The organism is Helicobacter canis (genome assembly GCF_008693005.1).
Lineage (GTDB): Bacteria > Campylobacterota > Campylobacteria > Campylobacterales > Helicobacteraceae > Helicobacter_B > Helicobacter_B canis.
In genome coordinates this window covers 57,672-115,342 of sequence record NZ_VXKE01000016.1, presented here as the reverse complement: position 1 = coordinate 115,342, position 57,671 = coordinate 57,672, and the positions used below count along the sequence as shown (strand labels likewise).

General features: G+C 46.0%; 57 protein-coding genes and 3 pseudogenes (2 of these 60 cut by a window edge). 23 read left to right on the top strand and 37 right to left on the bottom strand.

Features of this window, described 5'->3' with window-relative positions:
- The 13 genes from flhF to hisH all read left to right on the top strand — a co-directional run.
- Window positions 1-467 carry the 3' end of a flagellar biosynthesis GTPase FlhF gene (gene flhF, locus F4V45_RS05790; RefSeq protein WP_150337459.1) on the top strand. It extends 1,078 nt beyond the left edge of the window, so 467 of the gene's 1,545 nt are visible here — the last part of the coding sequence; the start codon falls outside the window, past its left edge; the stop codon is at window positions 465-467.
- Between the two features lie 9 nt (window positions 468-476).
- Window positions 477-1,337, top strand: a complete 861-nt coding sequence (locus F4V45_RS05785) for a P-loop NTPase (protein WP_150337458.1) — start codon at window positions 477-479, stop codon at window positions 1,335-1,337.
- 9 nt (window positions 1,338-1,346) lie between these two features.
- Window positions 1,347-1,691, top strand: a complete 345-nt coding sequence (locus F4V45_RS05780; protein ID WP_150337457.1) for a hypothetical protein — start codon at window positions 1,347-1,349, stop codon at window positions 1,689-1,691.
- The gene (locus F4V45_RS05775; RefSeq protein WP_150337456.1) at window positions 1,688-2,377 is read left to right on the top strand and encodes an RNA polymerase sigma factor FliA; all 690 of its coding nucleotides are present in this window, start codon (window positions 1,688-1,690) and stop codon (window positions 2,375-2,377) included. Before F4V45_RS05780 ends, F4V45_RS05775 begins: the two co-directional genes overlap by 4 nt.
- Window positions 2,377-3,444 (top strand): flagellar motor switch protein FliM, encoded by a 1,068-nt coding sequence (gene fliM / locus F4V45_RS05770; RefSeq protein ID WP_150337455.1) that lies wholly within the window; start codon window positions 2,377-2,379, stop codon window positions 3,442-3,444. Before F4V45_RS05775 ends, fliM begins: the two co-directional genes overlap by 1 nt.
- A 63-nt stretch (window positions 3,445-3,507) precedes the next feature.
- Entirely contained in the window at window positions 3,508-4,344 is an 837-nt protein-coding gene (gene fliY, locus F4V45_RS05765) for a flagellar motor switch protein FliY (protein ID WP_150337454.1), read from the top strand.
- Window positions 4,345-4,368: 24 nt separating this feature from the next.
- A complete protein-coding gene (locus F4V45_RS05760) occupies window positions 4,369-7,149 on the top strand; it encodes a phosphoenolpyruvate carboxylase (protein ID WP_246145156.1) in 2,781 nt (926 codons plus the stop codon).
- 19 nt (window positions 7,150-7,168) lie between these two features.
- Entirely contained in the window at window positions 7,169-7,801 is a 633-nt protein-coding gene (locus F4V45_RS05755; RefSeq protein ID WP_150337453.1) for a UbiX family flavin prenyltransferase, read from the top strand.
- Window positions 7,798-8,286, top strand: coding sequence for a pantetheine-phosphate adenylyltransferase (gene coaD / locus F4V45_RS05750; protein WP_150337452.1), 489 nt, complete (start codon window positions 7,798-7,800; stop codon window positions 8,284-8,286). Before F4V45_RS05755 ends, coaD begins: the two co-directional genes overlap by 4 nt.
- The gene (tmk, locus tag F4V45_RS05745; protein WP_150337451.1) at window positions 8,277-8,927 is read left to right on the top strand and encodes a dTMP kinase; all 651 of its coding nucleotides are present in this window, start codon (window positions 8,277-8,279) and stop codon (window positions 8,925-8,927) included. Before coaD ends, tmk begins: the two co-directional genes overlap by 10 nt.
- Entirely contained in the window at window positions 8,924-9,499 is a 576-nt protein-coding gene (locus F4V45_RS05740; protein WP_150337450.1) for a ComF family protein, read from the top strand. The genes tmk and F4V45_RS05740 overlap by 4 nt, the downstream gene beginning before the upstream one ends.
- Before the next feature lie 66 nt (window positions 9,500-9,565).
- A complete protein-coding gene (gene ileS / locus F4V45_RS05735) occupies window positions 9,566-12,313 on the top strand; it encodes an isoleucine--tRNA ligase (protein ID WP_150337449.1) in 2,748 nt (915 codons plus the stop codon).
- Window positions 12,289-12,921, top strand: coding sequence for an imidazole glycerol phosphate synthase subunit HisH (gene hisH / locus F4V45_RS05730; protein ID WP_246145183.1), 633 nt, complete (start codon window positions 12,289-12,291; stop codon window positions 12,919-12,921). The genes ileS and hisH overlap by 25 nt, the downstream gene beginning before the upstream one ends.
- Here hisH and F4V45_RS05725 read toward each other — a convergent pair.
- The 16 genes from F4V45_RS05725 to F4V45_RS05650 are packed head-to-tail and all read right to left on the bottom strand — an operon-like array spanning window position 12,913 to window position 27,109.
- Complete coding sequence (locus F4V45_RS05725) at window positions 12,913-13,545, bottom strand: LysE family translocator (RefSeq protein ID WP_170235189.1); 633 nt, start codon at window positions 13,543-13,545, stop codon at window positions 12,913-12,915. The two genes, hisH and F4V45_RS05725, sit on opposite strands and share 9 nt — an antisense overlap.
- A gap of 9 nt (window positions 13,546-13,554) precedes the next feature.
- Window positions 13,555-13,992: a Fur family transcriptional regulator gene (locus tag F4V45_RS05720; RefSeq protein ID WP_023930069.1), complete on the bottom strand. Its 438-nt coding sequence runs from the start codon at window positions 13,990-13,992 to the stop codon at window positions 13,555-13,557.
- Between the two features lie 8 nt (window positions 13,993-14,000).
- Complete coding sequence (locus F4V45_RS05715) at window positions 14,001-14,249, bottom strand: DUF5408 family protein (RefSeq protein ID WP_150337447.1); 249 nt, start codon at window positions 14,247-14,249, stop codon at window positions 14,001-14,003.
- Window positions 14,246-15,082, bottom strand: coding sequence for a metal ABC transporter permease (locus tag F4V45_RS05710; protein WP_150337446.1), 837 nt, complete (start codon window positions 15,080-15,082; stop codon window positions 14,246-14,248). Before F4V45_RS05710 ends, F4V45_RS05715 begins: the two co-directional genes overlap by 4 nt.
- 23 nt (window positions 15,083-15,105) lie before the next feature.
- Window positions 15,106-16,461, bottom strand: a complete 1,356-nt coding sequence (locus tag F4V45_RS05705; RefSeq protein ID WP_023930066.1) for an FAD-dependent oxidoreductase — start codon at window positions 16,459-16,461, stop codon at window positions 15,106-15,108.
- Complete coding sequence (locus F4V45_RS05700) at window positions 16,451-17,215, bottom strand: metal ABC transporter ATP-binding protein (protein WP_150337445.1); 765 nt, start codon at window positions 17,213-17,215, stop codon at window positions 16,451-16,453. The genes F4V45_RS05705 and F4V45_RS05700 overlap by 11 nt, the downstream gene beginning before the upstream one ends.
- On the bottom strand, window positions 17,215-18,090 hold the full coding sequence (locus F4V45_RS05695; RefSeq protein ID WP_150337444.1) for a metal ABC transporter solute-binding protein, Zn/Mn family: 876 nt from the start codon (window positions 18,088-18,090) through the stop codon (window positions 17,215-17,217). Before F4V45_RS05695 ends, F4V45_RS05700 begins: the two co-directional genes overlap by 1 nt.
- Window positions 18,087-19,409, bottom strand: coding sequence for an SH3 domain-containing C40 family peptidase (locus F4V45_RS05690; protein WP_150337443.1), 1,323 nt, complete (start codon window positions 19,407-19,409; stop codon window positions 18,087-18,089). Before F4V45_RS05690 ends, F4V45_RS05695 begins: the two co-directional genes overlap by 4 nt.
- Window positions 19,409-19,774 carry an arsenate reductase family protein gene (locus tag F4V45_RS05685; protein ID WP_150337442.1) on the bottom strand — a complete coding sequence of 122 codons (366 nt, stop codon included), beginning with the start codon at window positions 19,772-19,774 and terminating at the stop codon, window positions 19,409-19,411. Before F4V45_RS05685 ends, F4V45_RS05690 begins: the two co-directional genes overlap by 1 nt.
- Before the next feature lie 7 nt (window positions 19,775-19,781).
- Window positions 19,782-20,276, bottom strand: a complete 495-nt coding sequence (locus F4V45_RS05680; RefSeq protein ID WP_246145148.1) for a low molecular weight protein-tyrosine-phosphatase — start codon at window positions 20,274-20,276, stop codon at window positions 19,782-19,784.
- 1 nt (window position 20,277) lies between these two features.
- Window positions 20,278-21,150 carry a hypothetical protein gene (locus F4V45_RS05675; RefSeq protein WP_150337441.1) on the bottom strand — a complete coding sequence of 291 codons (873 nt, stop codon included), beginning with the start codon at window positions 21,148-21,150 and terminating at the stop codon, window positions 20,278-20,280.
- 8 nt (window positions 21,151-21,158) lie between these two features.
- Window positions 21,159-22,376 (bottom strand): N-acetylmuramoyl-L-alanine amidase family protein, encoded by a 1,218-nt coding sequence (locus F4V45_RS05670; protein ID WP_150337440.1) that lies wholly within the window; start codon window positions 22,374-22,376, stop codon window positions 21,159-21,161.
- Window positions 22,377-22,382: 6 nt separating this feature from the next.
- A complete protein-coding gene (locus F4V45_RS05665; RefSeq protein ID WP_150337439.1) occupies window positions 22,383-23,474 on the bottom strand; it encodes a nitronate monooxygenase in 1,092 nt (363 codons plus the stop codon).
- Between the two features lie 12 nt (window positions 23,475-23,486).
- Complete coding sequence (gene tyrS / locus F4V45_RS05660; RefSeq protein WP_407925332.1) at window positions 23,487-24,695, bottom strand: tyrosine--tRNA ligase; 1,209 nt, start codon at window positions 24,693-24,695, stop codon at window positions 23,487-23,489.
- Window positions 24,696-24,723: 28 nt separating this feature from the next.
- Window positions 24,724-26,865, bottom strand: a complete 2,142-nt coding sequence (locus F4V45_RS05655; protein ID WP_150337437.1) for a RelA/SpoT family protein — start codon at window positions 26,863-26,865, stop codon at window positions 24,724-24,726.
- 28 nt (window positions 26,866-26,893) lie between these two features.
- Window positions 26,894-27,109, bottom strand: a complete 216-nt coding sequence (locus F4V45_RS05650; RefSeq protein WP_023930054.1) for a DNA-directed RNA polymerase subunit omega — start codon at window positions 27,107-27,109, stop codon at window positions 26,894-26,896.
- Window positions 27,110-27,239: 130 nt separating this feature from the next.
- Between F4V45_RS05650 and F4V45_RS05645 the strand changes: the two genes are divergently transcribed.
- Both F4V45_RS05645 and F4V45_RS05640 read left to right on the top strand, forming a co-directional pair.
- Complete coding sequence (locus F4V45_RS05645) at window positions 27,240-28,688, top strand: CCA tRNA nucleotidyltransferase (protein ID WP_150337436.1); 1,449 nt, start codon at window positions 27,240-27,242, stop codon at window positions 28,686-28,688.
- Between the two features lie 9 nt (window positions 28,689-28,697).
- On the top strand, window positions 28,698-29,276 hold the full coding sequence (locus tag F4V45_RS05640) for a ribonuclease HII (RefSeq protein WP_023930051.1): 579 nt from the start codon (window positions 28,698-28,700) through the stop codon (window positions 29,274-29,276).
- Here F4V45_RS05640 and F4V45_RS05635 read toward each other — a convergent pair.
- The 9 genes from F4V45_RS05635 to F4V45_RS05595 form a co-directional block, all read right to left on the bottom strand.
- Window positions 29,251-30,996, bottom strand: a complete 1,746-nt coding sequence (locus F4V45_RS05635) for a hydrogenase small subunit (protein ID WP_150337435.1) — start codon at window positions 30,994-30,996, stop codon at window positions 29,251-29,253. The genes F4V45_RS05640 and F4V45_RS05635 overlap by 26 nt on opposite strands.
- 36 nt (window positions 30,997-31,032) lie before the next feature.
- Window positions 31,033-32,364, bottom strand: a complete 1,332-nt coding sequence (locus F4V45_RS05630; RefSeq protein ID WP_150337434.1) for a UDP-glucose dehydrogenase family protein — start codon at window positions 32,362-32,364, stop codon at window positions 31,033-31,035.
- 81 nt (window positions 32,365-32,445) lie between these two features.
- On the bottom strand, window positions 32,446-33,273 hold the full coding sequence (locus F4V45_RS05625; RefSeq protein ID WP_150337433.1) for a cysteine ABC transporter substrate-binding protein: 828 nt from the start codon (window positions 33,271-33,273) through the stop codon (window positions 32,446-32,448).
- A 67-nt stretch (window positions 33,274-33,340) separates the two neighbouring features.
- A complete protein-coding gene (locus tag F4V45_RS05620) occupies window positions 33,341-34,297 on the bottom strand; it encodes a thiamine pyrophosphate-dependent enzyme (protein WP_023930047.1) in 957 nt (318 codons plus the stop codon).
- A gap of 21 nt (window positions 34,298-34,318) precedes the next feature.
- Window positions 34,319-35,542, bottom strand: a complete 1,224-nt coding sequence (locus tag F4V45_RS05615) for a 2-oxoacid:ferredoxin oxidoreductase subunit alpha (RefSeq protein ID WP_150337432.1) — start codon at window positions 35,540-35,542, stop codon at window positions 34,319-34,321.
- Between the two features lie 3 nt (window positions 35,543-35,545).
- The gene (locus F4V45_RS05610; RefSeq protein WP_023930045.1) at window positions 35,546-35,944 is read right to left on the bottom strand and encodes a 4Fe-4S dicluster-binding protein; all 399 of its coding nucleotides are present in this window, start codon (window positions 35,942-35,944) and stop codon (window positions 35,546-35,548) included.
- 16 nt (window positions 35,945-35,960) lie between these two features.
- Entirely contained in the window at window positions 35,961-36,521 is a 561-nt protein-coding gene (locus F4V45_RS05605; RefSeq protein WP_150337431.1) for a pyruvate flavodoxin oxidoreductase subunit gamma, read from the bottom strand.
- Window positions 36,522-36,805: 284 nt separating this feature from the next.
- Entirely contained in the window at window positions 36,806-37,801 is a 996-nt protein-coding gene (locus tag F4V45_RS05600) for an HAD family hydrolase (protein ID WP_170235188.1), read from the bottom strand.
- Window positions 37,734-39,131, bottom strand: coding sequence for an MATE family efflux transporter (locus tag F4V45_RS05595; protein WP_150337429.1), 1,398 nt, complete (start codon window positions 39,129-39,131; stop codon window positions 37,734-37,736). The genes F4V45_RS05600 and F4V45_RS05595 overlap by 68 nt, the downstream gene beginning before the upstream one ends.
- Window positions 39,132-39,285: 154 nt before the next feature.
- On the opposite strand from F4V45_RS05595, the gene fumC reads away from it, so the two are divergent.
- The 3 genes from fumC (at window position 39,286) to F4V45_RS05580 (ending at window position 42,686) form a co-directional block, all read left to right on the top strand.
- Window positions 39,286-40,677 carry a class II fumarate hydratase gene (gene fumC, locus F4V45_RS05590; RefSeq protein WP_150337428.1) on the top strand — a complete coding sequence of 464 codons (1,392 nt, stop codon included), beginning with the start codon at window positions 39,286-39,288 and terminating at the stop codon, window positions 40,675-40,677.
- 18 nt (window positions 40,678-40,695) lie between these two features.
- The gene (locus F4V45_RS05585) at window positions 40,696-41,364 is read left to right on the top strand and encodes a hypothetical protein (RefSeq protein WP_150337427.1); all 669 of its coding nucleotides are present in this window, start codon (window positions 40,696-40,698) and stop codon (window positions 41,362-41,364) included.
- A 152-nt stretch (window positions 41,365-41,516) separates the two neighbouring features.
- Entirely contained in the window at window positions 41,517-42,686 is a 1,170-nt protein-coding gene (locus F4V45_RS05580) for a sugar-transfer associated ATP-grasp domain-containing protein (protein WP_150337426.1), read from the top strand.
- A 17-nt stretch (window positions 42,687-42,703) separates the two neighbouring features.
- Here F4V45_RS05580 and aroB read toward each other — a convergent pair whose 3' ends face one another.
- The 8 genes from aroB to F4V45_RS05540 all read right to left on the bottom strand — a co-directional run bounded on the left by aroB (window position 42,704) and on the right by F4V45_RS05540 (window position 50,948).
- Window positions 42,704-43,777, bottom strand: coding sequence for a 3-dehydroquinate synthase (aroB, locus tag F4V45_RS05575; RefSeq protein ID WP_150337425.1), 1,074 nt, complete (start codon window positions 43,775-43,777; stop codon window positions 42,704-42,706).
- A gap of 170 nt (window positions 43,778-43,947) precedes the next feature.
- Window positions 43,948-46,419 carry a heavy metal translocating P-type ATPase gene (locus tag F4V45_RS05570; protein WP_150337424.1) on the bottom strand — a complete coding sequence of 824 codons (2,472 nt, stop codon included), beginning with the start codon at window positions 46,417-46,419 and terminating at the stop codon, window positions 43,948-43,950.
- A gap of 36 nt (window positions 46,420-46,455) precedes the next feature.
- The gene (locus F4V45_RS05565) at window positions 46,456-47,655 is read right to left on the bottom strand and encodes a metallophosphoesterase (protein WP_150337423.1); all 1,200 of its coding nucleotides are present in this window, start codon (window positions 47,653-47,655) and stop codon (window positions 46,456-46,458) included.
- 7 nt (window positions 47,656-47,662) lie between these two features.
- Complete coding sequence (locus F4V45_RS05560) at window positions 47,663-48,262, bottom strand: hypothetical protein (protein ID WP_150337422.1); 600 nt, start codon at window positions 48,260-48,262, stop codon at window positions 47,663-47,665.
- Between the two features lie 5 nt (window positions 48,263-48,267).
- Entirely contained in the window at window positions 48,268-48,819 is a 552-nt protein-coding gene (locus tag F4V45_RS05555) for a hypothetical protein (protein WP_023930035.1), read from the bottom strand.
- Window positions 48,819-49,796, bottom strand: a complete 978-nt coding sequence (locus F4V45_RS05550) for a PilM family protein (RefSeq protein WP_150337421.1) — start codon at window positions 49,794-49,796, stop codon at window positions 48,819-48,821. The genes F4V45_RS05555 and F4V45_RS05550 overlap by 1 nt, the downstream gene beginning before the upstream one ends.
- An 8-nt stretch (window positions 49,797-49,804) precedes the next feature.
- Complete coding sequence (locus F4V45_RS05545) at window positions 49,805-50,440, bottom strand: lysophospholipid acyltransferase family protein (protein WP_246145168.1); 636 nt, start codon at window positions 50,438-50,440, stop codon at window positions 49,805-49,807.
- Between the two features lie 19 nt (window positions 50,441-50,459).
- Window positions 50,460-50,948, bottom strand: a complete 489-nt coding sequence (locus F4V45_RS05540) for a peptidylprolyl isomerase (RefSeq protein ID WP_150337419.1) — start codon at window positions 50,946-50,948, stop codon at window positions 50,460-50,462.
- A 245-nt stretch (window positions 50,949-51,193) separates the two neighbouring features.
- Here F4V45_RS05540 and F4V45_RS05535 point away from each other — a divergent pair, with 245 nt between their 5' ends.
- The 5 genes and pseudogenes from F4V45_RS05535 to F4V45_RS05515 all read left to right on the top strand — a co-directional run.
- Window positions 51,194-52,144 carry a hypothetical protein gene (locus tag F4V45_RS05535; RefSeq protein ID WP_150337418.1) on the top strand — a complete coding sequence of 317 codons (951 nt, stop codon included), beginning with the start codon at window positions 51,194-51,196 and terminating at the stop codon, window positions 52,142-52,144.
- 128 nt (window positions 52,145-52,272) lie between these two features.
- Window positions 52,273-53,136 (top strand): DnaJ C-terminal domain-containing protein, encoded by an 864-nt coding sequence (locus F4V45_RS05530; RefSeq protein ID WP_150337417.1) that lies wholly within the window; start codon window positions 52,273-52,275, stop codon window positions 53,134-53,136.
- Window positions 53,137-53,146: 10 nt separating this feature from the next.
- Window positions 53,147-53,497 carry a heat shock protein transcriptional repressor HspR gene (locus F4V45_RS05525; RefSeq protein WP_023930029.1) on the top strand — a complete coding sequence of 117 codons (351 nt, stop codon included), beginning with the start codon at window positions 53,147-53,149 and terminating at the stop codon, window positions 53,495-53,497.
- Window positions 53,498-53,576: 79 nt separating this feature from the next.
- A pseudogene (locus F4V45_RS05520) lies at window positions 53,577-54,029 on the top strand (AAA family ATPase); the annotation flags it as partial.
- Between the two features lie 606 nt (window positions 54,030-54,635).
- Window positions 54,636-55,319, top strand: a pseudogene (locus F4V45_RS05515) (AAA family ATPase); the annotation flags it as partial.
- Between the two features lie 43 nt (window positions 55,320-55,362).
- On the opposite strand, the gene F4V45_RS05510 reads toward F4V45_RS05515, so the two are convergent.
- The 4 genes and pseudogenes from F4V45_RS05510 to F4V45_RS05495 form a co-directional block, all read right to left on the bottom strand.
- A complete protein-coding gene (locus F4V45_RS05510) occupies window positions 55,363-55,644 on the bottom strand; it encodes a DUF2972 domain-containing protein (protein ID WP_150337416.1) in 282 nt (93 codons plus the stop codon).
- Complete coding sequence (locus tag F4V45_RS05505) at window positions 55,608-56,510, bottom strand: hypothetical protein (protein ID WP_150337415.1); 903 nt, start codon at window positions 56,508-56,510, stop codon at window positions 55,608-55,610. Before F4V45_RS05505 ends, F4V45_RS05510 begins: the two co-directional genes overlap by 37 nt.
- A gap of 13 nt (window positions 56,511-56,523) precedes the next feature.
- A complete protein-coding gene (locus F4V45_RS05500; protein ID WP_150337472.1) occupies window positions 56,524-57,042 on the bottom strand; it encodes an adenylyl-sulfate kinase in 519 nt (172 codons plus the stop codon).
- 105 nt (window positions 57,043-57,147) lie between these two features.
- A pseudogene (locus tag F4V45_RS05495) lies at window positions 57,148-57,671 on the bottom strand (3'(2'),5'-bisphosphate nucleotidase CysQ family protein); its annotated part runs 223 nt beyond the window's last position; the annotation flags it as partial.

Here is a 57,671-nt window from a genome sequence, read left to right as displayed (position 1 = left end):
AGCTTGCGTGGTATGCGAGAAAAATGCGCATTAGCATAGATTCTGCGAGCGAGAGTGATGACTTTATCAATAAAATTGAAGCCCTAAGCTATTGTGATTATATTTTGATCGATACTGCTGGGCACTCCCAGCACGATAGAGAGAAAATCAATGAGCTAAAGCGATTTATCCGCAATGATGAGTATAAAATCGATGTAACACTCGTGCTCTCTGCTAGCACAAAATACGAAGACCTAAAAGATGCATACAATGCCTTTGGCGAGCTTGGGGTAGATACCTTCATCTTTAGCAAGCTTGATGAAGCGCGCGGACTTGGCAATATCTTTTCACTCGTGTATGAGACTAAGAAGCCCATAAGCTACCTAACCATAGGACAAGAAGTGCCAAGCGATGTTGTCGTAGCAGATAATATGTATCTAGCCGATTGTCTTATTAGTGGGTTTTTCTACCCGAGCAAAGCCCAATAAGGAGCTAGTATGCAAAGAAACCAAGCTGCCAACCTAGAATCTATGATGCAAGCTAGCAAAAAAAGCACCGCAAAATTTATCGCCATAACTTCAGGCAAAGGCGGTGTAGGCAAGTCCAATATCTCGGCAAATCTCGCCTACTCGCTCAATCAGCTAGGCTATAAAGTCGGTGTATTTGATGCAGATATTGGGCTAGCAAATCTTGATCTAATCTTTGGCGTAAAAACGGAGAAAAACATCTTACACGCGCTCAAAGGGCAGGCGGATTTTAAGGAAGTAGTCTATGAAATTAGCAAAGGACTCTACCTAATCCCGGGCGATAGTGGGGAGGAGATCCTTAAGTATTCTGCTTCAAGTATGCTTGCAGACTTTGCTAGTGAGGCTGCGATTTGGGATCTCTTTGATTATGTGATAGTCGATACGGGTGCTGGGATTAGCACGCTTACGCAGGCATTTTTGCAAGCAAGTGATCACATCATTGTCATCACTACACCGGAGCCAAGCGCAAAAGCCGATGCCTACGCTATGCTAAAGGTAAGCTCCAAATTTACCAATGAGTGTATGATGCTTGTCAATATGGCTTCTTCTGCCAACCAAATCACCCAAGTTTTCACCACGATTTCCAATGTCGCTAAGGCAAATATCCCCAATCTCTCACTCACACTACTTGGAGGCTTTGAGCATAATGCCGCAGTAAAGAAGGCGATACTACACCGCAAGCTTATCTGCCAGAGCGAGCCGCACAACATATTCTCCATAACAATGCAAGAAGTAGCGCAGAATCTCATCAACAAAGTGGAACATAATATGCTTAATACACCAAAGAAAAGCATTGGAAGCTTTTTCAAGCGTTTGCTAGGATATTTGTAAAGGACTACTATGCGTGTATCAAATTTTATCAATCTCTCTGTTGTGGCTGGGTTTTTCATAGGGCTTGCCATTGGGATTATGAAATTTGAAGAGCCAGAACATATGCTGTTTATGACCATTGTTGTAACGATCTCTATGTATCTAATCTCTCTCACAATGGCAGCGATTTATATCTATATCATCGAGCCCAAACGCTCTATGCTTGCCAATAAGGACTTTATCGAGCGGCAGCTAGAGTATTTTGATAGTGAGTTTGACCAAACAGAGCGGCAGGCGCGCGCAATTAGGCAGTTTATCAACAATTTTGACTTCACTGAAGAGAAAGCTACTCCTAAGAAAAAGGTACAAAAGTGAGAAACAACGGCTACGCAAACGAGAAGCAATTCTCCCAAGATCAACTCGCCATTCAATATCTCCCAGCAGTAAAGGCTATGGCATATCGTATGAAAGAGCGACTGCCATCGCACCTTGAAGTAAGCGAGCTTATCTCCATAGGCACAGAAGAGCTTATCAAGCTTGCTAGGCGGTATGATGAAGGCTTGAATGACTCCTTTTGGGGCTATGCGAAATCGCGCGTATATGGGGCTATGCTTGATTATCTGCGCTCACTTGATGTAATCTCGCGCGCAAGCCGCAAGCTTATTAAAGCAATCGACATGGAAGTGAGCAAATACTTCAACGAGCATGAAGAAGAGCCTAGTGATGAGTATCTCTCTGGCGTGCTAGGTGAGAGTGTGGAGAAAATTAGAGAAGCAAAGATCGCTGCAGATATTTATATGCTTGTGCCAATCGATGAGCAATACAATCTAATGGAGCCTACCAATATCATCGACAAATTAGAAAAAGAAGAGCTGATAGAGAAAATCCACAATGTCCTAAAGACCTTTTCAAAGCGCGAGCAGCTCATCATACAGCTCTACTTCCTAGAAGAGCTAAATCTCAGCGAGATTAAAGAAATCTTAAACATCACAGAGTCTAGAATCTCACAAATCACCAAAGAAGTGATTAAAAAAATCCGCAATAGCTTGGGAGAAAGATAATGGCTGATATACTAAGTCAAGAAGAAATCGATGCCCTATTAGAAGCTGTCGATGATGGCGAGAGCGATGAGGCACTCCAAAAGCAAGACATTCTCCCGCAAAAGTCTGTAACGCTCTATGACTTCAAACGACCAAATCGTGTCAGCAAGGAGCAGCTACGCGCTTTCCGCTCGATCCACGATAAAATGGCGCGTGCGCTCTCTAGTCAAATCTCAGCCATTATGCGCTCCATTGTAGAAATCCAGCTCCATAGTGTTGATCAAATGACCTATGGAGAGTTTCTAATGAGTCTCCCAAGCCCCACAAGCTTTAATGTCTTTTCTATGAAGCCTCTTGATGGCACAGGGGTTTTGGAGATAAATCCTAGCATTGTCTTCCCTATGATTGATAGGCTTTTAGGCGGCAAGGGCGATCCTTATGACAACTCGCGAGAGTTTAGCGATATTGAGATCAATTTGCTTGATACGATTTTGCGCCAGATTATGCAGACACTAAAGGACGCGTGGAGCTCTGTAACAGATATGTTCCCAAGTATTGATGCCAAAGAGTCAAGCCCCAATGTCGTGCAAATCGTGGCGCAAAATGAAATTGTCATTATGGTGGTTATGGAGCTTATCATCGGGCATAGTAGCGGTATGATCAATATCTGCTACCCTGTCATCTCGCTTGAAACCGTGCTGCCGCGCCTTGGCAGCAGGGATTTAATGCTAGGAGAGACCAGCAGCAAAAAGTCGCGCAACAAAGAGCTGCAAGCTCTCATCGGTGGGGCTGATGTGAATGTCGAAGCCTTTATCGGTGGGACAAATCTAAGCCTAAAAGAAGTGCTAGATCTCCAAAATGGCGATGTCATACGGCTTAATGAAACGGCGAGCAATGATGTGATTGTAAGCATTGATGGTAGGGATAAATACCTTGCCACCATTGGCTTGCAACGCTTCCGCAAGAGCATTAAAATCCAAGAAGAAATTCTCACAGAAAAAGACAAAGTCAAAGAGATTTTAGAAATGCTAGAAACCCAGCGCAAAAACAAAATCGATGATGAAGAGAGTGAAGATGAAGAGGAATAGACTACAAGAGAAGCAAAAAATGCTAGAATCTAGCGCACTAAAGCACACCAAAGGATTACAATAATGGAACAATTTATCAAACTTCTTGCCCAAGAAGCGACACAAACGATAGAGGGGCTCACTGGTAGCACCCCCACCATCGCCAATGTCAAAAGTGGATCTATCGCTGATTTGGTAAAAGACTTTCCTTGTGTGCTAACTACCATCAGCTTTACAGGCGATACTATTGGCACTATCGCTATCCTTAACCCAATCGATCTTACCACCGCTTTATCAGATCTTATGCTAGGCGGTGATGGACAAAGCCAGCCCGAAGCAACTAGCGATGACCTAGATGCACTCAAAGAAATCAACTCCAATATCCTAGGCGCGGTATCCACAGCTATGGGATCGCAAAAAGATGTCCCCAAAGTCAGCTTCGCTCCACAAAAGATAGAAATCATACAAAACGCTAGCGCGCTTGGTAGCTTTACAGAAGCGTACGAGTTCTCTTTCTCACTAAACTCTATCGCTTCTAATACTTTCTTTCTCGCTTCTCAGGCGTTTTTGCAGCTTTTTACCCCAGATAGTAGCGATGATAGTGCAGGATCTGCTGGCGACTCTCAAGGGCGCGCAATGCTCAACCCAGATGAAATCCGCAATATTGGTATGCTCCTTGATGTCAAGCTCACCATCAAAGTGCGTATCGGGCAGAAGAAAATGCTGCTAAAAGATGTCATATCTATGGACATAGGGAGTGTTGTAGAGCTTAATCAGCTAGCAAATGACCCACTAGAAGTGCTGATTGATGACAAAGTCATCGCCAAAGGTGAAGTGGTGATTGTTGATGGGAACTTTGGCATACAAATCACTGATATTGGCACTAAGCGCGAGAGATTAGAGCAGCTTAGAGGTTCTTAAGACTTGATGAAATAAGGAGCAAGTATGAGTCAAGCCACCGCACCCAAATCCACGCCAATGCTCAATGGGCAGTCCCTAGACAAAGAGATCCAATTTATCCGCGAAATAATGATAGAAATGCTCCAAAAAGTCGATAGAGAAGTATGCGACTTTTTTCTCTCGCTAAACTCCAAGCTCCAAGCCAACACCAGCACCACCAAGGATCAATCAAACTTCCAAGCAATCCGCGAGGAGCTGCACATCATCAATCGTGCAGGCAAGACCCTAGAGATTATCAAGGCATTTTCTCTTTATAATATCCTAATCAACATTGTCGAAGAGCGATTTAATATCGATCGCAAAAATCCCCTAGATCGTATCCAAAATGCTTATGATGATCTTTTGCACAGGGGATTTGATAAGCAAGATTTAGACAAAATCCTAGAATCTATTTGCTTCTATCCTGTCTTCACTGCCCACCCCACAGAATCTAGGCGCAGGACATTTTTGGAAGCACATTCTGAAATCACACAAGATCTGCGCAAAATCTTTGAGCTAGGGGACAAAAAGGCAAAAGACCATATCCAATACCGCCTCCATCTCCTTTGGCAGACCAATCTTGTCCGCACACAAAAGATCGAAGTGCTTTTTGAGCTAGATAATTTACTTTTCATCGTGGAGAATTCTGTTTTACCATCTAGTCAAAAGGTGCTTGAATACATCGAAACTATGCTAGAGCACCCACTCAAACACTCGCCAATTCGCTTAGGAAGCTGGATAGGCGGGGACAGAGATGGGAATCCATTTGTTACCAATGATCTAATGACAGAAGTGATGAAAATCCAGCATAAGCTCATTATCAACTTTTATATCAAAAAGCTCGAGCGACTTGTGCGTGAGCTATCTATCTGCAGCGATTGCACGCAAACTTCCCCCAGCCTTAGCAAATCTCTCCAAAAAGAAATGCCAATCCTTGATGAAAAGATCGCGCAAGTTTGCGCTAGCGAGCCCTTCCGCGCGAAACTCTACATAATGATCAAAAAGCTGCAAAATCGCCTTGTCTTTGTCAATGCGCCAAGCACGATCACACATACCTACTCCTGCCCACAAGAGCTAATCGCTGATGCAGATATGCTTATTGAAAGCCTTGATAGTGTCTCTAGTAAATATTTACGCCAATTTAGACGTTTTGTGCTTTTAGGCGGATTCCACCTTATGCGCCTAGATTTTAGAGAGCATAAAGATGTCTTTGCGCAAGCACTTAGCGAGATTCTATGCCTGCTTGGAGTCTGTGATAATGACTTTATGAGCTATAAAGAAGAGCGCAAAATCGAAGTGCTAAACACCGCGCTAGCGCGCCCTAAGCTTGAGCTAGGCACGATTCAAGATCAGCTTAGTGAAAGCGCGCAAAATGTCATTGAGATTTTTATGCGCATTGTCTGGGGGAAAAAGTATATCAACGAAAATATTCTAAAAACCTTTATCCTATCAATGACTACTGATGCAAGCGATCTGCTTTGTGTGCTGTGGTTTGCCAAGCAAACAGGGCTTTGGAAGCCGAGCAAAAAGCTAGATTCTAGGGCAGAATCTAGCAACACAAGAGAAGAAGACAAACTGCGCGCGCGCATTGCGATCACGCCACTTTTTGAGACGATTGATGACCTAAATCGCGCTGGGGGCATTATGCGCACACTCGTGGCAAACCCGCACTACTCACACTATCTGCGCGATATTGGTATGCGGCAAGAGATTATGGTTGGCTATTCGGACTCTAGTAAAGATGGCGGGATATTTGCGAGTAACTACAGCCTTTATGGTGCGATCCAAGAGCTAAAGGCACTAGAGAGCAAGCTTGGTGTGGAGTTTGTGCTATTTCACGGAAGAGGCGGTAGCGTGAGCCGTGGAGGCGGGACACTAGAATCCGCCCTGCTAGCCTCTCCTCCTAGAAGTGTGCAAGGGTTTTTAAAGACCACCGAACAAGGCGAAGTCATTAGCTCTAAATACCTTAATAGCTCTTCAGCACAATTCTTCCTCTCTTCCACAATGGCAGCCCTACTCAAAAAGACAAGCTATGATGTCTTCTGCGCACAAGAGATAGCCACAATGCCCACCAATATCGCTGCAAAATGCTCTATCAATCCCCACCATAAGCAGCTTATGGAAGAGCTCTCTCATATCTCCTATAAAACCTACCGCAAGCTTGTGTATGAGACACAGGGCTTTATAGACTACTTCAAAGCCGCCACACCGCTTGCCTTTATCCAGCAGCTAAACCTAGGCTCACGCCCCAGCAAGCGCAAAGACACGACCAAGGTAGAAGACTTGCGCGCGATCCCTTGGGTCTTTGCTTGGACGCAAAATCGCTCCATAATCCCTGCGTGGTATGGGTTAGGAAGCGCACTTAGCGCGGTGGATTTATCCGCCCTGCAAGAGTGCTATGCAGAGTCTGAATTCTTCGCTGCAACCATTAGCAATATCTCGCAGGCGTTCTTGAAAGTCGATTTATGTATCGCCAAGCAGTATAACGACTTCGTGCAAGATCCCGCGATAGCGCAATCGATTTGGAATCAAATCACACAAGAATACGACAAAACCGCCCAAATGCTGCTTGCTATCCGCAAGGAGAGCAATCTCCTTGATAGCGAGCCCACTTTGCAAAAGTCCATTTTCTTGCGCAACGATTCTGTGATGACGCTCAATCTCTTGCAAATTGAGCTTATCAAGCAGTATCTAAGCACCCCGTATGAAGCCAAGCGCGCACGCCTAATGGAGCAAATCCACTCCACAATCATTGGTATCGCGCAAGGCTTGCGCAACACGGGCTAAAACTAAAGGAAGGATTCTAGTGGGGAAGAAGTTTATTTTAGGTATTAGCGGTGCGAGTGGCGTGCAGCTGGCACAAGGATTTTTAGCGCATTTGCCTAAAGATTTTAGCGTGCATATCATCATCTCAAGGGGTGTGATAGAGTGCGCGAAATATGAGCTAGGGCTAGATTCTAGCGAGCTAGAATCTAGCTTGCTAGCAGTGTGTGAAAGTGCGCAAATTTGGCGCGATGATGACATCGGCGCGCCGGTGGCTTCTGGGAGCTTTGGCGCGGAGGCTATGGCGATTATCCCTACAAGTATGGATACACTTGCCAAGATCGCTTGCGGCATTAGTGATACACTGCTTACGCGCACAGCAAGCGTGATGATAAAAGAGCGCAAAACCTTGCTGCTAGCCCCTAGGGAAATGCCGCTCAATGCCATTGCCTGCGAGCATCTCCACAAGCTTGCAATGCTACAAGTCATCATCGCCCCGCCCATCATCGCCTACTACTCTTATCCCAAAAATCTCCAAGAAATGGAGCGTTTTCTCTATGGAAAATGGCTAGATATTTTGCAAATCCCAAACAATCTCTACAAGCGTTGGGGCTCACAAACACACACAAAAAGCCCAAGCAAGCCAAAAAACCCCAAAAAGAAAAGCGCGCGATGAAGCACCCAATTGGCATATATCCGGGCACCTTTGACCCCCTTACAAATGGGCATTTAGACATTATTAAGCGTAGTAGTGAGATCTTTGACTCTGTGCTTGTAGCCATCGCGCATTCTGCGTCAAAAAACCCGCGCTTTAGCGTCCAAGAGCGGCTAGAAATGGCACGGCTTGCTACCAAAGATTTTAGCAATGTTGCTTGCATTTCCTTTGGTGGGCTGCTTGCTGATCTTGCCAAAACGCACAATGCAAAGTTCCTAATCCGTGGCTTGCGCGTGGTGAGTGATTTTGAGTATGAATTACAAATGGGCTATACCAACTCCTCGCTAAACCCAGAGCTTGATACTATTTACTTTATGCCAACTTTGCAGCACGCTTTCATTAGCTCCTCTATCGTGCGTAATATCCTAGAGCATAATGGCAAAATCTCCCACCTAATCCCAGAATCCGTATTTCACTTCATTAAGGAGCGTGCGCAATGTATGTAGCACTAGAAGGTATAGACACTTGTGGGAAAAGCACGCAAATCGCAGCCCTGCGCGAGCATTTCCCCCAAGCGATTTTTACCAAAGAGCCCGGCGGCAGTGCGCTTGGGGCGACTTTGCGCGAGCTTATCTTGCAAGCACACACAAGCTCACAGCCCTCCGCAAGCCCCATAAGCAAAGAAGCGGAGTTTTTTCTCTTTTTAGCCGATCGTGCCGAGCATATCGATAAAGTCATTAAGCCAAATCTTGATCGCTTAATCATCGCTGATCGCTCTCTCATCTCTGGGATCGCCTATGCCAAGGACCTGCCAGAATCTAGCAGCATAAACCTCCTTAGCACGCAAGGGATTGTGCCGGATTTATGCTTTGTGTTTGTGATTGATAAGCCTAGCTTGCAAGATCGCCTAAGCACAAAAACACAAGATGCCATAGAAACGCGCGGTATAGACTATCTCCTAGCTATTCAAGATCGCATTATCCACACCGCGCACAGCACTGCCAAGCACACCATAGAAATAGACGCCACAAAAGACATCGCCCAAATCACGCAAGAGCTTTGCATGCATATACGCCAAGCCCTAGAATCTAGCCCAGCAGAATCTAGCCTAGATTCTAGCTCCACACCAGAATCTAGCGCGCGATGAAGTGCCTAACTTGCGGGAGATTTTGCCTAAGCGTGCTATGCCAAAACTGCTTAGATTCTATCCCTTTACGCCCTAGTGTGCGAGAAGTGATGGGTGTGAGAGTCTATTGCTTTTATGGTTATGATGATGTGAGCTTTTTACTAAACTCCAAGTATTACACCATAGGCTCTAGAATCCTAGCACGCTTAAGCGATAAAGCCGCGCATTATTTCGCGCAAACTTTCAGCGATACACAAGCCCTGCACACACTCACGCTTATAGGGATTGATGATTTTGTAAGGAGCTATTACTCCCACACAGGCGTGATTATGCGCTCCTTTGCCAAGCACACAGCGATGAAGGCTCGCTATGGGCAGCTTAAAGCAAGCAGCCAAGTCTCCTACGCTGGCAAGCCACTTGCCTACCGCCAAGCCAACAAGCGAGGGCTCTCCTACACTGCTAAGGCAAAAGATCTAGCCATAGTCGATGACATCATCACCACAGGCACAAGCTTTAGCGAAGCCATAGAAGTCTGCACACAAAAAGAAGCAAGAGTGCATCTTGCTCTGGCATTGTGTAATGCGCAAGAGTAGCGCGCAAGCCTTAAGCAAACTTCTGCTACAATCGCGCATTTAAGCCAAATCAAAGGACATCACAATATGGACTACAAAGACACGCTTTTGCTCCCAAGCACCACCTTCCCAATGCGAGGGAATCTCCCGCAAAATGAGCCACAAACCTACCAAGCTTGGGACACTAAACAATATGCCTATAACACAATGCGCCTAAACAACGCCAACGCAAGCGAGTCTTTCACACTTCACGATGGTCCTCCCTATGCCAATGGGCATTTACACATAGGGCACGCGCTTAACAAGATTCTAAAAGACATCATCGTTAAACTACACTATTTCCAAGGTAAAAATATCCGCTACACACCCGGCTGGGACTGCCACGGACTGCCCATAGAGCAGCAAGTAGAAAAGGAGCATAGCAAGTCTCATCTCTCCACAAGTGCTTTCCGCGCGCTATGCAGGAAGCACGCCGATACTTTTCTCTCAATCCAAAAGCAAGAGTTTAAAGACTTAGGCGTGCTTGGGGACTTTGCCAACCCTTATAAAACAATGGACTTTAGCTTTGAGGCAAGTATCTACCAAGTGCTAGCACAAGTCGCGCAAAAGGGCTTACTAGCGGAGCGATCAAAGCCGATTTTTTGGAGCTGGGCGGCGCGATCTGCACTTGCAGAAGCAGAAGTAGAGTATAAAGATAAAGAAGATTACTCAATCTTTGTGGGATTCCCGCTCACGCAAGAGAGCCTTAAAGCCCTAAAGCTTGATAGCCTAGACACGCACAGCCCTATCCAAGCAGTGATTTGGACAACTACTCCTTGGACTCTCCCGGCAAACCAAGCTATCTGCCTACACCCAAATGAGCCATATATAATCACACAAGAAGGCTATATTATCGCCAAAGCCCTGCTAGAATCTATCGTGCAAGAAGGCATAAGCAAGGGCAAGATTCTAGCAGAGCTGCAAGGCAGCGCGTTTGAAAACCACCACGCGCTAAATCCCTTAAACGACAGAGATTCACTGCTAATTGTAGGTGAGCATGTGCAAATGAGCGGCGGAAGTGGGCTAGTGCATAGCGCGCCCGGACACGGAGAAGAAGACTACTTTGCTTGCTTGAAATATGATGTAGAAGTGATTATGCCCGTTGATGATCGCGGGTGCTATGATGAGAGCCTGAAGCACAAGAGGCTATTTAGGGCAGCTGATGTGGAGCAATTCATCGGTATGCATGTCTTCAAAGCTAATGAAAAGATCCTCCCCCTACTTGGCAAACACTTGCTAAAGAGTGCGAAGTTTATCCACTCCTATCCCTACTGCTGGCGCACGCACGAGCCTGTGATCTACCGCGCGACAAAGCAGTGGTTTATCCTTATGGATAAGCCCTACCATAATGGCAAAACGCTGCGCCAAGTCGCCCTAGAAGCCATTGAAGCCACGACTTTCTACCCAGAATCTGGGCGCAATAGAATCCGCACAATGATAGAAAACCGCCCTGATTGGTGTATCTCAAGGCAGCGTGCTTGGGGCGTGCCCATTGCATTTTTTATCGAAAAATCTAGTGGCAAAGCACTTTTAGATTCTAGCGTGCTAGAGCATATTGCTAGTATCTTTAAAGAAAAGGGCTGTGATGCGTGGTGGGAGCTAGATAATGCCGCCTTGCTCCCAGAATCTTACAAACACAGAGCAAATGAGCTAGAGAAATGCCAGCATATCCTTGATGTGTGGTTTGATAGCGGCAGCACTTGGTTTAGCGTCTTGCAAAGTGGATTCTACGATGCTGGAAGCTTCCCAGCAGATATGTATTTAGAGGGCAGCGATCAGCATAGGGGGTGGTTTCAAAGCTCCTTGCTTCTAAGCTGTGCGCTCAATGGATGCGCTCCTTATAAATCAGTGCTGACACACGGCTTCACAATGGATGAGCGCAGTGAGAAAATGAGCAAATCCAAGGGCAATGTAATCCTCCCGCAAGAAGTGCTAAAGTCCTATGGCAGCGAGATTCTGCGCCTATGGGTCGCACTAAGCGATTATCAAAGTGATCAAAAAATCTCTAAAAATATCCTGCAGCAAGTAAGCGAGCAGTATAAAAAGCTCCGCAATACTCTGCGCTTTTTACTAGCAAACTGCAACGACTTGCAAGCCCTAAGCAAGCAAGAAGAGCTAGGGCAAATCGATCGCTTCATTATAAAGCTTGCTAGAATCTGCTTTGAGCGTGTGCAAGCGGAGTTTAACGCCTACAATTTTGCAAGCGGCTTACAAATACTTATGCACTTTATCACCAATGAGCTAAGCGGGATCTACCTTGACTTGTGCAAAGATAGCCTATACTGCGATAGCCCAGATGACAAGGGGCGCAGAGCGAAGCAGAGCGTTATGGCAGTGATTGCAAGCAACCTATGCGCCTTACTTGCGCCAATCCTTACTTATACAATCAATGAAGCGTTGCAGCACGCCCCAGAAATTATCCGCCAAGGCTCAAGTGATGTATTTACCTTGCGCACACTTGCACTCTATGATGTAGAGCCAGATAGCGACTTTGACTTCTTAATCCAGCTGCGCAATAAATGCAGCGAGCTTTTAGACACGCTTAAAAAGGATAAGCGCATTAAATCAGGGCTTGAGCTATGTATAAGTGGGGATTTTGGAGATTTCACAGAGATAGCACAATGGCTGATCCTAAGCGACTGCGCGCCACAAGATCAAGTAGGGAGCTTTGTCATAAATGGCAAGACTTTCACACTTTCTACAAGCTCTAAATCTCGCTGTGAGCGATGCTGGAGATATATGGCAGAGAGTGAAAGTGATCTGTGCAAGCGATGTCAGGCAATCTTAGCACGATGAAGCTTGGGGTCATCGACTATGGCGCAGGGAATCTAGGCAGCCTGCGCAACGCCTTTGCAAAACTGCACCAAAGCGCACAATGCATCACAGATCCAAGCGAAGTGGATTCTTGCGATAAGCTGATACTGCCGGGCGTTGGGGCATTTGGCGATGTGCGCGCACTCATTAGGCAAAGGGGATTTGATGAAGCAATTACGCGCTATGCTGCAAGTGGTCGCTATATTTTAGGGGTGTGCTTAGGTATGCAGCTGCTTTTTGACAAAAGCTATGAGTTTGGAGAGCACCAAGGATTTGGGCTTATAGCAGGTGAGATCACGCGCTTTTGTAATGCACCTAGAGTCCCGCACATCGGCTGGAATCGATGCTTTTTCACACAAGAAGGAGCTAGCCACGCACTACTGCGCGATATTGATGATGGGGTGTTTTTATACTTTGTGCATTCCTACCACGCGTGCTTAAGTGATGATAGCACAGCCCTTGGAGTGTGTGATTATGGCGATAGATTCCCAGCCATAGTGGCAAAGGACAATATCCTAGGTATCCAGCCCCACCCAGAGAAAAGCCACAGTGCAGGCTTACAAATCTTACAAAACTTTCTCTCAATGTAGAAAAATATCCACGCCCCTATACCCCAAAGAGCAAGCAAAGCCGATAAAGAGCACCGCACTTATGCGATCAATCCACAAAAACACGCAAGCATTAAGCCATTTGCGCACATACAACCCCACTAAAATCACGCTTACAAACCCACTTACTAGAGAGCAAAATAGCACAAAAAGCCCCAGCTCAAAGCCCTGATTTGCAAAAGGAGCCACCACCACGACAAAAAACAAAATCGCCTTTGGGTTAGAGAGATTGACCCCTAATGCCTGAAAAAATCCTGCTGGCTTTGCTTGTGTGTTTGCCCCTAGAATCTGTGTAAGATCGCTAGGAGACGATGCACGCAGAATCTTATAGCTAATATACCCAAGATATATCGCACCAAATATGCTAAGCAAGCCCTGCGCTATGGGCTGGCTCATCATATACGCAAACCCAAAATACACAAGGCTAAGAAATACCACCCACCCACAAGCAATCCCACTAAGTGCAATAAAAGCAGACCTTGCTCCAAAGGTTATGGTATTGCGCAAAATCAGTAAAATATCTGGACCCGGAGTGATCGCCCCCACATAGCCTATGACAAACACAGCTATATAGAGATTCCCAAAAGATATGTCGCTAACTGCCACTATATTCCCCTAGATCGCACAGCTATCACACACCCCAATACACACAGCCGATACATCAAAGAGTCTATATCCTGTCTTTTCCATACATCTATCCAAAAGCTCACCTGCATCAACATACACATCTTGCAATTTACCGCATTTCTCGCAACTTACATGGATATGCTTATCACTAGCTAGCTCATACTTTTGCTTTTGATTTGGGGGCTTAATCTCTCGCAAAATATCTGTCTCACTCAGTGTGGCGACATTCTTATATACCGTGGCTAAAGAAATGCTAGGGTGGAGTGTGCGGATATGGCGATAAATCTCCTCTACTCCAATATGCCCATTTTCTTGGATAAGCTGCAAAATCGCCAGCCTTTGTGGGGTGGATTTGAGATTTTTCTTATGCAAAAGCTCCTTGAAGCTTGCTGCTGTATGCGCAGCCTCCTTGTGATACATTCCCATACTTGCTCCTATTTTTTTACAGATTCACTCACAGATTCACCCTTGGCTTGCTCCACAGGCTTACCCTCTTCATTTTGTGCTAAGGCTTGCTCTAGCACATACAGTTTGCGACTAAGCTGCGCACTTGCAGTGATTTGTGTCATCATCACATAAATATTGATCATAAGTAAAACCACCGCAAACATTCCAATAAATATCACAATCTTCATCGATTTTTTTGCCACACTAAGTGCTAGCTCGCTATCTGTTTGTTTCATACTACTCCTTTGGTGTGTAAAAAGCCCACTGCAAAGCGCAGACCAAGCGCGCAGACAAATACCCCCACTGACACAAGCACAATACAAGCTCCAAGCGCGACATCATACACAAAAGAAATCAATATGCCACCGCACATACACAGCAGACAAACCCCAATAGATAAGCAAAACTGCATAGCAAGATTCCGTGCAAACATCATCGCAATATATGCTGGGATAGAAAGCATAGAAATCACCAATATCAATCCGCCAGCACGCATACCAAGCACCACGCCAAATGCCGTTAAAATAAATATCGCGCTAATAAAAAGCTTCGTGGAAACTCTCTTTAATCGGCTAAACTCCATATCATACAACACACATAAAATCTCGCGATAAAAAAGCGACACAAACACAACAAGCACAATATCAAAGCATAAAAGCGCGTAAATATCTTCTGCAGTGCTAAAAGCAAGTGCTCCAAACAAATAGCTCTCCATACTAATTTTATAGCCGGGTGTGAGCTCTATAAGCACCACACCAAGAGCCATTCCAAACGCCCAAGCAATAGCGATAAAAGTATCAAGCCTGCCCCTGTGCCAGAGAGTCGCATAGAGCAAAAACAAAGCCATAGCAAGTGCAGCTCCTAATGCCCCTAGCAGCACACTGCAGCCAAAAAACACCGCCACACCCACACCGCCAAACGCAGCGTGTGCGACACCGCCTGCAAGAAACACGCTTTTATTCGCCACAATTAGCGAGCCGATCAATCCAGCACCGACACTTAAAAGCAGTGCAGTGATTGCGATATTTTGCATAAACACAGAAAACAAAGGCGATAAGCTCTCAAGCACAAGCACTCCAAGCTCGCTAGAATCTAGGATTCTAGCTCTTCGGGTGATAAATCACGCAAGAAACGCTCCTTATCAAAAGTCGCTTGCAAATATGCTGCGATCTCTTGCGCATCAACAAAGGCATTTTGCAAGCAGCTTGTCGCCCCCGGAGATGGTGTCATATTGAATGTAACGCCCTTGTTTGTGATGATTTTCTTCTCGCCAAGCTCTAGCTGCTTTTGTGTCCTATCAACTACTTGAGGGCGCACTTCGCCATAGCCTTCTGCATACTCAATATCATTAAGCTTAAGCGATGGGATAAGCTTCTGCGCATCTTTAAGGAAAAGTCGCTTGCCAAAATACGGCAGCTCAAATATAACATTCTTAAACACATAGGATCTAATATCAGAATCTTTAAGCAAGTCCAGCAAAACACCAAACACTTCCCTGTGGAAATCAACCTTCCCTAGCTCAAAGCTAATACCACTATACCAATGCTTTGATCGCTCAAGCTTAGGCATAGCAATGGCGGTTGGTCCAATTCTCGTCCTGCCAGAAGCACTAATATCTGGGTCTCCATGCACTGCTGCAAATGGTAGCTTTGGATTTTGCACCATATAGACCTTGCCTTTTAGCAAATCAGGCACGAAGTAGAAACTCCCAGCAATTGGCAAGCACCCAAGATCAGTGCCATAGCCCATAGACTGCGCTAGCACAAGCGAGTATGACCCAGCATTGACAAGCACAAACTTAGCGGTAATCACTTCACCACTTTTTGAGATGAGATAGTAGCCATCATCGTTGCGCTTAATCTCTTTGACCCAAAAGTTTAAAAATACCTTATTGTTTGGGTTTTTCTCTTGGGCGCGCGCGGCGAAATCCTTACTCAAGCCCTCAAAATCCATCGCGCACCACGCTTCTCTATACCCAGAGCCTACGACATTTTCAGGGCGATCACTCTTCCCATCACTTCCTAGGATCACACTTGGCTCGATCTCTTTAATCGTTTGCTTATCAAACCACTCTAAATCCGGAAACACGGATAAGAACTCTTGATGTCGCTTTTGCATAAACTCACATTCTGCATCACCTACACCAATTGCCATTTTTTGTGTTTTAAAAATGACTTGATTTTGGAGCTTATGTTTTAGCGCGTAGTTTGTAACTTTTTGTGCAGCTAGCTTGACCTTTTTTGCCTTTTGTGCGGTGTAGTTTGTCTCGATTGAGCCATCGTGGATTGTTTGTGAGTTTGCGCGCACATTGGAGCTTACCATAGCGATATTGGGGCATTTATCGACCATAGCGACACTCTTTATATCTGTATATTCACTCAGCGTCCAAAACAACGCGCACCCAGACACACCAGCACCAATAATCACAACATCAAAATTATTCTCCATTCTCACTTCTCCTTAGACTCTTTTCGCAAAGTTTGTCAAATAAATCGACTTCGCAAATATGCCCCTCTGTATCTAGGGCACTTTGCACTCTAGGAATCGTGTGTTCAATGACTTCTTTATCCACAAATAGCGCACGATTGGCATAACCTAATAAAACCGATATGTGATGACTGATAAGGATTATAGTATGAAAATTGTTAATTTTTTTTAAACTTTTGTAAATTTGTGCCTGCATTTTTGTATCAATACTTGAAGTAGGCTCATCTAGGACAAGTAGCTTTGGCTCTCCGCACAATGCCCTAGCGATCAGCACTCTCTGTCTCTGCCCACCACTTAGCTCTGCGATAGCATTATGTGCTAAATGCGCTATCTCTAGCTTCTCCAATGCTTCTAGTGCCTTGTGCTTCTGCGCCTTTGTCGCCCTAAAACCAAAAAGCCTTGGCTGCATAAATCCCATTAGCACCACATCAAGCACACTAATAGGAAAATCAACATTAACACTAGTGTCTTGCGGGACATAGCCGATAAGGCTTTTTGCGTGATGTAGGCTTGGGCTTGGGTAAATAATCTCCCCAGAGCAGGGCGCAAGCAGCCCGATAAGCAGCTTTACAAGCGTGCTTTTACCCCCTCCATTAGGACCAATCACTGCTAGAAAATCATTTTCATATACAGAAAAGCTTGCATTCTCTAGTGCATTATGCTGCATACCATCATACATAAAGCTTAGATTCTCACAGCGTAGAATCTCGCGCATTACTGCTCCTTAATCTTGTGCGCAAATGCGTATAAACTCTCTTCCCAATTCTCATTAAGAGGGTCTAGAATCTCCACATTTAAGCCTAGCGTTTTAGCGATAGATTCTGCGCGCTCCTTGTCAAATTGCGGCTGGATAAATAGCGTGCGTATGTGCTTTTCTTCTATAAGCTTAGGCAAGCGGCTTAATGCCTTTAGCTTAATTTCCTTCCCATCTTCTTCTAAGGCAATTTCTTCAAGCCCAAATTCTTGCGCCAAATACCCAAATGCCGGGTGCAAGACCAAAAACGCCCTACCCCTCTGCCCTGCTAAGATTCTAGCAAGATCTAGCCCTATCCTATCGACTTGAGCGAAGAATGTAGCTAGATTCTTTGTGTAGCTCTCTTTGTGGGCTGGACTAATGGCACAAAGACTCTCATACATAGCTTGTGCCTGTGCTTTTGCAAGCTTCAAAGATAGCCAAATGTGCGGATCGTGCGTGTGCGGAGTAGAATCCAAATGCCTAGAATCTAAATGCGCAGAGTCGCTTGCGTGGTGGGACACTATATGTGCTAGATTCTCATATACTAAGGCGCGATTGTTACTCGCTAGGCGTGTTTGCAAGGCTCTCTCATAGCTCATACCCACGCCAAAGAATACTGCTGCTTGCATAAATGCTCGCGCTTGGCTGGGCTTAGGCTCATAAGTTTCAGGCGAGACATCAGCTGGCACCACGCTCCTTGCTTCCACACTATCGCCAGCAATGGCACGGACAAAGTAAAGCTGCGGCGGGACACTTACTAGCACAAGCGGCTTTTTGCCCCCGATAGATTCTGCTCCAACGCTACCAAGACTCACAAGCAGCACAAGCACGCAGTATCGAGCTATCGTCATCATTGCGGATTCTCCAATAAGTCATAAAAATTAGTAATGCCTGTAATTCTATCGAGTAAAAGTTTTTTAGAAAATATGCCATTATGCTCCTTGCCAGCATAAAGGCTTGTTACCACCACGCCTCCTAGCATATTTTTATACCTCCTAAATAGCGTGGAAGTTTTCACGCTCCACGCGCTATGCGCCACCATAGCCCTCCCCTGATACTCGCCAATATAGAGCATAATATGCCCCTTTAAGTAAAGCACGCTCCCAAAGGGAATGCCGTGTTCTATAATGTAACGCTCTTTTTGCTTGCGGCTTAGATGTGAGAGATCTTGCATACTCTTTTTCACCTGTGCTTGGGCGCGGGAATTGCGCGGGAGATAGAGCCCATAGTTAGCAAAAATATCGCGGATAAATGCCGAGCAATCCCTGCTTGCTAGGTAGCCTCCCCAGCCGTATTTATCCCCTAGCATTGTGTTGATAAGATCTGCGCTGCGCCCTTGACTAAAGCCCCTAGGGAAGCTTGCTATATCTTGTGCAGCGATAGTGGATTCTACAAGCTGCGCCCTACCCTGCATATCGCGCATTGGCACTAGGACTATATCACGCTCTTTTAGGCTTTTTACCACAGGGAAAATCTGCCCCACTCGCGCATTGGTGAGAAACTTACCCTTGTAATAAAGTGGGATATTATCGCGCATTGGCAGGATATAGGAAGCCTTTTGTAGTCGCGCGATTTGCTGCGCATCAACTAGCGCGACACTGCTTACTAGAATCCACCCAGAGACAAACCCGCTTTGTATATGCGCCCAACGCTTTGTTTTATCATAATGCGTAATCAGCACAGGCGTGCCGGCAAAAATCCACGAATTCTGCCATTGATCAAAAGGGAAGTCATCTTCTGTATCAAAGCGCATTTTTTCACTAGGCACAACACGGACATTGGTAGATTGCGTGATGATAGCCTTTTGCGCAGCACTAGGATAGCGCGCAATATCCATAGAATCCAAAATCCCTTGTGTAAATTCTTTAGAATTAGGCAGGCGATTCTCGCCAAATCCGAGCTTACTGCGTAAAGAGCCCTGCACCCAAAACACGCTTTTGACATTGGGGTTTGGCTTGGCAGACCAGGGGGAGAAATGCGCCTTTAAGTAGGCTTCTTTAAGCAAGCGCGTATCAAAGCTAGAGCCTGCAGGCTCATCTTTAGGCACTAGGTAAAAGCGCGCATCTTGGGGGTATTTGCTGAGATCTTTTGCTATGGTGGTTACCTGCTTTTTAGCGCAGCCTACAAGCAGGCTAGCAAGCAGGCAAAAAATCAAAAAGTGGATTCTAGCCATTAGCCAAACACTTCTGCCAAGCGGCTTTCATCAAAGCCCACAAGCACTTGCATAGCACTTGCGGAGCTAGGTTTATAGACAATCACAGGGCGTTTGATAAGGAGTGGATACTCTAGCATTATCTGCTGCTTTTGCGCAGGGCTTAGGGCGCGCTCCTTTAGCCCAAGCTTTTTATAAGTCGCACCCTTTGTGTTAAGTAGCACTTCTATCCCCACTTCCCCTATAAGCCACTCCAAAAAGCCAAAATCTAAAGGCGTGGTTTTCCAATCGACAAACTCGTGTGGCAAGTTTTTAGATTCTAGGTATTTGCGTGCCTTTTGCACACTGCCGCAAGTTTTAATCCCATATATAGTGATTGCTTCCATACAGCTCCTATCTCTTAAATCGTCCAAGCAAGTCGGCTATGCCATTTTGTAACATTGCATAGACTTTTTTAAACCCATCTGCCCCACCATAGTAGGGGTCAGGCACTTCTGCTCCACCTAGCCCAAAATCTCCTAGCAAGACAATCTTGTGGCTCTCAAAGCCCATAGCTTTTAGTGCGGCAAGATTGCTCCTATCCATAGCGACAAACAAATCCACATCACTATGGGTATAAGGACTCACCTGCTTGCTTGTGTAATGCGCTATATCAATGCCATTTTCTCGTGCGATGGCGATTGAGCGCGCATCGATAGGATCGCCATTGTGAAACCCAGAAGTCCCAGCTGATGAAAACTCTAGGCTCGGCGTGTTTGGAGCTTGCGTATATAGTGCATTTGCAATGCCTTCTGCAAGCGGCGAGCGACAAATATTCCCCAAGCACACAAACACAATATGCACCCTCTCTTGCTCACACAACTGCGTAAGATAGGATTCTAGCTCCACTTTAACGCTCCTTTTTTAATAGGCTTTTTAAACTGCTAGGCTTGATATTTCCGTGTGCTGAAGCATACATCCACTCACCACACCACGCCATAAGCCCAATGATAAGAAAAATCGTGCGCGCATTAGTGTAGTCAGCTTGCGCGATTATCTTTGAGCATAGAGAAAACACCAGCACCCCCACCACAAGCCACAGCAAATTCGCATACTCATAGAATCCAAACAGCTCAGCATTGCGATATAGCACCACCACCACACACAAGAATCCAAAGTAAAATAGCCATAAATCAATGTATAAAAGCGGATTAGACTTGCCATAATAGGGCTGTATCGCATAGGCAAAAAGCACAAACAATGTCGTATTGATACTTGGCATATACGCACTAAGCCACTCGCCCCATTTATTAAAGATATTTAAGCGGATCTTACACGCGGGCAAAGCAAGCGGTAAGATGATAAAGCACACATACACAAACACATACACACTAATATCCGCCATCTTCCACAAAACCACCCCACCAAGCGTATCGCTAAAAGCATAGGCGATTTCATCGGGCTGATTTTGCATAACACCCTTAGTAATGCGGAAAAATAGCACAAGCAGCACAATTACTCCGACAATAAGAGCTACGACCTTTTCTGTCGTGTTATGTCTCTTGCGGCGGATAGAGTAGGCGATAAACACCCCACACATTAGCACAAAACAAACTAGCAGGAGATTGCTAGTAAAATCATACGCCCTATGGGGATAGGAAAATACCAAAAAAAGCTGGGAAAATGTCGCACTAAGGCTTGATACAATCAATGAAAGCAGCACAAACACCACAAAAAAGAAAAACAACGAAGAAAATAGAATCTTACTCTCAACACCCTTCATACTCTATCCTAAAAGTTTTTCGCAACAAACCCATCAATCCCATCAGCGATCCCTATGGCTAAGGACTTTTGATAGGCGTCATCATTTAATCTTGGGGCTTCAATAGGGCTAGAATTATAGCCTATTTCTATCAACACTGATGGCATTAACGCGCCAGCTAGCACCCAAAATGGACCCTCTCGCACCCCACCATCTGTAACACCCTGATATTTTTGACGCAATCTTTTTAGAATCCCATATTGAATATCGATTGCTAGCTTATTGGAAGCAAGCAGGCGATGAGAGTTTAGCGAGTTTAAAAATGTCTGCTTAGAAAAATAATTCATCACATCAATGTCGTCTTTGTTTTCTTGCTCTGCAACATCGCGCGCACGATCACTTCTAGCAGTGGATAAAAAGTAAGTCTCCACGCCTTTTGGAGATTTTTTCGCACTCTTTGGGACGGAATTAGCGTGGATTGAGACAAACAAATCTGCATTTTTGGCATTAGCAAAATCGGTGCGCTCTTTGAGATTAAGATAGACATCTTTATCGCGCGTCATATAGGTGGTGTAGCCGCGCTTTTTTAGCTCTTTGTTTAAGTGCGTGGCGACTTTTAGCACGATATGCTTCTCGCACACTTTGGTAACGCCAAGCGTGCCGCAATCCTTACCGCCGTGCCCTGCGTCAATCACAACCTTATAGCCTTTCTTTGGCTTTGGAGACAAGGCTTGCTTAGGGGGTGGTGGGCTTGGCTGGGTGGATTCTATGGGCTTTGTAGGAGATGGCACAGAAGATGGTGTGGGGGACTTTGTAGGTGGCTTTTGCTCTTGCTTGGGCTGGGTTGGCTTGGGTGTTGGCTTTGGGGTGGCTTTGGGGCTTTGGGTGGATTCTGGGATTTTATCCACAAAGGATAGGTAGAGATTATTTTGCACAAGCTTGATTTGGTAGATGACACCATTGCCATTAGTGATGACAAAACGCGTGATTTGCGGAGTGTTTTGTGCAATGGTTACTTGCGCATTACGGGGGAAAAAATACACCTTCTTGCCATTATCCAGCACGGCTTTTATATCGATATACACAGCATTGTTAGAGATTTTTACCGGCTTTAGATCAATGTCCTCGATATTTGAAGAAAATACGACCTTTAAGCTACTTGCACCAAATGGGATAGAGCTTGTGATATGCAGCCCATAAGTCTTAGCGATACAAATGCCTAGCACAAAGACAAAGACTCGCCACACCCACCATTATCCTTGTGTGAGTTCTTCTATAAGCTCTTTTACGCTAATGATTTTTTGGATTCTATGCCCATTGGCACCGCTAAAATACAGCCCTTCTGCCTTATCGCCCAAATGCCCTTTGCCCAGACTATCTGCGATGCAATAGCCCACCTTTTTAGCCTCTACTCCTCTGTGGCAAGGAGCTACGCAGTTGCTCACACACCGCACTTTTGGGGCATTGCCCTCTTCTAATCGCTTTAGCACCCCTATGCGCAACGCCCTAGCAGGGTAGCCCACAGGAGACTTCACAAGCTCAATATCTGCTTCTTGGATATGGGGCATAATCTCTTGATACGCCTTGGCATCGCACTCTTTTGTGCCTAAAAAGCGTGTCCCCATCTGCACGCCACTTGCCCCAAGTGCTAGAAACTTATCAATATCATCTCTATCCCAAACCCCACCTGCTGCGATAATGGGAATATTGCCCCAATTTTTGGCTTCTTGGGCAATTTGTGGGACAATGGATTCTAGCTGAAACTCTGGCTTAAAGCAGTCTTCGTATTTAAAGCCCTGATGCCCTCCGCTTAAAGGTCCCTCTACCACAACCGCATCTGGGACGCGCTTGTATCGCTCTTCCCAACGCTTGCAAATAATCTTTAACGCCTTGACAGAAGAGACAATAGGCACTAGTGCTACATTGGGGAAATTCTTCGTAAATTCTGGCATATTTGTAGGCAGCCCAGCTCCTGTTACAATGATATTTGCCCCAGCTTCGCACGCATCGCGCACCACGCGCCCATAGTCATTGATAGCGTGCAAAATGTTTGCGCCAAGCGGATTGCTCCCGCAGATTTTACGAGCATTGGCAAAGATCTCATTAAGCGCAGTTTTGGAGTAGAAATTGATCGTCTCAAAGGGCTTATTATGCACAAGTTTTTCGACAAACTGCATCTTTTTATAATATCCAGTGCCCACAGCAGAAATAATACCCAAAGCTCCTTCTTTAGCGACACTTCCAGCCAGCTCGTCCCAGCTTATCCCCACGCCCATACCGCCTTGGAAAATGGGGATCTTTATCGTATGTTTTCCTATTGTTAATGGTTGCAAAGGTTTTTTCATTCTTCTAAATCCTTATCGTATAATAGCTCTTAAAAACCTGCGCTTACCGATTTGAATGATGTATTCCCCGCTTGTAAGCTTGAGATTTTCATCAACAATCTTTTGCTGGTCGATCTTAAGTGCGCCTGCTTGTATATCTCGCCTAGCTTGAGAAGTAGAAGAGCAAAGCCCACCCTCTTGTAGCACCTTGCAAATCCAAACACCAGAGTCAAACTCCCTTGTCGCAATCTCACTTGGCATCTCCTTTTGAGCAAAGACCTTTTCAAACTCCTCCTGTGCAGATTCTGCGACACTCTCATCATAGAATCTAGCAGTAATCTCAAAAGCCAATGCCTGCTTCACAGCCTTTGGGTGCAAGCTTCCTAGCTCTACACCCTCGCGCAAAGATTGCAGCTCATCTAGCGATTTGCTACTCAAAAGCTCATAATATTTCCACATAAGCACATCAGAAATGCTCATTATCTTAGCATACATTGTATTAGGTTTTTCTGTAACGCCAATGTAATTCCCCAGAGACTTGCTCATTTTCTGCACACCATCTAGCCCTTCTAGTAAAGGCACGGTTAAGACAGACTGCTCTTTAGCAAGCCCATAAGCGCGCTGCAAGGTGCGCCCCACGAGGAGATTAAACTTCTGGTCATTGCCACCTAGCTCAATATCACAATTAAGCGCGACAGAGTCATAGCCCTGCAAAAGCGGGTAGATAAACTCAATAATGCTAATGGGTAGATTCTCTCTATAACGCTTAGTGAAGTCATCACGCTCAAGCATTCTTGCCACAGAAAACTGCGCGGTAAGCTGCACGAGTCCAGTGATACCAAGCGCATTGATCCAAGTGGAGTTAAAGCATACTTGCGTATGTGTAGAATCTAGCACTTTAAATACCTGCTCCTTATAGGTTGCGGCATTTTGCTCCACTTCTTCGCGTGAGAGTTGCTTGCGCGTTTGCGTCTTGCCACTTGGATCACCAATAGTAGCCGTAAAATCACCAATAAGAAACTTCACATCACCGCCATAGCGTTGAAAAGTCGCAAGCTTTGATAGCAGCACCACATGCCCCAAATGCAAATCCGGCGCAGTAGGATCAAACCCAGCTTTTACGATAAATCGCTCCCCCGTGGTGAAAAATCTCTCCACAAGACTTGCGATGTATTCTTCCCCGATAAACTCACTAGCCCCTCTTTTAATCTCTAACATAGCCCGCTTCGTGCTTTCTTTGATCTCTTGTGGCGATAGCATACGATACCTTTCAGTTTTGATACGCGTCTTTAAAATTAGCAAAATCTATAATGGCAAACTTGCTTGAGAGCAGCTCTTTTATGCGTTTATGGCTTGTATCTTCGACATCAAACACAACCTCACAATAAAGCGATGGTGCCTGCCTATCATAGCCACAATAATTGATCCCTATTACATTGCACCGCTCTTTTGCCAGCACTGATAAGAATGCCACCAAAGCACCTGTCCTATCATCTAAAGACACGATGACTTTATACGCCTTTTTATTGACCTGCGCCCATTTAGCAAACACCATCTGCTCACCCTTATCAATGGCTTCGCTTAGCTTATCACAAAGCTTATGGTGGATAATTGCCTTTTGATTACTAAGGACTGCCATCATAGAGTCCCCATACTTAGGGCGGCAGCAGTAGTCAAATGCCACGCCATTAATCGTGCGATTGCTGATGAAGATAAAGTTTTCTAGCTGGATTTGCTTGGGTGCTAGGACATTGAAGCGCACTTTTGCTAGCCAGTTCCCAAAGCTTTGTGTAATAGCAGTATATTGCTCTTGCAAATATTCTTCATCATACACACATCGCGCAAGGTTAGAATCCAAATTGCGCATAGAAAGGTAGCGAGCAAACACAGCAGAATCCTTGCTAAAAATCGTGGCTAAAATATTGACTCCAGCCTTTTTCTCTATCTCTTTTAGGCGATTTTGCGCTTGTATTTTTAGGTGATTTTTCGCGCGAGAAGTTTTGACCATATCAATCCAAGTGTATTTAGGCATTTCACTAGGGTCGCGGACGATTTTTACAATATCGCCAGATTTTAGCGTTTGCAGCAGTGATACTTGCTGATTGTTGATATAAGCACTCTTAGCCTGATCTCCAAGCTCACTATGGATCAAATAAGCAAAGTCAAGCACCACAGCCCCAGCTGGCAAGCTAAAGGTGTCGCCATTGGGCGAGAAGACAACTATATCTTCTCGATATAAGTCATTTTTAGCAAGCTCATAAAACTCTTCAATATCGTTGTTTTGGTATTGGAGATTTTGCAACCACTCAAGACTTGGGGTAAGCACGCCATCGCTTTTATACTTCCAATGTGCCGCGACCCCAAACTCCGCATTTTTATGCATATCAAAAGTGCGGATTTGCACTTCAAATACATGCGACTTGTCAAAGATTGTCGTGTGGATTGTTTGGTAAGCATTTTCCTTAGGCAGAGCGATATAGTCCTTAAAGCGTGAGATGATAGGCTTAAATGCCAAATGCACAAGCCCTAGAATCTTATAGCACTCAATGGTCGTTTTTACTAGAATCCTAACTGCTAGCAAATCTAAAATCTCATCAATCCCAACGCCCTTGCGCTGCATTTTTAGGTAGATAGAATATGGTCGCTTAATCCTACTCTCTAGCACAAACTGCGTCTCATCAAAGCCATTTTGCAAAAGTAGCTGCTGGATTTTGTCCTCAAACTCATTAAGCTGCAAAAACAAGGGCTGGTTGTTGTTCTTCAAAAAGTCTTGTATCTTTTGATACTCTTGGGGGAAGATGTATAAGAAGCTTTTATCTTCTAGCTCATTTTTGATACTAGAAATCCCAAGTCTATGGGCGATTGGCGCATAGACGACAAGCGTTTCCTTTGCCTTGCGCTGCCGCTTTTCCTCGCTCATTGCCCCAAGTGTTAGCATATTATGCAAGCGATCGCAGATTTTTATCACAAGCACGCGCGGATCATTCACTGCGGCAATAAGCATTTTTCTAAAAGTAAGTGCCGCTACTGCTAGGCGTTGGTTAGCAGCTTTCTCCCCTAGCTCTTCTGCTTGGATTTCATCGATTTTGGTAAGTCCATCTACAAGCTGGGCGACAGACTCACCAAAATCCACTTCCACACTTGTAAGATCAATATCTGTATCTTCCACCACATCGTGCAAGAGCGCGGCACACACCATCGCCTCATCGCCACCATAGAATGCCACCAAGCACGCCACACACAGCGGATGCACGATATAAGGCTCTCCTGTTTGACGGAACTGCCCCTCGTGGCTCTTTTGCGCACAAACAATAGCACGCTGGATATTTGGCGTAATTTCACAAAGACTTGCAAGCAGCTCTTTTGCCTGCGAAAAAGTCCTTAGCTCTTGAACTTGCGTAAAAATTTCCAAACGCCACTCCTATGCGCGCGCGCAAATATCAATCCATCTCTTCAATACGCTCTAAAACAAGCTTCCCTTCAGCGATCTCACGCATAGCTACATCAGCTAGCTTTTCAAGCTTAAGATTTGCTCCTACGAGATTTGGCGCGCCATTATTAAGCTGCTTCACACGCTTAAATATCATATTTGCAAGCACATAGCGATCATTATTGACTTGCTCCAAAGCCTTTGCCGCGATTTGTTCTGTCCTCATACTCTATCCTTCAGTGTTTGCATTAAAGTTTGTAAAGTCTTTATTGTATAATAAATCTCCTTAAACTCCACACACTTCTACGCTATTGTGTTTTTAAGCGTGATTATCTAAAGTTGTGTTAAAGGCTCTTATGCGCGCTAGCTCCATTACTATCCCACAATTTGTGCAAGAGATTATTACTCATCTGCATACCCACCACTTTCAAGCCTTTGTCATAGGAGGCTGCGTGCGCGATAGCCTACTTGGAGAGAAGCCTAAAGATTGGGACATCACCACAGATGCCACGCCAAAGCAAATCCAAGCAATTTTCGCTAAGAGTTATAAGCTTATCACTCTAGGGGAGCGATATGGGACGATAGGCATTATCACAAACGCAGCGGCTGGCATTTGCGTAGAGATCACAACCTTTCGCCTAGAATCTAGCTACACCAATAGCCGCCACCCAAGCAATGTCTCCTACACCACCGACTTACTCCAAGATCTTAAGCGTAGAGATTTTACCTGCAATGCCCTAGCCTATAATCCCTATCTACCAACTCTCCACCACCTAGACTCATCTGCCCCCAACTCACCCTTACAAGACAAAATGCAAAAAGTAGATTCTAGTGCTTATGCACTCTATCATCGCTATATGCCCTATATCTGCGATGGTGTTTGTGACTATGTAAGTGGGCTAGCAGATATTGCTACGCGCACTTTGCGCTGTGTGGGCGATGCTAATGCGCGCTTTAGTGAAGATGCTTTGCGCATATTGCGAGCATTGCGCTTCCAAGCGCAGCTAGGCTTCAGCATAGAATCTAGCACGCGAGCTGCATTGTTTGCCAATGCCAAAAAGCTTAGCCAAATCAGCGCGCAAAGGAAGCAAGAAGAGTGGAGCAAGATCCTTTGTGCCAAGCACATCACAAGCGCGATTATAGGCTTTGGCGCAGTGTGGGCAGAAGTGTTTAGAGAGTTTGCAAAGTCTCTAGTCGCGCTAGATTCTAGCCCAAGTGCGCAAATGCTCACCACTCTTGCCACACTAGAATCCATAAACAAAAACCCAAACTTATGTATGGTCTCCATAGAATCTATACACACAGACTCTGCCCTAAGCCTACGCTTAAGTCTGTGGTTTTACGCGCTAGATTCTAGCCTAGAGCAAGCCACAAGCTCCCTGCAAGCCCTAGGCTATAAATCGCGTATTATCTCGCTGTGTCAAACACTCCTATCCCACGCCAATCTCCCAAGCCACCAAAGCCTAGAATCCACTAGAATCCTAGCTAGAGATATAGGGCTAGACTCTCTCGCACTTGTGGGTGAGTTTATCGCGCTAATCTATGGCAAGCACTATGCCACGCCACTAGCCAAGCACCTAAGCACAATCCGCACACAAAAGCTCTGCTACAATCTAGCCACCCTAGCACTAAATGGCGATGATCTCGCCGCGATCGCGGATTCTATGGGCATAGTGCTACAAGGCAGAGAGATTGGCAGACTTTTGCGCACTTTGCTTGATGAAGTGATTTGCTCGCGTGTGCCAAATGCCAACGACACACTTCGCGCGCGCGCAAAAGAGCTTATCCAAGCTAGTCTAAACTAAGGAGCATTTATGGGGCTAATTTGTGGGATTGATGAAGCTGGGAGAGGCTGCATAGCTGGCTCGCTGTTTATCGCAGGCTTTGTATGTGAAGAGGAGCAAGAGCTTTTCTCACTTGGCATAAAAGATAGTAAGAAACTATCAAAATCCAAACGCTTTGCACTAGAATCCACTTTGCGCGATAATTTCGCCACCTATATCGTGCAAAAGTCCGCCGCGCAAATTGATACACAAGGACTAAGCGTGCTGATCAAAGAAGCATTAGAGGAGATTATGGAGCATTTTAGCCCACTATGTAGTCGCTTCATTTTTGATGGCAACACAAGCTTTAATGCCAGCCCCCCAAGCGGCACGCAATTAGAAACACTAATCAAAGGCGACACACTTGTAGCAGCGATTTCTTGCGCTTCGATTTTGGCAAAATGCGCCAAAGATAGAGAAAGCCTAGAGCTAGATAAGCAATTCCCACAATACGGGCTGGCAAAGCACTGCGGCTATGGGACCAAGGCACACTATGAAGCAATCAAGCACTATGGGCTAAGCCCGATCCATCGCGCAAGCTTCCTTACGCGCCTTGGACTTGAGCGATGATGGGCTTATGCCTTGTGCGCAGGGGCTTTAGCAATGCGCGTGTAAAAGACTCACACGCAAATAGCTCTCCTTGCAAGTAAATAGCTCCTTGCACCTGCCATTTTCCAAGCAAGTCCGCAAAAGCACCGCCTAGATCACTCACTATACTAAAGCACACCCCATAGCTATCAAGCCCACCTATGCGATAGGCAAGCATATTACTTAATGCCTTACTAGAATCTAGCACTAAAGTTTCGCCACTCTCCTTCCACTTAAAGCCAAGCGGACTTATATGTGGGTAGGCAAACTGCTCTGCTTTAGCCAAAAGCTCTGCCCCAGCTTGCGCCAACATCTCTAAAGACTCTAGCCCTTCTAATAGCCCATAATAGCCCCCAAGCCACGCAAGCAAATCGCTTGAGCTAAGGCTGGTGCTAGGCAGGGCGCGCACACTTGTATAGGCAGATTCTAGGGCGGCTTTGTAGTTTTCTACTAGGCGCGCACCTTGCTTGCCTTTAGATTCTAGGGTGGAGAGCATTAAGGCTGGGTTTATCTCCATAGGTGCAAGCTCATAGCGCACCAAGGTAGAATCACTCTGGGCTATGCGATACACCACACTAGAATCTAAATCCAGCAGCACGCCACTATTTGCGCGCACTTCTTCAAGTAGCGCACTCTCATCAAAATACTCCGCTCTTGTGGTGATAGAATCTAGCTCCAAGCGTGGCGCAAACTTTGGCACAAAGCCTTGAATGCTCGCGTTGCTTATGGGCTCTTCAATCAGCCCAAAATTATCCCAGAAGTTTGGCTCACTGCAGCCTATACAGCCGTGCCCTGCTTGCACGGGCCAGCTTGTCTTGGCATTAAACTTCACCTTTGGGCAGTTGTTGAAAGTATAGGGACCCTTGCAGCCAACTTTATAGAGACAATAGCCCTGCGCCATTGCAGGGTCATCAAAGCTCTCCACAAAATCCCCAGAAAGAAACGCCCCCCTACGCTCGCATAAATCATGCACACTCTTTGCATACGCCCATAATGGTCGCTTAAGCTCATCTAGTGGCGGTAGCTCACCTAGCAAATATACATAGAGCAAATTGCCGATGATATTTTTATCGCTTGGTGGGCAGCCGGGTATATGCATAATCTCTTGAGAAAACACTTCGTGCAAGGCAAAGCTATTGGTTGGATTTGGGTGCGCGCTTTGTATCCCACCATAGCTTGAGCAAGTCCCCACGGCAAAGACTGCTTGGGCGTGCTGGATCAAATGCGCAGCCTCTGCATAGCCACTTTTGCCACCAAGGGTGATGTATTCTTCTTGCGCGCCCATACTCACGCTTCCTTCTACAAGCAAAATGTATGGCGTTTGCGCAATAGATTCTAGGATAGCTTGGGCATTATGCCCGCTAGCAGCTAGCACTAAGTCGTGATAATGCAGCCTAAACACATCAAAAATCAATGTATCAAACCCCGGCTCTTCTGTGCGGAGCAAACTCTCACTGCACCCGGTGCATTCTTGCAAATGCAGCCACACAAGCCGCATATCGCCCATATATTCTAAAATCTCCACACAGCACTCAAGCAGCTTGCTAGGCACGCCAATGAGTGCGAGATTTTTAGCAATCCACGCGCGCGATCCTTCATCACTTAAACATACGCTCTTTGTCTTGCTTTGACGCAAATCTGCCAAGCGCGCTTGTAGCTTATCTTCAAGGCTCACACTAGGCTTGATAGCAATATCTCCCATACTCTCTCCTGTGGCAAGCTATGCCATAAGCGCAGATTATGCGCCCTGCACGCCAATTTGATAATACGCAAAGCCCCTAGACTCTAAATCAAGGCTATGGTAAATATTGCGCCCATCAAAGATCACAGGCGTGCGTAAAAGCTTTTTGATCTCATCAAAATCCGGGCTTCTAAACTCGCGCCACTCGGTAACAAGCACGAGCATATCAGCATTTTTTAGCGCGTCATATTTGCTTGTGGCAAAGGTGATAGAATCTAAACTTTCTCGCAGATAGAAGCGCGCCTGCTCCGTGGCTTTTGGATCATAGGCTTGGATTCTAGCTCCCCTGCTTACTAGCTCTTTTATCAACACAAGCGCACTTGCCTCGCGCATATCATCTGTCTCTGGCTTAAAGGCAAGCCCCCACACAGCGACAACCTTACCTGCAAGATCCTGCCCAAACTTCTTACAAATCTTTTGCACAAGTAGCTGCTTTTGCGCACTATTGACCTGATCGATTGCTTGTAAGATTCTAGGTGTGTAGCCGCTATCTAGGGCTGTTTTTTCTAAAGCTTTGACATCTTTTGGGAAGCAGCTCCCACCATAGCCACAGCCCGGATAGATAAAGCTATATCCTATGCGCGAGTCGCTGCCTATACCTTGGCGCACATCATTGATATTTGCCCCCACGCGCTCACAGATTTGGCTCATCTCATTGATGAAGCTAATTTTTGTCGCTAGCATTGCATTTGCCGCATACTTTGTCATCTCCGCAGATTCTATCCCCATAGCGATAAGGCGATCAGATTTGACCAAAAATGGCGCATACAAAGAGCGCATAACGCTTAGAGCTTTGGCACAATCGCTTCCTATCACCACGCGATCTGGGCTCATAAAGTCCTTAATCGCCACACCCTCTTTCAAAAACTCTGGATTACTCACTACGGCAAACTCTATATCCTTGCCCCTAGATTCTAGGGCTTTAGCGATGATTGAGCGCACTTCTCTAGCAGTCCCCACAGGCACGGTGGATTTATCCACCACCACCGCATAGTCATTTAAATGCTCGCCAATATCCTGCGCGACAGCGCGCACGAAGCGCAAATCTGCACTACCATCGTCGCCCATAGGCGTGCCAACAGCGATAAAAATCACTTCCGCTTGGCTAATAGCCTTAGGCTTTGAATCTGTGAAAGACAAAGTGCCTTTAGCTTGGTTTTCTACAATCATCTCACTCAAGCCCGGCTCATAGATAGGCACTATGCCCTTTTGCAGCTTGGCGATTTTGTCCTTGTCAATATCAAGGCAAGTTACATTATTGCCCATTTGTGCAAAGCACGCTCCAGCCACCAAGCCGACATACCCACTACCAATAATCGTAACTCTCATATCTCAATCCTTAAACCAAGCAACATAGCAACTTCACAGACACATAGCAGCCGCTTAAACCTACTTACACCAATGCACTTCCTACTCAAATGTTACATCGTGCGCTTCTACAAGATCGCCATAAATTGGCGCGAGTGTGTCTTCATAAGCCTTTAGTAGAAATTTATCTTTTTGCAATCGCGCCATTTCTTCATTAAGCCACTCCAGCAGCTCGGTATTACCCTTTTTGACTGCTGGGGCGATGACATCAGCATCTCCAAGCTCTTTAATCCCAACGGCAAAGCTTGGATTCTCTTTTGCCCAGGCAAAAAGCAGGGTATTATCGTGCGCCAAGGCATCACCCCTGCCATCTTGCAGGGCTGCGAAAGTCTCGGTATTTTGCTCAAACTTTAGCAGCTTGATTTCTGGGTGGTTTTTGCTAAAGTAAAAATCAGCGGTCGTGCCTTTATTGACAATGAGCGTTTTGCCTTCAAGATCTGTAATATCTGCGATCGCACCGCCTTTGCTCACCACCCCTAGTGCTACTTTCATATAAGGGCGAGCAAAATCCACTTGCTGCGCTCTCTCTTGCGTTTGCGTGAAATTTGCCATCATAATATCCACTTTATTGGACTTCAAAAACTCGATACGATTAGCCGCTTCCACAAGCACGAAATTTACCCTAGCTTCACTGCCAAGCAAATCTTTGGCAATTTGCTTGGCGATATACACATCAAAGCCAGCATTTTGCCCCTTTTCATCAACATAGCCAAAGGGCGGCTTATCACCAAAAACCCCGATAGTAACGCTATCCTTTTGCTTGATAGATTCTAGTGCGTTTGTGCCTGATTGGCTCTCGCCACACCCGCTTAACATAGCCATAGCCCACACAACCCCTAAGCCACAAATTACACGCAATGCATTTTTCATACGCTAGTCCTTACTTATTCTTTAAGCTATATCTTGCTACTAGATTCTAGCTAGAATCTAGTAGATCCTATCCTACTACAATCTTATTGGCTTCTTCCATTCTTTGCAAATGCTCCCATCGCTCATCGACTTCCTTTTGGAATTTTTCGATGATATGGGCATTTTCTGGCTTGAAGAGGTGCTTAAACCGCCCTTGCGCGCCCAGATAATCCCGCACAGGGATAATGTTTTTAGGACGATAGGTGATATGCACTTCTTTGCCATTGATGATCTCAAAAAGTGGGAACGCCAGAGAATCCACTGCAAGATCAGAGACATCAATTGTCTTATTAGACTCAAACCGCCACTCTGTCGTGCAAGCACTCATCGCGTTGATGAAAGTTGGTCCTTCTGTATCAATGGCTTGCTTAATCTTTTTGTTCATATCTTTCCATTTGTTTGGAGCGACTTGAGCGACATAGGGGCTGCCGTGCGCTGCCATTACAAAAAGCATATCCTTTTTGCGCTCCTTTTTGCCATAGCTAGCACTTCCAGCAGGTGTGGTAGAAGTGCTAGAGCCAATGGGCGTGGAGCTTGACCGCTGCCCGCCAGTGTTGGCATAGACTTCATTATCAAGGCAGATATAAGTCATATCGTGCCCGCGCTCAAAGCAGCCGCTAATAAACTGGAATCCAATATCATAAGTGCTGCCATCACCGCCAAAGGCGACAAATTTAGGCTTCTCGCCCTTATATCGCCCCTTTTTTGCCAATGCGCGATACATCGTCTCTGCTCCAGCTGCCGCAGTGGAGCCGTTTTCAAAGCCAATATGTATCCAAGGCACATCCCAAGAAGTGTGCGGATACACCGCTGTAGAGACCTCAAGGCAGCCCGTAGAATTGCCGATGACAATAGGACCTTCAACGGCATTGAGCACCTCTCTAATGATAATCCCGTGCGCACAGCCCGGGCACAAAATATGAGAGCCTTCAAACTTCTCTGCCGCTTTGGAAAATTGCTTTAAGTTTTTTACTTCTCTTACCATAACTTCTCCTTACAATTTCTCTTAATAAAAGCTCATTTTTGGACCGCGCAAGCCGATGAACTGCTGTGTGGGGTGCGTGAGCTTGCCAGCCTTAGCATTTGCATCTAGCTCGCGGAATATCTCCACTAAATCCACCTGCGTAATGTCGCGCTCACCTAAGCCATAGATATAGTTACTAAGCACAGGGTGCGTAGAATCTAGCACCTGATACAACGCCGCTCCAACTTCATTAAACAACGCCCCCATAGCACCAGCAGGCAAGCTCTTATCCATAATGCCAACCGCCTTTGTGTGCTTTAGTGCATCTCCTACAAGCGCGTAGGGGAATGGGCGGAATACTTTAAGACTCACAACCCCTGCTTTAATGCCATTTTTGCGCGCGGTTTTTGCCGCTACGCGAGCGGATTCTGCCGTGGTGCCAAGTGCGAAAATCGCCACTTCTGCATCGTCCATATCGTAAGTTTCTACGATTTTATGCTCTCTATTTGTGAGTGCTTTAAACGCGCTAAATGCTTCTTCTATGACAGCTTGAGAGCGCATAAGTGCATTGTGCAGCTGCGCTTTATGCTCATAGTGCCACTCTTCTTCTGCCTGCGCACCATAGGTAGCTGGGTGCTCGAAGTTAAAAAGAGAGTTTTTCTCCTTATACTCGCCGATAAAGCTGTATGCTTGCTCATCGCTTAAGGGGCGGACATTTTGCGCGGTGTGGGAGCATAGGAAGCCATCTTGATTGACAATCACAGGAATGCGCACGCGCATATCTTCAGCGATTTTAAAAGCTAGGAGATTAAGATCATAGGCATCTTGGGGGTTCATCGCACACAGATTGATCCAGCCCGCATCACGCCCTAGATACATATCTGAGTGATCGCCGTGGATATTAAGCGGTGAAGCAAGCGCGCGATTGACAAGATTTAGCACGATGGGCAAGCGCATACCAGAAGCTTGGTAAAGCACTTCTACCATAAGCGCAAATCCTTGCGAGCTTGTCGCTGTTGCCACGCGACCACCAGCTGCCGCTGCACCCACGCAAGCACTCATTGCTGCGTGCTCGGATTCTACAAGCAAAAACTCTCCATCAATGTAGCCATTACTCACAAATGTCCCATAGTTTTGCACGATAGGCGTTGAAGGCGTGATGGGATAGGCTGCGACTACATCGATTTGGGCTTGGCGCATCGCTTGGCACGCCGCCATATTGCCATCCCAAACAACTACTTTGTCAAGTTCCATAACTTTTGGCATAGCTTACTCCTCTCTCTTTTTCTTTTCTTCTTTGGCGGGCCACTTGCTAAGGGCTACTTCATTTGCCTCGTGGTTATTAAACATTAGCAGGGATTTGGGATTGGTCGGGCAGACATCTACGCACACACCACAGCCCTTGCAGTGCATATAATCCACGCCCTTTAGCTTCTCATCGCGCACCAAAATCGCCGCATCAGGGCAATACATCCAGCAGTTAAAGCAGTTGATACAAATCTCGCTATTATGCACAGGCTTATCGATTCTCCAATGCGCCACACTCGTGCCATAAGAGCTTTCTTTGGTATAGCTGCGCTCATTATTATGCTGGCGCAAAGTCTCTACCCCATCTTTTTCAAAGGGAAACAACACCGAGCCAATTTCTAACTCTGTCCAATCTTTCATCATTTACTCCTTGTGGTTATTTCACACTATCATACGCGCGCTGTATAGCTTCCATATTGGCATCAATCACTGCTTGTGGCAGCTTCTTGCCAAGCACTTTTGTGAAAGCCTTTTTGAAATAATCAAGCTCTAAAATCCCAGAAACCTTCACAAATGCACCAAGCATAGGGGCATTTGGGATTGGCTTGCCAATTGTGTCAAGTGCGATTTGAATACAATCAAGTGTGTAAAGTGTCTTGCCTTGCAAGTCAGGCTTTTTTGCGATCAGCTCTTCTTTGGAGAGATGGGTTGTGATGATATATTTTGTCTCTGGCTTATCATTAGCGCAAATATCAGTGATAAACACGATCCCCGGATCAATCACTAGCACATAATCTGGCTCCATAAACTTCTCGTGGTTCAAAATCGGCTCATCATCAATCCTATCATACGCACTCATCGCCGCGCCGCGTTTAGCCGAACCATAGAGCGCGAATGCCTGCACTTCTTTCCCTGTTGTTGCGATCACATCAGCGAGTCCTTTAGCACCTGTTACTGCGCCTTGACCCGCTCGTGAATGCCATCGTATCTCTAGCATAGATTCTCCTTGACTTAAAGATGGTGTTTCATCCTTTACACACAAAATGTCTAAAGACTGCGGAAACGCCGAGATCTTACCACCTTATTGCTAAAACAACTATAAATTGAGAATCCATACCTACCAAAAGCGCGAAAATCTCCCATACAAATGTATATAATCGTAACAAATATACCCCTATACCCCACACTCACAGCTAGGTAGAATCTAGCATATCTCGTTATTTCACCCCGATAGCATAGCCAGCTGCTACGCTTTGCTACATTCTTAGCCTTAACTTAGCCCTACTCTGTCGCGTGCCAATCCTCTTCATACTGCTTAGCTTGCGCACGGATAGCACTTACTGCTTCATAGACACCATCATAGCTCATCGTAGCCCTAGATTCTAGCCCTACGCCATAGCCACTACGCACCCACACACCATTGATCTGCGCGTTTTGTGCTGCTTCTAAATCATAAATCGTATCACCAATCATAAACACCTGCTCCTTTGGCGCAATGGGTAGAGAGCAAAGGGCTTTTAAAATCGGCTCTGCGCTAGGCTTTGGGTGCTGCACATCTTCACTGCCTATAACAACCTTGAAAAACCGCAAAATATCAAAATGCTGCAAAATATGCTTAGAATACAGCGCGGTCTTTGTCGTAACCACCCCAAGATGTGCAAAGCCACTTGCCATAATGAGAGATTCTATTACATTTGGTAACAGCTTCGTTTCTTGCAAGTAGATTTTCCTGTAGTGATTTTTGTATAAAATCGCCCTATTTTGCGCCTCTTTACTATCAAATCCTATCCTTACAAACATCTCCGCAAGCGGCAGCCCAATAAGCGAGCGCACCTCATCTATTGTGGGTGAAAACTCTACACCACAAGCGTGGGTAAAGCTATGATAAATCCCATCGATAGAATCTAGCAGTGTCCCATCTAAATCAAAGAGCAAGACATATTTCTCGTGCTCACCAGAATCTACCTTTGCCCCACTACCTAAGCTTAAAGCAGGCTCTCTTGCTATGTGTGGCGCGCTAGATTCTGGCTTTAGCTCAAAGACTCCTTGCGCGCGTTCAAAGCTCTTAGATTCTGGTAGGTCCTTGAGCTCTATCGTGCCTTGCGCGCTTGGATACTTTGGCTCTTCCTTAAGCTCGATATGCTCACTCTCCCCAGACCTAGATTCTACACTCTCATCTGTCTGCTTTGTGTTGTGAGATTTTTTCCAGCTAAACACGATGTTTTCTCCTTTTCCACAATGTCCTGCCACTTGGGGCATTACCAGATAAAATGCCATAGCGTAGCTCATAGCCCATAACAAGCGCGGCTACAAGTAGCGCGCAGCCCTGCGCCACAGGATAGCTAGCAAACGCTCCATCTAGCCCATAGCTCTCGCTCAAAGGCGGCAAAAGCAGCGCGATAAACAAAAATGTATAACAAATAGTAATGATGATAGAGCTAATCGTGCGCTGGATAGACTGCAAGAAAATCGCGCACGCCATATTCACGCCTAGCAGCACATAGCCGATGTAGTAAATATCCATAGCCTTCACGCTTAGAGCCGCCACCTCATCGCTAGAATCCACAAAAAACCCCACAAAATACGGCGCGAAAGCATAAAACACCCCATACAGCATAAGCCCGATAGCCACCACCACAATAAGCGAAAATCCTAGCGCGTAGCGCAGCCTAGCGAAATTCCCAGCCCCATAATTAAAGCTAGCAATAGGCTGCAAAGCTTGCGAGACAGAGAGCAAAATGGTAAAAAACACAATCCCACAATACAGCACCACGCTATACACCGCCAGCCCCACGCTCCCAGCTATGCTTAAAAGCGCGCCATTATAAAGCACCATCATAATAGCCGCTGAAAGCTCGGATATACTCTCTGGCAAGCCACTCTTAGCCGAAGAAATAACCGCAGCGAAGGAAAATCTAGGGATAAAAAATAATGCCCCCCTTTTGCGCACAAAATGCCCAAGCAGCACGCTAAATCCTATAAAATGCGCCAAAATAGTCGCAAGCGCACTGCCTTCAATCCCCATATCAAGCACAAACAAAAACACATAATTCAGCGCGATATTACTCACCGATCCCAAAATCATCGCAAACATACCAAGAAGCGGTCGCTTATCATTGACGACAAAAATATCGCTCAATGGATGCAAGATCAAAAAGGGCATACCAAGAAAGGTGATTTGCAGATAGATTCTAGCTAGCGCGTAAATCTCACTAGAAATATTTTTACCACGCGTAAGGAAGCCTAAAATCTCATCGACAAGCACAAAGCCCAGCACCCCAATGGCAACCGAGCTAATCACCACAAAATAAAAAATCGAGCTAAACACCAGCCTAGCCCTAGCCGCACGATCACTTCCTAAAAAATACGACACAATCGCCGCCCCACCAAAGCCAAAGAGCAGCTCATACGCAATACACGCAGGGAACACCGCCCAGCACGCCCCGATAGCCGCCAAGCCATCTGTGCCAATCTTTTGCCCCACGAAGATCCCATCAATCGTGGAGTAGGTAGAGAGGGCTAGCATCGCACAAAGAGCAGGGATAAAATAGTAGAAAAATAGCTTGATGATAGAATCTTTTTTAAGATCCAAGCTTGTAGCAATCATTATCCACCCACAGATTACACAAAATAATCGCGCATTGTAGCAGTGGCGAGTTAATGCTTGCCAACCACAAACGCCCAATATTTGCGCCATTTAAGTAAAATCTTACGCAAAATGCCCTACACTATCCCTACATCTTAAACATAAGGAGTTGGTTATGGAATTTCGTATTGAACACGACACAATGGGTGAAGTGAAAGTGCCTAATGACAAGTATTGGGGAGCACAAACGGAGCGAAGCTTTGAAAACTTCAAAATCGGCGTAGAAAAAATGCCAAAAGAGCTGATTTATAGCTTTGCAAAGCTTAAGCGATCACTTGCAGTGGTGAATAACAATCTAGGCAAGCTAAATAGCGAAAAGAAAAACGCCATCGTGCAAGCGTGCGATGAGATCATCGCAGGTAAATTTGATGACAACTTCCCTCTAGCTATTTGGCAGACAGGCTCTGGCACGCAAAGCAATATGAATATGAATGAAGTCATCGCCAATCGCGCTAGCGAGATTCTAGGCGCAGACTTCCGCAAGGAGAAAAAAATCCACCCAAATGATGATGTCAATATGAGCCAAAGCTCTAATGACACCTTCCCCACGGCGATGAGCATCGTCTCTGTAATCCAGCTAGAAAAGAAGCTGCTCCCAGCCCTAGAAGAGCTTAAAAGCACTTTTGCCAAAAAGGTCAAAGAGTTTGACTCTATCGTAAAAATTGGGCGCACACATCTCCAAGATGCCACCCCTCTCACACTTGGGCAGGAGTTTAGCGGCTATCTCTCAATGCTTGAACACTCTAAAGAGCAAATCATCGCTTCCTTGCCTACGCTAAGAGAGCTTGCTATCGGCGGCACAGCGGTAGGCACAGGGCTAAATGCACACCCAGAGCTTAGTGAAAAGGTAAGCGCAGAGCTTACAAACTTCACAGGCGTGAAGTTTGTCTCAAGCCCCAATAAATTCCACGCGCTAACAAGCCACGATGCCATCACTTTCGCACACGGCGCGCTAAAAGCCCTAGCGGCAAACCTTATGAAAATCGCCAATGATGTCCGCTGGCTAGCAAGCGGTCCTAGATGTGGGCTAGGTGAGCTACTAATCCCAGAAAACGAGCCCGGAAGCTCCATAATGCCCGGCAAGGTCAATCCCACACAATGCGAAGCTCTAACAATGGTGGCAGTGCAAGTTATGGGTAATGATGCGGCAATTGGCTTTGCAGCTTCACAAGGAAACTTCGAGCTTAATGTCTTTAAGCCAGTGATTATTTATAACTTCTTGCAAAGCCTTGATTTGCTAGCTGATGCAATGCACTCATTTAATATCCACTGCGCAGTAGGCATTGAGCCAAATAGAGAAAAAATCGCGCACAACTTGCACAACTCTCTAATGCTAGTAACTGCGCTCAATCCTCACATCGGCTATGAAAACGCCGCCAAAGTCGCTAAAAATGCGCATAAGAAAAATATCTCCCTAAAAGAGTCCGCCCTAGAGCTAGGACTTGTCAGCGCGGAGGATTTTGATAAATTTGTCGTCCCAGAAAATATGATTAAGCCTAAAGCATAAGCCGTATTTCTGCTATTTATGCGGCTTTTTGACTCTTTGCGCTCTCTAGGAGCTAGGCTCGCCTTGCTCCTAGTCCTTATCTCACCCACACTTTTTGCTATCCCACTTTGTCAATCCCAATCCGAGCAGCTAAAGTTTTGGGGCGGGACACTTATGCAAATCCTCTCCTTGCACGCAGGCGTGGGCGCGGATTTTAACGCGCTAGATTCTAGCGCACAAAACCAAGCGCGCACCGCAGCGACCACACCAATTGTGGGTGCTAGTGCTGGGGTAATGTATATGAATCCAGAAGATGATAGAGAGCTTGATTATGGCTGGAGAGTGCGCTATCTCTTTAGCCACTCGCCCAAGCTTCATCGCAACACCCACTACATCGGTGGGCTTTTGTATCTCCACCCCTTCCCCAATCCCTACCACCGCGCAAGTGGCGCACTCCAAACGCATAAAGACTGCGAGGGCAAGCCAGATGGCTATCCCACGCCATTTTCTTTTGTGCTAGGTGGGGGTTTAAGTGTGCAAAGCAATGCGTATGCGCAAAGCGTAGGCGGATATGTAGAGGGCGGACTCGCGCTTTTTAAGTGGTTTCCGCTTAATGCCGAGCTGCTTTATCGCATTAGCTTCTATCCTAGCAATGCGCATTTTGAGCCTATCACACAAAGTATTCAGCTTGTTTTTACAATCCTTTAGATTCTGCCCAAGTCTTAGAATCCTACGCTAGCTCGCTTAGATTCTAGGCGGTAGCAGAATCTTTGCATTGCAATCAGGTATGCCTGCAGAATCTACTTGCGCGCTAGATTCTGCTACAATACCCACTCCACTATCTCACACAAAGGACACAAATGAGTATCAAAACTTCTCTCAAATCCTATCTCAAATCCGCACTCTATGGGCTAAAAGCACGCAAAGACTATCAAGGAGCTAGAATCTACTTCCGTGAAAAAACCGCTAGCTACCTGCGCTACCTTGACTCCCACAATCAGCTAAAGCCCCTCCCCCAAGCACACGCCAAGCAGGTTGTAGAATACTGGACGCCTTTACTCTCTCTCTCTCTCTCTCTCTCTCGTGGCTTCGCGCGAAATAGCTTACAAGAGCGCATAAAAGAGCTACTAAGCTGGCATACAATCTACCACAGCATAAATCCCCACCACCCCCTAGATGTCGCCTACCTAGACAATCACTTCTACTACCAAGACTTGCTCCCCTACTTCAATCCCAAATCCTACCAAGCCGCCTTTAGCGATAAAAACTACTACGATGTGCTTTTCTCCCATTTCCCCACGCCACGCACGATAGCCAAGCGCATAAAAGGCAGCTACTACCGCCCCACGCAAGAGCGCAGCCACACACCCCAAAGCCTAGAATCCACTTTAGCATTGCTCAAAGACTATGATCGCGTGCTAATAAAGCCCACAGAAATGCATGCCACAGGGCTAGGCAGCGGGATTGTAATAGTGGATTCTAGGAGACAAGACATCGCGCAGGTGCTAGCAGACTATACAGGCGACATTGCTATCCAAGAAGTCATCAATCAGCACCAATTTTTGCGCGATTTGCAGCCAAACTCTGTCAATACTTTTAGAATCGTTACTTTGCTCTATCAAAACAAATGTGTGCTACTTAGCGCGGTGCTGTATATTGGAGCTGGGGGCGTGGCTTCAAATGATGGAGAGTTTTATAAAGTCGGCATTGATGAAAATGGCGTGGCAAGGGATTTCATCGTGCAAGGCAAAGGCAAGCAGGCTAAAGCTCTGCCAAGTGGTGCGAGAGTTTGTGGGGTGCAGATTCCGCATTTTGACAAAGTCGTGGCTATGGCGAAATCTATGCACCTAGCTGTGCCGCACTTTGGGATTATCGGCTGGGATTTTACTATTGATGAAAATGGTGAGCCTGTGATGATAGAGCTAAATCTTGACTGCCCAACTTGTGAGAGCCTGCAGTTTTGCAACGCCCCGCTCTTTGGCGATTTCACCGACACAATCCTTACGCGTATGCTAGATTTTAGATTCTAGGTCTAGCGAGCTAGAATCTAGCGCGCATAGTGCTGCAAGCAGGCGATAATCTGCTCCTTGCTTATATCATCGCGCAGGCTAAAGCCGCCAATGCCTTCAGGCAGGATAAAGCAAAGCTTGTTGCTGTGTGATTTTTTATCCAAGAAAAATGCTTGATAGAACGCTTCTATATCATCGATATGATAGCTCTCATCTAAGCCAAATCGCGCAAGTAGCGTGCTAATACGCTTAGACTCTGCCGCACTTAGACTCCCAAGCTGCTGGGCTAGGGTGTTTGCCATAGCTATCCCTATGGCTACTGCTTGCCCGTGTAAGAAGCGTTTATAGTGTGTTTGCATCTCAATAATATGCGCGAAAGTATGCCCATAATTAAGCGCGGCGCGGATACCGCTCTCTCTCTCATCTTGCTCCACGACTTTGGCTTTAATCTCTATGGATCTTTGGATAAGGGGTAAAAGCGCGCTAGAATCCAAAAACGCATCTTTAGATTCTGGGGACTCTAGCATCTCTAGCTTTGTGAAAGCCTGCTCATCAAAGCAGACAAAGATTTTTAGCACTTCTGCTAGCCCAGCTTTAATCTCACGCGTAGAGAGTGTGCGCAAGAATTCTTTATCAATATAGACAGCACTTGGCTGGTGGAAAAGCCCTATGAGATTTTTGCCATAGGCGTTATTGACTCCGCATTTGCCGCCCACAGATGCATCAACTTGTGCGAGCAGGGTTGTAGGGATTGAGACATAGCTAATCCCTCTCTCAAAGATCCCACTAGCAAAGCCCACCATATCGCTTATCACCCCGCCGCCAAGGGCTATCATTAGCGATTTTCTATCCAAGCGATTGGCAAAGGCACACTGCAAAATCTGCTCGATACTCTGCATATTTTTATGCTCTTCACCATCTGGCACGATACAGACAAACACTTCTTGCGCTTGTATCTTTGGCAGCACTTTATGGAGATAGAGTCCAGCGACTTTTGGGTTGCTAACAATGAGAGCTTTGCTCTGGGAGATTATGCAAGTGTCGTTGTGTAAAAACTCATCAATTACCACAGGATAAGAAGTGCTTAAAGTTTGGATAGTAAGAGTGGGCATAATGCTTCCTTAAGAGTAAGACTTGGGAGCGATTGTAGTATATTTGCCTTAAGGGGAAGTTTAGGCTCTGGGGTTTTCTTTGTTTCTTTGTTTATTTGTAGATTACCGCCGTTTCTGTGGTGCTTGATAATGACAAAACAACGGCTTTTCTCATCATAGTAATCTGTGCGCTAGAATCTAAACTTCCAAAGTCGCTGGCTATTTAGCACCACAGAAATACTACTAGCACTCATCGCAAATGCCGCGATCATTGGATTTAGCAACATCTGTGCTGGGTAGTAGAGCACACCACACGCTAGCGGTATGCAGATACAATTATAAACAAACGCGAAGCCTAGATTCTCGCGGATATTTTGTATGACTTTCTTAGAGAGAGACATTACAAAAAGTATGCGCGATATATCATTGTGGTAGATGATAATATCTGCGGTGTTTTTGCTTACATCATTAGCTTTGGCAAAGCTTAGAGAGACATCTGCTGCTGCTAGCGCGCCCACATCATTGAGCCCATCGCCTATCATCATTACGACCTTGCCTTGCTTTTGAAGCTCTTGTATATAGGCTAGCTTATCTTCTGGCTTAATGCCAGCCAAATAGCGCGACACCCCTAGAGACTCCGCTATGCGCTTGGTGTTTTTTTCAGTATCTCCACTTAGGATATGTAGTGTTAAGCCTTTATCTTTTAGGACTTGTAGTAGCTCTTTAGCCCTAGGCTTTAGGGTATCTTCTAGCGTGATTATGCCTAAAAGCTCATAGCTAGAATCCACTTTTTTCCCCAGTAGCACTTCTATGTATGCCTCTTGCCTCTCTTGTGTAGGTGCTTCTATCTGCCCTGCAAACATCGCCTGATTCCCTAGCGCGTAAGTGCAGCCATCTTTTAGAGCCTCTATCCCAAACCCAGCCCGCGCACAAAACTCCCTAAACGCACTTGGCTCAATCTCTTGCTGCGCGGCTTCTTGGATAATGGCTTTGGCGATGATATGCTCACTCCCCTTCTCTAGCCCAGCACTTAGAGCTAGGATCTCCCTATCGCTAAGATCGCATAGACTTTGGACTGCTACGACTTTTAGAGTAGCTTGCGTGAGCGTGCCTGTTTTATCAAACACCACATCACTAATCTTGCCAAGCTTCTCAAAGCTCTGTGCTTGCTTGATGAAGACTCCTTGCCGATTAGCAAGCGCAGTGCCTATCATCACCGCCATAGGCGTAGCCAGCCCCAAAGCGCACGGACAAGAAATCACAAGCACGCTAATAAACACACCAAAGGCAAAGTCCAGCCCCTCACACACCCACCAAATACCAAACGCCACTAGAGCGACCACAATCACTGCTGGGACAAAATATGCCGCAATCACATCTGCTAGCTTGGCGATCGATGGCTTAGAGCTCATCGCCTCTTGCACAAGCGCACCAAGCGTGCTTAGCGTGCTATGCTCGCTTGTGCTAGTAGCCTGCATAACAAAGGCGCGATTGGTATTGATACTACCGGCATACACTCTATCGCCTGCCCTTTTCTCAACGGGGATCACCTCGCCACTAAGCATAGACTCATCAACACCCCCTTCCCCATCATAGACAATGCCATCTGCAGGGATTGTCTGCGCAGGGAGAATCCTTAGCTTATCTCCTATGCGGATTTCTTGGGGGGAGATTTGACACTCTGTCTTAGAATCTATGCGCAACACTTGCGAGAGATTACCTAAAAGCAATGCGCGTATTACAGAGCTTGTCGTGTCTTTGGCATTTTGCTCTAAACCCTTGCCAAAAAGCACAAAGAACAAAATCACACAAATGCTCTCAAAATACCAATGTGTGTGCCCAAGCAAGGCATTATATACACTATACACAAGCGCGGCAGTCGTGCTTATGGCAATCAGTGAGTCCATTGTGGGAGATTTGGCAAGCAGTGTCCTAAAGCCCTTGAAGTAATAATCACGCCCCAAATGCATACTTGCAAGAGCTAAGAAAAGCTGGGTGAAGAAATTCACACGCATATCATCAAATGGCGCGATAAGAGCAGAATCTAGCAGCATAGGTGTCATAGCAAGGTAGAGCACTACAAGTGCGCAAACCCCGCTTAATAACACCCGATGTTTATGGAGAAAATATTTTGCACTAATGGATTCGGCTTTACGCGATAAATCGTGGATTACTTCACGCGGGCTGCGGTTACATACCCCAAGTATGCGCCCTTGCACGCGTTCGCAAAACCCCGATTTCTCATCGCAAATCCTAGAATCCTTTGTCAGCCCGCTTACATTTGTGGCACTCCCCCCCCTAGAATCTACCTTTTCAAATATGGATTCTAGGGTAGAATCTAGCTCTTTAGATTGCTGTGCTGGGATTTGGCTAAAGACAGCTCCTTTTGCTAGAGTCTGTGCAGGGGCTAGACTTAGGCTAAAGTGCTGGCGTTGTAGTGGCATAGAAGAGCCTTTGAGTAGGCTTGGCTTATAGCCTAGCTTTGTGATAGCAGCAAAGATTGGCTCTAGGCTTTGGGAGTCATTAAGGGTTAGGGTGGCGGTTTTGGCGATTAGGTTGATATGAATATCTGTAAGGAGATCGTTAGATTTTAGGTGCTTGGTGATGGAGTTAGCACAAGAAGCGCAAGACATACCATCAATGGCTATAGTGAGCTTTTGCATAGAAGATCCTTTATATAGCAAATATGGCTTGAAGCATTAAGCAATCGCGCTAGATTCTAGCACAAGATCAATGCAGACAATCTCGCTAGGAGCTAGGAAGCGGAAGCTCGGTCCCCAGAATCCTGCCCCAGAGCTGACATAGAGCTTAGTGTCTTTGGTATGCTGATAGAGTCCGTGGATATAATGCTGATCAAGCCAGACAAAAATTGACATTGGGAAAACCTGCCCCGCGTGCGTATGCCCACTTAGCACTAAATCAAAGCCGCTCACATCATAACGCCGCACAAACTTAGGCTGATGTGCTAGCAAAATGCTAGGCTTGCTGGCATTTAAGCCCTGCCTAGTGCGTGCAAGATCTGGCACATACTCGCCAAAGCGCAAGCCCGCTAAGTCATTAACCCCAGCAAGATTAAAGCCCTCTAGCTCGATGGCTTCATTATCCAGCACACGCACCCCGCTTGATCGCATAAACTCCATTATAGGCGCGATGCCGTGGTAGTATTCGTGGTTACCATTGACATAAAATACCCCTTCTTTGCTAGCAAGCTCTTTTAGCGCGCTAAGTTCTTTGCCAACTTTTGCTATATCATCATCAATCAAATCCCCCACAATCACCACTACATCGGCATTTAGCGCATTGATCCGCTCTACAATACGCGCTAAAAAATCCGCCTTGAGAATATGCCCGATATGCACATCGCTCACCATCGCAATGCGTTTTTGCTGCTTTAGCTTAGGGAGTGGGATTTGGACATTGCGCACTTGCGGGGTATGCAGGGCATTATTACGACTTGTGAAGAAAAAGAGAAAAAACAGCCCAAACACGCCCAAATCGTGTAAGATTTTTAGAAACTTGCGCCGAGAGAGCGACATTTGCGCACTAGAGCCTAGCTTGGATTCTGCTTTAGATTCTAGCGACCTACTCTTTAGCCTCATAGATAATGCCTTGCCACAAAGCCACACTATATCCACACACAAGCACGCTACAAACAAGCAGTAAGTAGTCGCCACACAAAGCCCCAAAAGGCTATAGCTTATATCGTGGAAGCGCAGATCCTTTGCCACAATAAAGAATCCAACTTCGCAAACAAATACCAGCAAAAGCACGCCTGCAAGGGAGCGTTTATACTTAGAAAATATCAGCGAAGCATTTGATAATCGCCAATAGATATAAATCTTGCTCCCTAGCAAAAAGCTAAATATTACTGCGACAATCGCTAGAATCTTTAGTGTCATTTACTATTTAGAGCTGCTTGAGTAGCTCTTTGGTGTGCTCTGGGATTTGGTAGGTGTTGCTCATCACTTCTAGGCTAAAGCTTATGTCATACACCTCTGCTTGCAAGCTGGCGCGATTGATTTGCACAGGGGGGTTGATCACCACGCTTGCGTGCAGGGTAGAGAGCTTTTCCATAAGCTGCCACATATTAGCGACATTTTTTGTCTGGGTGGTGAAAGCATAGGTGGTGCTTTGCGTGTGGTCGTTTGCCTGCGTGGTATGGCTAAGCTTTTTAACAGATTTTATATCAAGATACTTGGCAATTAGGCTCTCTATCTCTTCAAGGGCGTTTTGATTATCAAGCTTTGAGAAAGAGTCGCGATTGTTTGTGATGAAATCTTGCAGGCGTTTGGTGGAATTGTCGTAGCCCTTTTTGATTTCAGTGTAAATGATTTTTTCCTTGCGCTCTAGGATATATTGGGATTTAAAGGCGATAATCGTGGGCCAAAGCAGGTAGTTAAAAAACCCAAGAATCACACTAATATACAAAACGCAAAAGATCAAATTACGAATGACCAAGTCTGTATCGACTTTATTAAAAGAGCGCGCAATAGGTGCTTTCATCATATCTCCTATTTAGTGTCGTCCATAGCAGCTTGAGACTCTGCCTTTCTAGTGGCTTGGGTGTGTGCGTGGCTAATGGAGATGAACTCATACCAGCCATTTGATAGCGCGTAGAAATTCACATTGGATCGCCCAAAATTTGCCTTAAGCGGATCTTGCAAGGCGAAGTAGAAAAACTCCCTTGAAGGTGTTATGCCCTTTAGCACAAGTGTCGTGTCGCTAATCTCTATAAAATGCAAGGTGATTTTATCTGGTATAAGCTCTAGTAGATCGTGCAGCTTATCGCGGCGAATGTCGTTTTTATCACTTCTTTGATGCACAAGTGTGGCTTCAAACACGAGCCGCTCGAAGTGCTCATCAATATCAATGATATTTTGCTGTAAAATCTGCTGATTGGCTCGATACTCTTGCGCACGCTTTGCAGAGACAGAGATCTCCCTTGCCACAAAGCCATAAAACCCAAGCAAAATCACAATCGTAAGTGCGAAATACAGCCACCAAATCTTAGTAATCTTGGCAAAGATATGTTTGGTCTTGTGGCGGGTGAAACTTAGTGCCATTATCTTCCTTTAAGCTCTCTTTGCGCAAATTCTATCAACACATCAGGGAGGTCAATATCCCTCTTCACCGTCTCTAGCATAAGCTCTTTGGCGATAAGCTCGTGTGCCTGATCACTTAGCTTGCACGCATCAAGCAAGATGACTTTATCAATAAACTCGCCTTGATAGAGAGGGTTTTGATAATACTCCTTGATCGCATCAACGAGAATCTTACTAATAATCCTTGCCTTTGGCATATCATCATAGACAATTTTTGTCTCATCAAGATTGGGGATAAACATATCTGTCTGCAAACGATCTAGGCTTGGATCTAGGGCGATTTTAGCAAACTCATCAAAGTCTTCATCTAAAGAAAGCTCATCAAAGTTCTTTAGCTCAATATCTGGTCTTTGCTCTTCTTTATTAAGCATAGGCACTTCACCCTCAGCGATAAAAAACCCACTAAAAGTCGCTACACCCTTATACACCACCGTAAGAGCAATATTACTCCGCTGCAAAAGCACATAGACATTGTTGCCTAAAGTTGGGAGATCGTGGGCGTTTTTATCAATGAGCAAAAACGGCGAAAACAAAAAATCCACCCCGCCAATCACATCATAGCGGCGCAAATAGTCTTTAATCATCGATCGCTTTGCAAACACACGGATCGTATCACTACTGCTAATCTCACACTCGCTCGCCCGAAGATTCCCAGCGAAAAAGTCCCTAGAATCCTTCTGCAAGACTACACCTTGCGAGAGTGTTTTAATCACCGCGCTTACATAGGTAAAAGGATAGCTATGCTTATATCGTCTTATAAGCTTCACAGCCTCCATTGGGATTTGGTTTTCAGTGGTTTTAAACTCTTTTGTAAGGGATTCTACTTGCCTGTCGCGCTTAATTCTTACGATTTTTATCGTGCAAGTGATCGCATCAATATTGATTGCGATAAACACTTGGCTAAAAAATGGCGACATCATCGAAGTAAAAAATCCCATACCTACCCCTACTTTTGCCCCTGTATGCGCTGCATTTGTTTTTTTACCACTTCTCTTGCTTCTTCTAGGCTAAGACTCGGGTCTAGCGCGAATCCTTCGCTCATATAATAGCATATTTTCCCAAAAGGTAGCGGCAGCAAAAACCTATCCCAAGTCCCAAACTCATAGCATAAGCTTGGCACCACGCGGCACACACTGATCTTTTTGCCTGTTTTTTGCGCCATCATTATCACCCCATCAGCGATGTGATGATAGGGACCCTTTGGACCATCAACAGCTATGCCCACATCTTTGCCATTTTTAAGCCCAGCGATGAGCTGCAAAAGCGCGCGCGCGCCACCCTTATGCCCAGATCCTGTGCTACCTCTCACACTCTCAAAGCCAAAGCACTCGCACATTTTGGCAATCAGCCCTCCATCAAAATGATTGCTCGATAAGATGTAAATATTTGGGTGCTGGCGAAGCTTGCGGTAGAGCATAGGGAGCATAAGTATCTCGCCGTGCCAAAAGGCTAGGATCGTATTTTCTCGCTGCAAGCCCTCATCGATGAAAAACCGATTGCGGCTTGTCGCATATAAAATCCACACCACCGCCCAGCCGGCTCTAGGGACGATGGCTTCAATAACTCTGCGCTTCCAATTCATCAATTTCGCGCTTTAACACCTATATACTAGAAGAAATGGTAATACTTGTCATCGTGTCATCTTGCCTAAGGCTATCTAGCACCGCTAGACTCTGCTCATCTTCAATCTGCCCAAACACCGTGTGCTCACCATCTAAATGCGGCAAATCCACAAAGCATAGGAAAAACTGGCTCCCGCCTGTATCTCTCCCAGCGTGTGCCATAGAGAGCGCGCCTCTTTTATGGCGATGTGGATTGCCCTTTAGCTCACAAGCGATCCTATACCCCGGTCCGCCCGTGCCATCACCCCTAGGGCAGCCACCCTGCGCGACAAAGCCCGCGATCACGCGGTGGAATGTAAGTCCATTGTAGAATCCATCGCGCGCAAGTGTGGCGAAGTTGCTCACTGCCTGTGGCGCACTCTCTCCAAAAAGCTTCACAACAATCACGCCCTTATTTGTCTCTATCCTAGCATACGCACTAGAATCTAGCTCTTCTTGCGTGGGGGTAAAAGTTTTTAACTCTTCCATAACAAATCCTTTAGCGTAAATATGCTAGAATCCAAGCCCTAGCAAGTTAAGTCCGTATTGTAAATCATATACAAAATGTAAGCGTTTATAGCTTTAGATTCTAGCGAGTTTGTCCTTACTAAAATCTAAAAGCCCAAAAAGTCTAGTGGGGGGTCTAGTAGGGGTCTAGTCCTTGAAGCCAAGCGGTGTGGCTTAAGGCTGTGGCTGCATAACAACGCAGACTATGTTAAGGCAAGGTGGTGTTTATGTTTAACGATTTATTTATGCTTATGCAAGGGCACAAGAGATGTGCCAAGCTTGTGCTTTGTGCCACAATGGGGCTATGTCTTATCGCTAATGCTTCAGAATCTGATCTTAGCGACCCACTAGAATCCGCCCAAGAGCAGCACGCAACAGCACAAAAAGAAGCCCAAAACCCCCCAAGCCAAGGCAAGCTAGATTCTAGCTCCAAAGACAAGCTAGAATCTAGCCAGATTGATAGGGTGATTATGGAAGTGGGGAATATGGACGACTTTTTAGCCGTGCAAAAAAACTTCCCGTGGATCCGCTCCGTAGGGCTTGTGATGGTCTCCTTTGATGATGGGAGCTTCCGCAGTGGATTTGGGCTGCTACTGCCAAATAATCTCTTCCTAACCTCCGCAGAGCTTGGGCATAATGCTAGTGCCTACCCTAAAAATATCTTGCTAAAAATGCGCGATGAGAGCGCGGGGAATCTCATCTGCATAGCAGAGCTGCGCCTAAAAGCCCTTGATAAAGTGCAGGGGCTTAGTCTCTTTGAAGTCTCTGGCTATACTGATGACTACTGCAATCTCCGCTCCCAAAGCTACTACCACAGCAAGATTCTCACCCACAATGCCTACGATATTGCAAGCACAAAGCCCGTGCGCACAAACGACTACTACACCGTTACCACGACTTTCAACAACCCAAACATCAGCATAATCACGCTGAAAAACAACGCCAAGCAGCTCCCCATTAAAAACGCGCAGAAAATCATCTTCGGGCGACCATTTTTCACCAAAGATGGGCAGCTACTTGGTATGACCACTATCCCTAGAAATGCCACTGCACCCGTAATTGTAAGCTACAAGGAGATTAAAGACTTTTTATGCAGTATTGATAAAAGTGGATTCTATGTCAGCAGCTTTGTGCAAGATCTCTGCCGCAAGCCCAATGCCACAAAAAAGGCGCGCTAGATTCTAGCTAGAATCTAGCCACAGCTTGCAGAGCACTAGATCTAACGCTCGCGCATAAATTGATACACTAGCACTAAAGTTTTATGATACAATCATACTCAAAGAAATAAATTTCTCAAGGATAGATAATGAGCAAAAGCCTTTACCAAACGCTAGAAGTCAGCGAAAACGCAAGCCAAGATGAAATCAAAAAGGCTTACCGCAAGCTAGCGCGCAAATACCACCCTGATGTCAATAAAGAAAAAGCCGCAGAAGAGAAATTCAAAGAAATCAATGCCGCTTATGAGATTTTAAGCGATGAGCAAAAGCGCAAGCAATACGACCAATTTGGCGATAGTATGTTTGGCGGGCAGAACTTCAGCGATTTTGCGCGCTCGCAGGGCGGAGCTGCCGGACTTGATGAGATTTTAAGCCAGATTTTTGGCGCGCGTGGGGGCTTCAACTTCGGCTCAAACTTTGGCTTTGGCGGCGCAGGGTTTGGGGGATTTGAGCAGGATTTGGACATACACGCAAGCATACGCATACCCTTTGAGCTATCCATCACCGGCGGCAAGCATAGCATAATGCTTGAAGGCGAGCAGATTGATATGAAAATCCCCGCTGGCATAAGCGATGGCAAAAGTATCCGCCTGCGCGGCAAGGGGCGATCTGGGCGCAGCGGCAGGGGGGATTTGATCCTAAAGGTGCAGGTGGATTCTAGTGCGATCTATGAGCGAAATGGCGATGACATTACCCAAGACTTTGACCTCCCGCTAAAAACAGCACTTTTTGGCGGCAAGGTAACAATCCCCACCTTGCACAAAGAAGTTACGCTAAAAATCCCGCCCAACACCAAAAACGCCCAAAAATTCCGCGTCAAAGAGCTCGGCGCGAAAAATCTCAAAACCCAAGCCCTAGGCGATCTCTACTTGCGTGCTAACATTATCCTGCCCAAGCTAGAATCTCTCTCAAAGCCCTTGCAAGATCTCTTGCACAAAGAGCTAGAAGCATAAGGAGTGCGCAATGTATAGCTATGATGAGCCTGTATATCTCATTAGTGTTGTGGCAAAAATCCTAGAAATCCACCCCCAAACCCTACGCCAATATGAAAAAGAGGGCTTGATTGAGCCGGGCAGGACAGAGGGCAAAATGCGCCTATACTCCCAGCGCGATATTGATAAGATTAAGACAATCTTACGGCTCACGCGCGACTTGGGAGTAAATCTTGCGGGCGTGGATATTATCCTGCGTTTAAAAGAGCGGCTTGATGAGCTAGATGGCATTATCGAGCAGCTACGATCTAATGCAAGCAAAGACAATAGCGTAACCATTAAGCAAAGCTCGTATGAGTTGATGATCTTTAAGGGCAAGTGATGTGTGGGAGGGTCTTGGGCTTTGGGTGTTTGGGCGTGTGTGATGTGGGGAAGCTGTGGATTCTAGCCAAAGCATTGTTATGACCCACCTAGCTGCACTTCTGCGCCCACAAACCTTAGCCGACTTCCTAGGGCAAAGCCACCTACTACACAAAAACGCCCCCCTATATCGCGCCATAGTGGCAAAGCAAATGCCACACTGCTTCTTCTACGGACCTCCGGGCAGCGGGAAAACGACTCTAGCAAGGCTGATTGCCAAAGAGCTGGGCGATGTCTTTCTCCCCTTTAATGCCACAAAGTTTAAGCTAGACTCCTTGCATAGCGCACTTAAGCCATATCAGCAATCGCTGATTACGCCGCTTATCTTCATCGATGAAGTGCATAGGCTTAGCAAGCCCCAGCAAGAAGCCTTGCTGCCCATTATGGAAGAGAGAAGTGCTATCGTGCTAGGAGCTAGCACGGAGAATCCTTTCTACACGCTTACAAATGCGATACGCTCGCGCTCCTTGCTCTGCGAGTTTAAGCCCTTGCAGGCAAAGGAGCTAGAAGAGCTGCTTAGGCGCGCGCTTAGGGAGCTTGGGATAGAAAAGGTAGAATCTACCTTTGAAGCCCTAGAATCTAGCCAAGCACAAATGGATTCTATGGATTCTAAAGAAACATCGGCTATCGCCGAGCGGTATCCCTTGTTTTCTAAAGAAGCTACGCTTTGCCACGCATTGTCTAGCAACAACGCTTGCGATGACAGAAGTAGCGCAAGTAGTGAAAGTCTAGATTCTAGCATTGCTAAAGAAAATACCCAGAATCTAAACGAGCCAGCAAAGGACTCTAGGATTTTTAACAAAAACGCTGAAAATATGTTTTCTCAAAACGCAGCTAGGCGGCAGGATTTTGGAGATAGAATCGTGGCTTTGCAAGGCGATTCAAGGGCGCATACTAGAGCGTATGTAACCGCAGAATCGTCGCAGCAATCCGCGATTCTAGCCAAAAAACCAACGCCAAAACCAAGCCCCAGCGATTCTAAGATTTTGGAGATAGAATCGGGGTTTTCAAGCGATTGGCAAGAGAGTTACCTAGAGGGTAATGACCGAAGCCAATCGCGCAAAATCCACGATTCTAGCCCAAAAGCTGAATCGCCCCAAGTCAAAAAAACCATCACCCAAGAAGCCTGCACCTATCTCATCTCAAGCAGCGGCGGCGATGGGCGCGCTATGCTTAATGTCCTAGAAGTGCTAGCCCTAAGCGATACGATCACCTTAGAAGATGTCAAGTCCTTGCGCCCTGTAAGCTTAAATGATGGCACAAGCGAAGATGACACCCACTACAACCTAGCCTCCGCGCTCATTAAATCTATCCGCGGTAGCGATGTTGATGCAAGTATCTACTACCTAGCAAGGCTGATTGCCGGCGGGGAAAACCCAGAGTTCATCGCTAGAAGGCTTGTGATTTTGGCTAGTGAAGACATTGGCAACGCTAATCCAAACGCCCTAAATCTAGCCACTTCCACAATGCTAGCAGTAAGCAAGATCGGCTACCCAGAAGCGCGCATAATCCTAGCCCAATGTGTCATCTACCTAGCCTCCTGCCCCAAAAGCAACACCGCCTATAACGCCATCAACGCAGCACTAGAAGCCATAAACCAAGGCGAGATCCTCCCCATAAGCCCGCATATCCTCCCCCACTCTAAAACCTACAAATACCCCCATAATTTTGGCGGCTACATCAAGCAGCAATACCTACTAAAGCCGCTGCAATTTGTCAAGCAAACACAAAAAGGCTTTGAAAAAACGCTTAATGAATGGCTAGCAAAAATCCACCAAAGCTAGAGCTAGAATCTACTTTTCTGCCACACAGCAGTTTAAAAAGGGACTAAAACGCCCTGCCGCACAAGCGCAAAAACTCCCTTGTATGCGAGAATTGCTCCCAAATATCTGGGCGATCATTTTTGATGATGGCGCATTCTCTCTCTATCCTTTGGGCTAAATATTGGGACAAGTCTTGGGCTTGCAGAAGTGCTTCTATAAGCGTGGATTCTGTGAAAGCAAGCTGCTTTGCTCTCGCTAAAAGCGCGCGCGTAGATTCTATATAGCTTTGTGCTTTAGCCCTAGCCTGCTCTAGGCTGCTACTTTTAATAGGGGGGGGGCAGCACATACTAGATAAAGCGGGTGGCTCTCGTAGCCTTCTACCACGATAGATTCTAGCTTGTGGATAGGGTAGGACCACTGCAAGCGTTTAGAATCTATATGCGCAGATACATCGATCTCAGCGCTTGAGCCATCTACTAGCCTTGAGAGCGTAGAGAGCCCAAACACTTCTCCATCAATGTGAAAAATATAGGGGAAGCACCTAGGGAAAGATGAGCCTTTAACCACGCTTTCTTCATCGTAAGAGCAGTTGGTATAGCCAAAACGATCGCAGAATTTTTGCATAGTGCTTGGCATATTTGTATCATCAATATCTTCCATACTAAGGTAGCTTACATCGCTTGTGATATGCTCTACAAGCTTGCGCTGGGAGCTAAAGGCTATCATCAAATGCGAAATATCTCTAATAATGGCAAAGGCTAGCGCGTTTGCGTCCTTTTGAGCGTGTATCGTTGATATGGTGTGTAGCATTGTGGCATTGACATTACTTTTGACAATGCTTATAGGATCGCGCACGAGCTGATACACAGGCGCGCGCTTTGTGCAAGTAGCTAGAATCTTGCTCGCATCGCTATTTAGCGGAGACTTATCAAGCACCAAGCCATCAAACTCACGCCAGAACACAAAAGGGCGAAAATTCTCATAAGAGAGAATCTCCATAGGCTTTGCCTGACACTTGGAGAGATAGTATTTCACCGCGGTTAGCCCCACGCCGTGCCCTCCTAGCAAGATATAGCGATACGCGCTTGGGTGGGGGAAGAGATTGGTGAGATTAAATGCCTTTTGCGCGCCGGGCAAGCGATCATAGAAATACCCCCAACGCCCACCTTTTATGACCTTTATCATATTTCTAGCTCTCTGTAATACTCGCATTTTTTCTCCTTGATTAAGATTGGATCGCGGCTAGGATTTGCCCGACTTTTTCATCGATACCGCCTAGCGTGGTGTTGTCAATTTGCAAATGCGCCTTTGGCTCATCGTAATCTATATCCACGCCTACGACATTTGGCAGCTCGCCTTTAAGGGCTTTAGAGTAGAGCTGCTTTTGATCCCTGCGTATGAGCTCTTCATAAGCACAAGAGATATAGATCTCAAGGTAGTTGGGGAAATGCTCCCTGTTGTATTGATAGATTTCATCAAACATCGAAATCGTGCTTACAATGGTGATGACCCCCTGCCTAGATAAAAGCCTAGCAAGATCGGCGCGCTTTTTTGCCACGCTAATGCGCCCTTGCTTATCGTAGCTATATGCCCCTAGCACATCGCGCAGCTCATCGCCATCAAGATACACTACATTAAAGCCAGAGTCTCTAAGCCTTATATAAAGCTCTTTGCAAATAGTGCTCTTCCCACTCCCAGCTAGCCCTGTGAGCCACACCACTAGCCCATAGTAGCTAGCTTTCAATGCTAAAGGCAGCTTATCGCTACGGACATCTTCATAGATAGCTCCGCCTACTTGATTGGCACTAAAAGCGACAAAGTAGTCATTGGCAAAGTGCTTTTTGTTGTAGCTTAGGGGCTTGCCTGTTTGGACACTGATCACCGCGCCCCCACTTTGCTCAACGATCACTTGAGATGCTGCGGTATCCCACTCCTTTGTGCCATTAAATCTAGGGTAAATATCCGCTTCTCCGCGAGCAAGCGCGCAAAACTTCAGCGATGAGCCTAGCTTGATACTCTCTAGCCCATAATGCGCGATAAACTCTTGTGTGAGTGCGCTTGAGTGGAAGACTGAATCGCACGCAAGCAGGCTAGATTCTAGCTCGCTGTCTGCTTGCTTCACTCTTGCGCTTATATCTCCACATAGCCTTACCCCAGATTCTAGCCTAAAGCTCTGCAAAGTAGTAGAATCTACTTCATAGCTCCACGCGCCAAAGCCCTCTAGCCCCACATAGAGCTCCTTTAGCGCGGGTGCATACACCACGCCTAAAATCGGCTTGCTATGATGGATTAGCGCGATATTGATACTCCAGCCAGAAAGATTAGCGGCAAAGTCCTTTGTGCCATCAAGGGGATCAACTAGCCAAAAATACT

Coding starts and splice junctions, on each gene's coding strand:
- F4V45_RS05615 (WP_150337432.1), bottom strand. CDS start 35,542: ATGCCAAAAGTTATGGAACTTGACAAAGTAGTTGTTTGGGATGGCAAT.
- F4V45_RS05620 (WP_023930047.1), bottom strand. CDS start 34,297: ATGGTAAGAGAAGTAAAAAACTTAAAGCAATTTTCCAAAGCGGCAGAG.
- F4V45_RS05720 (WP_023930069.1), bottom strand. CDS start 13,992: ATGGGAATGTATCACAAGGAGGCTGCGCATACAGCAGCAAGCTTCAAG.
- F4V45_RS05700 (WP_150337445.1), bottom strand. CDS start 17,215: ATGCGCGAGATTCTACGCTGTGAGAATCTAAGCTTTATGTATGATGGT.
- F4V45_RS05675 (WP_150337441.1), bottom strand. CDS start 21,150: ATGAAGGGTGTTGAGAGTAAGATTCTATTTTCTTCGTTGTTTTTCTTT.
- F4V45_RS05715 (WP_150337447.1), bottom strand. CDS start 14,249: ATGAAACAAACAGATAGCGAGCTAGCACTTAGTGTGGCAAAAAAATCG.
- F4V45_RS05605 (WP_150337431.1), bottom strand. CDS start 36,521: ATGCTAGAGATACGATGGCATTCACGAGCGGGTCAAGGCGCAGTAACA.
- coaD (WP_150337452.1), top strand. CDS start 7,798: ATGAAGCACCCAATTGGCATATATCCGGGCACCTTTGACCCCCTTACA.
- F4V45_RS05645 (WP_150337436.1), top strand. CDS start 27,240: ATGCGCGCTAGCTCCATTACTATCCCACAATTTGTGCAAGAGATTATT.
- F4V45_RS05565 (WP_150337423.1), bottom strand. CDS start 47,655: ATGACACTAAAGATTCTAGCGATTGTCGCAGTAATATTTAGCTTTTTG.
- F4V45_RS05560 (WP_150337422.1), bottom strand. CDS start 48,262: ATGATGAAAGCACCTATTGCGCGCTCTTTTAATAAAGTCGATACAGAC.
- F4V45_RS05665 (WP_150337439.1), bottom strand. CDS start 23,474: ATGAAAAAACCTTTGCAACCATTAACAATAGGAAAACATACGATAAAG.
- F4V45_RS05525 (WP_023930029.1), top strand. CDS start 53,147: ATGTATAGCTATGATGAGCCTGTATATCTCATTAGTGTTGTGGCAAAA.
- F4V45_RS05630 (WP_150337434.1), bottom strand. CDS start 32,364: ATGAGAGTTACGATTATTGGTAGTGGGTATGTCGGCTTGGTGGCTGGA.
- F4V45_RS05685 (WP_150337442.1), bottom strand. CDS start 19,774: ATGGAAGCAATCACTATATATGGGATTAAAACTTGCGGCAGTGTGCAA.
- tmk (WP_150337451.1), top strand. CDS start 8,277: ATGTATGTAGCACTAGAAGGTATAGACACTTGTGGGAAAAGCACGCAA.
- ileS (WP_150337449.1), top strand. CDS start 9,566: ATGGACTACAAAGACACGCTTTTGCTCCCAAGCACCACCTTCCCAATG.
- F4V45_RS05570 (WP_150337424.1), bottom strand. CDS start 46,419: ATGCAAAAGCTCACTATAGCCATTGATGGTATGTCTTGCGCTTCTTGT.
- aroB (WP_150337425.1), bottom strand. CDS start 43,777: ATGCCCACTCTTACTATCCAAACTTTAAGCACTTCTTATCCTGTGGTA.
- F4V45_RS05530 (WP_150337417.1), top strand. CDS start 52,273: ATGAGCAAAAGCCTTTACCAAACGCTAGAAGTCAGCGAAAACGCAAGC.
- F4V45_RS05695 (WP_150337444.1), bottom strand. CDS start 18,090: ATGATGACGATAGCTCGATACTGCGTGCTTGTGCTGCTTGTGAGTCTT.
- F4V45_RS05550 (WP_150337421.1), bottom strand. CDS start 49,796: ATGGGATTTTTTACTTCGATGATGTCGCCATTTTTTAGCCAAGTGTTT.
- fumC (WP_150337428.1), top strand. CDS start 39,286: ATGGAATTTCGTATTGAACACGACACAATGGGTGAAGTGAAAGTGCCT.
- F4V45_RS05600 (WP_170235188.1), bottom strand. CDS start 37,801: ATGGCATTTTATCTGGTAATGCCCCAAGTGGCAGGACATTGTGGAAAA.
- F4V45_RS05690 (WP_150337443.1), bottom strand. CDS start 19,409: ATGGCTAGAATCCACTTTTTGATTTTTTGCCTGCTTGCTAGCCTGCTT.
- F4V45_RS05580 (WP_150337426.1), top strand. CDS start 41,517: ATGAGTATCAAAACTTCTCTCAAATCCTATCTCAAATCCGCACTCTAT.
- hisH (WP_246145183.1), top strand. CDS start 12,289: ATGTCAGGCAATCTTAGCACGATGAAGCTTGGGGTCATCGACTATGGC.
- F4V45_RS05780 (WP_150337457.1), top strand. CDS start 1,347: ATGCGTGTATCAAATTTTATCAATCTCTCTGTTGTGGCTGGGTTTTTC.
- F4V45_RS05785 (WP_150337458.1), top strand. CDS start 477: ATGCAAAGAAACCAAGCTGCCAACCTAGAATCTATGATGCAAGCTAGC.
- F4V45_RS05740 (WP_150337450.1), top strand. CDS start 8,924: ATGAAGTGCCTAACTTGCGGGAGATTTTGCCTAAGCGTGCTATGCCAA.
- F4V45_RS05625 (WP_150337433.1), bottom strand. CDS start 33,273: ATGAAAAATGCATTGCGTGTAATTTGTGGCTTAGGGGTTGTGTGGGCT.
- F4V45_RS05760 (WP_246145156.1), top strand. CDS start 4,369: ATGAGTCAAGCCACCGCACCCAAATCCACGCCAATGCTCAATGGGCAG.
- F4V45_RS05545 (WP_246145168.1), bottom strand. CDS start 50,440: ATGAATTGGAAGCGCAGAGTTATTGAAGCCATCGTCCCTAGAGCCGGC.
- F4V45_RS05595 (WP_150337429.1), bottom strand. CDS start 39,131: ATGATTGCTACAAGCTTGGATCTTAAAAAAGATTCTATCATCAAGCTA.
- F4V45_RS05510 (WP_150337416.1), bottom strand. CDS start 55,644: ATGTGCTGCCCCCCCCCTATTAAAAGTAGCAGCCTAGAGCAGGCTAGG.
- fliM (WP_150337455.1), top strand. CDS start 2,377: ATGGCTGATATACTAAGTCAAGAAGAAATCGATGCCCTATTAGAAGCT.
- F4V45_RS05535 (WP_150337418.1), top strand. CDS start 51,194: ATGTTTAACGATTTATTTATGCTTATGCAAGGGCACAAGAGATGTGCC.
- F4V45_RS05585 (WP_150337427.1), top strand. CDS start 40,696: ATGCGGCTTTTTGACTCTTTGCGCTCTCTAGGAGCTAGGCTCGCCTTG.
- F4V45_RS05505 (WP_150337415.1), bottom strand. CDS start 56,510: ATGCGAGTATTACAGAGAGCTAGAAATATGATAAAGGTCATAAAAGGT.
- F4V45_RS05705 (WP_023930066.1), bottom strand. CDS start 16,461: ATGGAGAATAATTTTGATGTTGTGATTATTGGTGCTGGTGTGTCTGGG.
- F4V45_RS05540 (WP_150337419.1), bottom strand. CDS start 50,948: ATGGAAGAGTTAAAAACTTTTACCCCCACGCAAGAAGAGCTAGATTCT.
- F4V45_RS05650 (WP_023930054.1), bottom strand. CDS start 27,109: ATGAGGACAGAACAAATCGCGGCAAAGGCTTTGGAGCAAGTCAATAAT.
- F4V45_RS05610 (WP_023930045.1), bottom strand. CDS start 35,944: ATGAAAGATTGGACAGAGTTAGAAATTGGCTCGGTGTTGTTTCCCTTT.
- F4V45_RS05635 (WP_150337435.1), bottom strand. CDS start 30,996: ATGGGAGATATTGCTATCAAGCCTAGTGTGAGCCTTGAAGATAAGCTA.
- fliY (WP_150337454.1), top strand. CDS start 3,508: ATGGAACAATTTATCAAACTTCTTGCCCAAGAAGCGACACAAACGATA.
- F4V45_RS05640 (WP_023930051.1), top strand. CDS start 28,698: ATGGGGCTAATTTGTGGGATTGATGAAGCTGGGAGAGGCTGCATAGCT.
- F4V45_RS05555 (WP_023930035.1), bottom strand. CDS start 48,819: ATGGCACTAAGTTTCACCCGCCACAAGACCAAACATATCTTTGCCAAG.